This window comes from uncultured Aquimonas sp., assembly GCF_937888285.1.
Taxonomy (GTDB): domain Bacteria; phylum Pseudomonadota; class Gammaproteobacteria; order Xanthomonadales; family Xanthomonadaceae; genus Aquimonas.
Window position 1 is genome coordinate 1 of the sequence record NZ_CALART010000050.1, and the last position, 40802, is coordinate 40802.

Annotated in this window: 42 protein-coding genes and 1 pseudogene; 28 read left to right on the forward strand and 15 right to left on the reverse strand. The window is 65.4% G+C overall.

What is annotated here, in order from left to right; genetic code table 11:
* Positions 1-98 precede the first annotated feature (98 nt).
* The 5 genes from Q0654_RS10675 to Q0654_RS10695 all read left to right on the forward strand — a co-directional run bounded on the left by Q0654_RS10675 (position 99) and on the right by Q0654_RS10695 (position 3685).
* Positions 99-302, forward strand: coding sequence for a hypothetical protein (locus tag Q0654_RS10675; protein ID WP_298853667.1), 204 nt, complete (start codon positions 99-101; stop codon positions 300-302).
* A 1-nt stretch (position 303) separates the two neighbouring features.
* Positions 304-837, forward strand: a complete 534-nt coding sequence (locus Q0654_RS10680) for a hypothetical protein (RefSeq protein ID WP_298853669.1) — start codon at positions 304-306, stop codon at positions 835-837.
* A 469-nt stretch (positions 838-1306) separates the two neighbouring features.
* Complete coding sequence (locus Q0654_RS10685) at positions 1307-2089, forward strand: TIGR04255 family protein (RefSeq protein WP_298853671.1); 783 nt, start codon at positions 1307-1309, stop codon at positions 2087-2089.
* Positions 2086-2853 carry a hypothetical protein gene (locus Q0654_RS10690; protein ID WP_298853673.1) on the forward strand — a complete coding sequence of 256 codons (768 nt, stop codon included), beginning with the start codon at positions 2086-2088 and terminating at the stop codon, positions 2851-2853. Before Q0654_RS10685 ends, Q0654_RS10690 begins: the two co-directional genes overlap by 4 nt.
* Before the next feature lie 70 nt (positions 2854-2923).
* Positions 2924-3685 (forward strand): hypothetical protein, encoded by a 762-nt coding sequence (locus Q0654_RS10695; RefSeq protein ID WP_298853675.1) that lies wholly within the window; start codon positions 2924-2926, stop codon positions 3683-3685.
* A 245-nt stretch (positions 3686-3930) separates the two neighbouring features.
* Here Q0654_RS10695 and Q0654_RS10700 read toward each other — a convergent pair whose 3' ends face one another.
* Entirely contained in the window at positions 3931-5370 is a 1440-nt protein-coding gene (locus Q0654_RS10700; RefSeq protein ID WP_298853677.1) for a hypothetical protein, read from the reverse strand.
* 666 nt (positions 5371-6036) lie between these two features.
* Between Q0654_RS10700 and Q0654_RS10705 the strand changes: the two genes are divergently transcribed.
* The 4 genes from Q0654_RS10705 to Q0654_RS10720 all read left to right on the forward strand — a co-directional run bounded on the left by Q0654_RS10705 (position 6037) and on the right by Q0654_RS10720 (position 7610).
* Positions 6037-6279 (forward strand): hypothetical protein, encoded by a 243-nt coding sequence (locus Q0654_RS10705; protein WP_298853679.1) that lies wholly within the window; start codon positions 6037-6039, stop codon positions 6277-6279.
* 99 nt (positions 6280-6378) lie between these two features.
* On the forward strand, positions 6379-6834 hold the full coding sequence (locus Q0654_RS10710; protein ID WP_298853682.1) for an antirestriction protein: 456 nt from the start codon (positions 6379-6381) through the stop codon (positions 6832-6834).
* A gap of 9 nt (positions 6835-6843) precedes the next feature.
* The gene (locus Q0654_RS10715; protein ID WP_250200215.1) at positions 6844-7062 is read left to right on the forward strand and encodes a hypothetical protein; all 219 of its coding nucleotides are present in this window, start codon (positions 6844-6846) and stop codon (positions 7060-7062) included.
* Positions 7063-7133: 71 nt separating this feature from the next.
* Entirely contained in the window at positions 7134-7610 is a 477-nt protein-coding gene (locus Q0654_RS10720) for a hypothetical protein (protein ID WP_298853685.1), read from the forward strand.
* A gap of 297 nt (positions 7611-7907) precedes the next feature.
* Here Q0654_RS10720 and Q0654_RS10725 read toward each other — a convergent pair whose 3' ends face one another.
* Together Q0654_RS10725 and Q0654_RS10730 are read right to left on the reverse strand one after the other, a co-directional pair.
* Positions 7908-8786 carry an ImmA/IrrE family metallo-endopeptidase gene (locus Q0654_RS10725; protein ID WP_298853687.1) on the reverse strand — a complete coding sequence of 293 codons (879 nt, stop codon included), beginning with the start codon at positions 8784-8786 and terminating at the stop codon, positions 7908-7910.
* Complete coding sequence (locus Q0654_RS10730; protein WP_298853690.1) at positions 8783-9160, reverse strand: helix-turn-helix transcriptional regulator; 378 nt, start codon at positions 9158-9160, stop codon at positions 8783-8785. The genes Q0654_RS10725 and Q0654_RS10730 overlap by 4 nt, the downstream gene beginning before the upstream one ends.
* Before the next feature lie 175 nt (positions 9161-9335).
* Here Q0654_RS10730 and Q0654_RS10735 point away from each other — a divergent pair, with 175 nt between their 5' ends.
* Positions 9336-9518 (forward strand): hypothetical protein, encoded by a 183-nt coding sequence (locus Q0654_RS10735; protein WP_298853692.1) that lies wholly within the window; start codon positions 9336-9338, stop codon positions 9516-9518.
* Positions 9519-9572: 54 nt separating this feature from the next.
* Positions 9573-10829: a nucleotidyltransferase gene (locus Q0654_RS10740; RefSeq protein ID WP_298853694.1), complete on the forward strand. Its 1257-nt coding sequence runs from the start codon at positions 9573-9575 to the stop codon at positions 10827-10829.
* 371 nt (positions 10830-11200) lie between these two features.
* On the opposite strand, the gene Q0654_RS10745 is transcribed toward Q0654_RS10740, so the two are convergent.
* Together Q0654_RS10745 and Q0654_RS10750 are read right to left on the reverse strand one after the other, a co-directional pair.
* On the reverse strand, positions 11201-11533 hold the full coding sequence (locus tag Q0654_RS10745; protein WP_298853697.1) for a DUF1016 N-terminal domain-containing protein: 333 nt from the start codon (positions 11531-11533) through the stop codon (positions 11201-11203).
* A 100-nt stretch (positions 11534-11633) separates the two neighbouring features.
* Entirely contained in the window at positions 11634-12215 is a 582-nt protein-coding gene (locus tag Q0654_RS10750; RefSeq protein WP_298853699.1) for a hypothetical protein, read from the reverse strand.
* A 532-nt stretch (positions 12216-12747) separates the two neighbouring features.
* Here Q0654_RS10750 and Q0654_RS10755 point away from each other — a divergent pair.
* On the forward strand, positions 12748-16668 hold the full coding sequence (locus tag Q0654_RS10755) for a helicase-related protein (RefSeq protein ID WP_298853701.1): 3921 nt from the start codon (positions 12748-12750) through the stop codon (positions 16666-16668).
* Between the two features lie 67 nt (positions 16669-16735).
* On the opposite strand, the gene Q0654_RS10760 is transcribed toward Q0654_RS10755, so the two are convergent.
* A complete protein-coding gene (locus Q0654_RS10760; RefSeq protein ID WP_298853703.1) occupies positions 16736-18175 on the reverse strand; it encodes a replication initiation protein in 1440 nt (479 codons plus the stop codon).
* Positions 18176-18741: 566 nt separating this feature from the next.
* Here Q0654_RS10760 and Q0654_RS10765 point away from each other — a divergent pair.
* Entirely contained in the window at positions 18742-19950 is a 1209-nt protein-coding gene (locus tag Q0654_RS10765; protein WP_298853705.1) for an AAA family ATPase, read from the forward strand.
* Between the two features lies 1 nt (position 19951).
* Positions 19952-21007, forward strand: coding sequence for a ParB/RepB/Spo0J family partition protein (locus tag Q0654_RS10770; RefSeq protein WP_298853708.1), 1056 nt, complete (start codon positions 19952-19954; stop codon positions 21005-21007).
* Between the two features lie 211 nt (positions 21008-21218).
* Here Q0654_RS10770 and Q0654_RS10775 read toward each other — a convergent pair whose 3' ends face one another.
* Positions 21219-23543: a phage integrase family protein gene (locus Q0654_RS10775; protein WP_298853710.1), complete on the reverse strand. Its 2325-nt coding sequence runs from the start codon at positions 23541-23543 to the stop codon at positions 21219-21221.
* A gap of 1375 nt (positions 23544-24918) precedes the next feature.
* Between Q0654_RS10775 and Q0654_RS10780 the strand changes: the two genes are divergently transcribed.
* The 4 genes from Q0654_RS10780 (at position 24919) to Q0654_RS10795 (ending at position 29910) form a co-directional block, all read left to right on the forward strand.
* Complete coding sequence (locus Q0654_RS10780) at positions 24919-25116, forward strand: hypothetical protein (protein ID WP_298853712.1); 198 nt, start codon at positions 24919-24921, stop codon at positions 25114-25116.
* A gap of 341 nt (positions 25117-25457) precedes the next feature.
* On the forward strand, positions 25458-27788 hold the full coding sequence (locus Q0654_RS10785; RefSeq protein WP_298853714.1) for a S8 family serine peptidase: 2331 nt from the start codon (positions 25458-25460) through the stop codon (positions 27786-27788).
* Positions 27789-27904: 116 nt separating this feature from the next.
* A complete protein-coding gene (locus tag Q0654_RS10790) occupies positions 27905-28168 on the forward strand; it encodes a hypothetical protein (RefSeq protein WP_176071490.1) in 264 nt (87 codons plus the stop codon).
* A gap of 140 nt (positions 28169-28308) precedes the next feature.
* Positions 28309-29910 (forward strand): phospholipase D-like domain-containing protein, encoded by a 1602-nt coding sequence (locus Q0654_RS10795; RefSeq protein ID WP_176071489.1) that lies wholly within the window; start codon positions 28309-28311, stop codon positions 29908-29910.
* 34 nt (positions 29911-29944) lie between these two features.
* Here the strand turns inward: Q0654_RS10795 and Q0654_RS10800 are convergent, their stop codons facing one another.
* From Q0654_RS10800 to Q0654_RS10810, 3 genes are read right to left on the reverse strand one after another with little or no spacing between them, the layout of a single operon-like run.
* Complete coding sequence (locus Q0654_RS10800) at positions 29945-30301, reverse strand: DUF6527 family protein (protein ID WP_176071488.1); 357 nt, start codon at positions 30299-30301, stop codon at positions 29945-29947.
* On the reverse strand, positions 30298-31683 hold the full coding sequence (locus Q0654_RS10805; RefSeq protein ID WP_298853724.1) for a ThiF family adenylyltransferase: 1386 nt from the start codon (positions 31681-31683) through the stop codon (positions 30298-30300). Before Q0654_RS10805 ends, Q0654_RS10800 begins: the two co-directional genes overlap by 4 nt.
* Positions 31684-31685: 2 nt before the next feature.
* Positions 31686-32381 (reverse strand): multiubiquitin domain-containing protein, encoded by a 696-nt coding sequence (locus Q0654_RS10810; RefSeq protein ID WP_176071486.1) that lies wholly within the window; start codon positions 32379-32381, stop codon positions 31686-31688.
* Positions 32382-32515: 134 nt separating this feature from the next.
* Between Q0654_RS10810 and Q0654_RS10815 the strand changes: the two genes are divergently transcribed.
* The 5 genes and pseudogenes from Q0654_RS10815 to Q0654_RS22365 form a co-directional block, all read left to right on the forward strand.
* A complete protein-coding gene (locus tag Q0654_RS10815; RefSeq protein ID WP_176071485.1) occupies positions 32516-33094 on the forward strand; it encodes a hypothetical protein in 579 nt (192 codons plus the stop codon).
* Positions 33095-33098: 4 nt separating this feature from the next.
* On the forward strand, positions 33099-33509 hold the full coding sequence (locus Q0654_RS10820) for a hypothetical protein (RefSeq protein ID WP_176071484.1): 411 nt from the start codon (positions 33099-33101) through the stop codon (positions 33507-33509).
* A gap of 31 nt (positions 33510-33540) precedes the next feature.
* On the forward strand, positions 33541-34863 hold the full coding sequence (locus Q0654_RS10825; RefSeq protein WP_298853728.1) for a hypothetical protein: 1323 nt from the start codon (positions 33541-33543) through the stop codon (positions 34861-34863).
* Positions 34860-35069 (forward strand): hypothetical protein, encoded by a 210-nt coding sequence (locus Q0654_RS10830; protein WP_176071482.1) that lies wholly within the window; start codon positions 34860-34862, stop codon positions 35067-35069. Before Q0654_RS10825 ends, Q0654_RS10830 begins: the two co-directional genes overlap by 4 nt.
* Positions 35066-35209 (forward strand): annotated as a pseudogene (locus Q0654_RS22365) (transposase); the annotation flags it as partial. The gene Q0654_RS10830 and the pseudogene Q0654_RS22365, both read left to right, overlap by 4 nt.
* Before the next feature lie 393 nt (positions 35210-35602).
* On the opposite strand, the gene Q0654_RS10840 reads toward Q0654_RS22365, so the two are convergent.
* From Q0654_RS10840 to Q0654_RS10855, 4 genes are all read right to left on the reverse strand, one after another.
* Positions 35603-36145, reverse strand: a complete 543-nt coding sequence (locus Q0654_RS10840) for a hypothetical protein (protein WP_298853730.1) — start codon at positions 36143-36145, stop codon at positions 35603-35605.
* Positions 36146-36345: 200 nt separating this feature from the next.
* Positions 36346-37041, reverse strand: coding sequence for an anti-sigma factor (locus Q0654_RS10845; protein ID WP_298853731.1), 696 nt, complete (start codon positions 37039-37041; stop codon positions 36346-36348).
* Complete coding sequence (locus Q0654_RS10850; protein ID WP_298853732.1) at positions 36936-37469, reverse strand: RNA polymerase sigma factor; 534 nt, start codon at positions 37467-37469, stop codon at positions 36936-36938. Before Q0654_RS10850 ends, Q0654_RS10845 begins: the two co-directional genes overlap by 106 nt.
* A 22-nt stretch (positions 37470-37491) precedes the next feature.
* Positions 37492-37875, reverse strand: a complete 384-nt coding sequence (locus tag Q0654_RS10855) for a hypothetical protein (protein ID WP_298853733.1) — start codon at positions 37873-37875, stop codon at positions 37492-37494.
* Positions 37876-38106: 231 nt separating this feature from the next.
* On the opposite strand from Q0654_RS10855, the gene Q0654_RS10860 reads away from it, so the two are divergent.
* Both Q0654_RS10860 and Q0654_RS10865 read left to right on the forward strand, forming a co-directional pair.
* The gene (locus Q0654_RS10860) at positions 38107-38886 is read left to right on the forward strand and encodes a substrate-binding domain-containing protein (protein WP_298853744.1); all 780 of its coding nucleotides are present in this window, start codon (positions 38107-38109) and stop codon (positions 38884-38886) included.
* A 302-nt stretch (positions 38887-39188) separates the two neighbouring features.
* On the forward strand, positions 39189-39392 hold the full coding sequence (locus Q0654_RS10865) for a copper-binding protein (RefSeq protein ID WP_298853746.1): 204 nt from the start codon (positions 39189-39191) through the stop codon (positions 39390-39392).
* 47 nt (positions 39393-39439) lie between these two features.
* Here Q0654_RS10865 and merR read toward each other — a convergent pair whose 3' ends face one another.
* Positions 39440-39850, reverse strand: a complete 411-nt coding sequence (gene merR / locus Q0654_RS10870; RefSeq protein ID WP_298853734.1) for an Hg(II)-responsive transcriptional regulator — start codon at positions 39848-39850, stop codon at positions 39440-39442.
* Positions 39851-39892: 42 nt separating this feature from the next.
* Between merR and merT the strand changes: the two genes are divergently transcribed.
* Genes merT through Q0654_RS10885 form a run of 3 tightly spaced genes read left to right on the forward strand, consistent with a single transcriptional unit; the run spans position 39893 to position 40749 of the window.
* On the forward strand, positions 39893-40276 hold the full coding sequence (merT, locus tag Q0654_RS10875; protein ID WP_298853735.1) for a mercuric ion transporter MerT: 384 nt from the start codon (positions 39893-39895) through the stop codon (positions 40274-40276).
* Between the two features lie 18 nt (positions 40277-40294).
* On the forward strand, positions 40295-40579 hold the full coding sequence (gene merP, locus Q0654_RS10880) for a mercury resistance system periplasmic binding protein MerP (RefSeq protein WP_298853737.1): 285 nt from the start codon (positions 40295-40297) through the stop codon (positions 40577-40579).
* The gene (locus Q0654_RS10885; RefSeq protein WP_298853738.1) at positions 40576-40749 is read left to right on the forward strand and encodes a GDCCVxC domain-containing (seleno)protein; all 174 of its coding nucleotides are present in this window, start codon (positions 40576-40578) and stop codon (positions 40747-40749) included. Before merP ends, Q0654_RS10885 begins: the two co-directional genes overlap by 4 nt.
* Positions 40750-40802: the final 53 nt, after the last annotated feature.

The window sequence follows — 40802 nt, forward strand, 5'->3', positions numbered from 1 at the left end:
GGCGACACCGGCCTGCCGCTCGTTCAGCACGATCGGTTGGTCGTAGACGATGCCCGTTCGGGACCTTCGCCGCCTTTCGGGCCAGGTACGCCAAGCAGATGGACCTGACGGGCGATGGGGCCTTCACCCTTGAGCTCGACCTGGCCAGGCCAGGTGCGGCTCGTGACGCCTACTACGGCGCCTCAATGATCTGCACCGTGCTCAGGCGTGAGCCCGCGGCTTGGCGCGCCTGCATCGAGCTGCGCAAGAGCACCAACGGCCGGCCCGGGCAGGCCTCGCTGTTCGCCAGCGCGGAGACCTGACATGTCCTACCGCATCGAATACCAATGGGCCAGTTGGAGGCTGACCGCTGGTCCAGACACAGGCGGCGTCGACCGCTTCGTCGTTGCGATCGAAGGGGGCGACAACAACCTCCGCGATGCCGTGACGGGCAAGCGCGCCAGGAGTTGGGAGGTCTGCATGCTCGGCAGCGCGGAGCAGGTGCTCAAGCAGGCCGTCTACTTCGCCGGCGCCTGCGAGGGTGGCTCCCTCAAGCCGGGCTCGCGGGACTGCTCACCGGAGGCGTACATCCGGCGCATTCGCCGCCTCATAGAGGAAGATACGCCGCCGGCGCGAGGCTGCTGGTACCCCTCCGTTCGAGTTGCCGAGGCGCACCCGCTCGCGGTCCACGCGACGCAACTGGATCTCCGGATCGAGCGCGAGCAGCGGTATGGCGAATGGTTCGCGCGAGTGGCGCTCTCCAACGAGCGGCGCAACCTGATCTTCGACTTCGCCGACAGGTTCCCCGACCTGCGCGGCTGGCAGCTGGCAGCCGTCGGCGGCCTGCCGGCGAGCTGAGTCCAACTCTCTTTCCCCTGAGCGACAGTTCAGGGGCTTTCCTTGAGCCCCGTGTCCACGGAGGCTCAAGGGAGGCTGTTGTTTGGGCCTACAGCCACCTCTGGAACCAAGTCGCTATGCGCGCCTGGCGTGAACGCAGGTGCCTTGCGCTCGGACGGCTACCGCCCATCAAGATGCTTGGTGCGTCGTCATGAAGCTCGACGCCACCGCCGCCGCCACACGCAGCCCGCGGCCCGCGGCCCGAGATGGGACCGCCCGAGTCAGGCCGCACCCGTCGAAGCCATGTTGCACCTTCAAAATCAAAGACTTAGGCGACGTCTAAGACAGGTGTCTTGCTGGACGTGCCGGTGAAGCGCGTGTAAACCCGGAACGATTTCACGCCACGGGTGTCAACTACCCTGTAAACTAATTTCCACATGCTCCGAAGAGAGCACTACAGGCAACTGCAACGCACCGAAGGAGAGCCCGCATGCCCACCACCACGCTCGGTACGTGGCGTAAGCCCCCGCTCGTCTATGTGGTCGCAGAGCTGATCATTTCGCCGTACTACTCGATGGCGACGAAGGTGCCTGGTCTGCAAGACCGACTACGTTCCACCTTCCCGAAGACCGTCGAAGGGCAGGAACTTGTCGTCGACGGGGCCAAGCCTTCCGCCCAGCCGATCTGGCAGCTGATCTCAGCCGACCAGAAGCACGGCGTCCAGCTCGGTACCAGGTCGATCTCACTGCACGCAACGAGCTACGTCAACTCCGCGGACCTGATGACCCGATGGGCCGACGTCCTCGACGCCATCCACGAGGCAGGTCTCGGTGCGTTCGTGGAGCGCGCTGGGTTGCGCTACGTCGACCTCATCCTCCCGAGCGGCGATCGCTCGCCGGCGGAATACCTGGCCCAGCAGCTGCAGGGCATCGCTCCAGACGGCGCGAAGCCGACCGGGTCGCTGTGGGCGGCCGCATTTCTGTTCGACGGCGCCACCGTCAACCTCCGAGCGGGCGCGCCGGCGCCGGCTGGGATGCTGTTGCCTCCGAATTTCAACGCGATGCCGCTGCACAAGCCGCAGGTGATGGTTGACTGCGAGAAAAGGGTCAGGGACGAGAAGGCGATTGGCTTCATCGACACGGACTGCCTGCGCGACATCAACCAAGTCTTCGACGCCGCCCAATTGGTCGGCATCTACACTGATATGCAGAAGCTGACTTCGCGGACCTTCAAGGCTGCGCTGTCTGCCACGGCAAACAAGGAGTGGATGTGAGCGACACGATCGAGGCACGGTTCTACAACGCTCAGCGTGCGACGCTGCTTCAGCGTCGTCCGAGCACAATCATCGATGCCGCCGAGTCGTTTCATCCTGCTGTGCCGATGCAGTTCTATGGAGGCGGTGAGACGCACCTCATTGGGTCCTATCGCATGGGGACCAAGTTGACCGGCGCGCGGACTGTCCTGATCGTCGACACGGACGTGTTGCTCGCGACATCGGCGATTCCGACCGTCTCAGTTGAAGACTTCGACGCTGACTCGTGGTCGCGTTGGTCAAAGGCCTCGAAGGAGGCCTTTCAGAAGGCGACCGCTGCAGCCAAGGCAGCGCCAAGCGCAGCTGCTCGACTTCGCGTAGAACGGCTGGCCGCTCTTCAGGCCGCTCTGGGACTGTCGACGTCGAACCTGGCCCAGGCGCTTGGTCTGTCTCGGCCCGGCCTCTACAAGTGGCTCGATGCCTCCAGCGACGTGAAGCTGCAGGGCGCCAGTCGTGAGCGCCTGGCTGCGGTCGAGCGCATTGCGAAGCAGTGGCGCGAACGGACGACGGCTCCGCTGAGCTCCGTCTCCAATGAGCCTCTCGCGGACGGACGCACCGTCCTTTCGATGATGGTTGCCGACCAGTTCGACGAGGCCACCGTTGTTGGCGCGTTCGACGAGCTCTTGGCCAAGCTGGCCGGCAAGCCGAAGACTCGCAGCCAGAAGCTCGCCGAGGCCGGCTTCAAGCGCCGTCCATCCGCCAAGTCGCTGCCGTCCGACGAGTGAGGACGCCTTGCCGTTTGGAGACGAGGTTGCAGAGCAGGGCTGGTGCACCGGGGCCGTAGTGCCTCAGGGGATGCTGCCGGTCATCGCGCAGCACCTTACTCGGCCTGGCGCGGCCGCCGTCGAAGTGGCAGCGGATCACTGGCTCGTCGTCGTCTCGCAGACCTGCGACATAGTGGCTCGCACTCTCGAGGCTGAGCCGTTCGTTGAGATCTTGCATTGCAAGCCGATCAAGAAGCCGCGGGCGCAATACCGCGACTTTCGGTCGACACGCATCCTTGACTTCCGGCCGAACCGCGAAACTCACGAGGCCGTTGCGCTCTCGGCTCACGCGGTTGCCGACAGATACCTTGTTCCTCGTGAACTTTTTAGGGACCAGCCACCGGACGCCGCTCGCCATTTGAGCGGCGAGGCAGCGCAACGCATCATGGCGTGGTACGCGCTGCGCGCGGGTCGCCCCAGTTGGCCGGACGCCTTCGTGAAGCGGATCGACAAGGACACCGAGGACGCGCTCGAGGCCGCGATCGAGCCGCTCAAGGAAGACATTGCCGAGGTCCGACTTGGCATTGTTGAGAAGGACGTTGAACTGGGAGACGATCAGTCGTACCACGTGGCCGTGTATTTCGTCGTTGACGCGGAGATCTGGGAGGGCGACGTTGAGGGTAGAGCGGCGATCAATGCGGCCTTCGCAACGTTCGTCAGCAAGCTCAACGAATGCGACGGGATCGAGGTGGATCAGAATCTCAGTGAGGTCGTGTCGGGCGATGAATTCACCTGGCAGGAGACGAGGGCTACCGATGAGTGGAACTTCGCAAACCTGAGCCATCGCGAGTGAGTGATCCGCAGTTGGTTTTGCCTGACTCTCTCGCGGTCTCGCTACGCAGCCGGCATCCTCTTGCATACGACACCGATAGCTCGCCGGTAACCTGTCAGGCGTGAACGGCGCCTGCTGGCCGTCCAGCGCCGACCGATGCGACCGAACAGAAGGCAGCGTTGCTGCGACTACGCGACGTTCACTGGCACGCGTCGCCGCTCGGTGGTCCAAGGGGTACGACGGGGCGGCCCTTGGATTGCCTTCAGTCATGCGACCACCTGCGCACCCTGCGCAGAATAGCTTTCCAGGTCGATGATGCGATCGGCCATCGCGGTCAGTTCGGGTGTCTGGCTCACGAAGAACTCGCTTGCGTACCCACCAAGGCGCAGCACCTCGCGCTTCATGGCCATGAACATGCGCTTGTGCTCCGGGTCCAGCGGCCCGTCTGCCTCGTCGCTGAACAGCGTGCCGATCCGGCGCCCGGTGTTGCCAGACAAGTAGAGCGCGATCGCGCGGGTCAGGCACTCGTTGATCCATACCCGCTCGCCACCGCTGACCAGCTTCAGGCTCTTCGATTCGTCCCGAGACCCATCGTGCACGACGATGTCGAAGTCCTCGCGAAGCTCGCCCTTCCCGTTGGTGGACTGAGTGATCACCTGCAGCGTGAATCGCGGCCCGTAGCAGGCCAGCAGCAGCTCGTTCGCCAGCGCGGAGAACGTCGGACCCGCGTCGTCGATGTCCAGCGCGATCACGCCGTCGTTGCTGAGGCACTTGGCAAGCAGCGACCAGGTGGCCAGTTCGTCCTCGACACGCTTGGCGGCACGGATCGCCGCCCCTTCCTTGGCCGCGATGTCAGCCAGTTGTTCGCCCAGCGCCTTCGCGCGCTCGTCGCGCTGCCGGGCGCAAGACTCAGCGGCCTCCGCTGCAGCTGCGGCCCGCGTCGCAGCCTCGACCTCTTGCCTCGCTGTGTTCAGCCCTGCAGCATCCAGCGGCGGGGGAAGCAGGGCGACCTGTTCGGCGGTGCGGGTCAGCGCTTCGTCGCGCACCACGGCAATGCGGCTGAGCTCGTCCTGCACTCGCGTCCGAGCTGCAGCGATGTCGGCACGTTCGACACGCTCGTCCTCCGTCTCCTGCGCGGCCTGCTCAGGCAGCGTGGCCAGTTCCGCAGTGTGTCCATCGATCGTCTGTGCCGCACGGGTCACCTCGTCCCGGCGCGCGCACAGCAGCTCGATGTCGCGCAGGCGCTGTTCGGCGGTCTCGAGCATCTGCTCGGCCTGGTTGCGCAGTTGCGCTTCAGCGGGCAGCGCGCGCACCGCCGTCTCGGTGTCGGCGATCTCCAGCAGGGCAACCCGCTTCTTCTCGGCCAGACCAGTGAGCGCCGCGTCCGCCGATGGCAACAGCGCTTTCGCCTCGCGCGCGTCACCGAGCAGCTGGCACTGCCCCTGGATGTCCATGCCGGCACACGGCACATGAGAGGTCAGGCCGAAGCGCCGCTGCAGGTCCGCTTGCCGCAACGCGATCTGCCCGGCCTCGCGGTCGATCGACTCGACCTCGCGTCGCCGCGCCACAAGAGTCGCCTTGGCCTGCTCCAGCACGTCGACGCGTGCCTGCCGCCGGCCCACGATGGCCTGGCACCGGGCCACGACACGCCGCGCGAAGTCCCGGCGCGCTGCCGCGCGCTCGACGCTCTCGCGCAGTTGCCGCAAGCTCGAGGTACTTCTTGATCACGCCCTGCGAGCGCCTTCCCTCCATCGCCGGATAGTCGCCCACCTCCAGCAGCGCGAGTTCCATGGTCTTGAGGCCGGTGCACAGCAGCGTGTAGATCAGCGCGATGTCCCGGTTGGCACTTCGGCAGCAAGAACGCAGGCGGCTCGCCCCGGCAGCGACCTCATCCGCATCCAGCACGACCCGGCACGGCGGCGGCGGTGCGCCTACATCGTGTGCGCGCGCGGTGGCCATGATCGTCTCCCGCTCGCGGCGGATCGCGACCAGGCTGTCCAGCCAGTCCACCCGGATCGAGCCCAGTGCACCGGCCTGCTGAAGCCTGCGCAGCAGGCCTTTGATCCGACGCTCGACCGTCGAGCGCGCGACACCAAGGTCGGCCGCCACTTCCTTGTAGCTCCGGCCGCCTTCGACCACGCTGATGAGCAGGCTCAACGAATCTAAGGGTAGGCGCCCCATGGACTGATCTCGACCTGTGGGTTGAACGTCAGGCAACGCCGTCGATGGGCGGGCTGCCGTGGCCCCAATCGTCCCGAAGATGGCGGCCGCCTTCAACCGGAAAGGCGGCTCGAAGTCCCCCCGGATTTCGGGCGCCGCGCGAGCCAAAGCGACAGATCCGCCGCTGCAGTTGCGGGGCGGACGAGTGACGGATGGGCATGCGCCGTGCGATGCCCCTTTTCGACCGCGCATCGTTGCTTCATACTGACCATGCGATGGGCATCTCTGCCTTTGCCGCTGTCACCAGCGTTCCGGCCTGGCCGGCGTTTGCGGTCGTGACCCGCACTTCAATCTGCCTGCGCCCGCAGGCCACCCTCATCCTTCGCCGGAATCTGCCGGCTCAGCTGACAACCCAGCGCGTGCCGCCCGGCGGTGGCGGCATCGACGGGTCGTAGGCAACTCCCTGCGGGGCCCCCTCGCACATCCCCAACCCGAGCTCGGGCGACACCCCGAGTCGGGTTCGCTCGTGCTCATGCGCTTGAAAGGAAAGCGACATGAACCACGATTCCCCCTCCTTCGCTCTGGCGCCCTGCCAGGCCAACGACGGCGACGCGCGCATCACGGCGAGCATCGTGCCCGCCGAGCAGCGCATGGACTTCCTTCCGAAGCACTTCGGTGCGCGGGCGATGATGAAGTTCGAGATGTCCGTGTACGACTGGATGGGCAACCTCTGCCCGTCCTATCGCGGCGGCTACTGGAACTACGTCGAGCTCTCCAACGGCGGTGCGTTCATGTACCCGGCTGGCGTCGACGCGTTCGAGTTCACGGTCGAAGGCAACGGCTTTCACGGCACTGTCAGCGCCGAGGTGGCGGGCATCATCGCCACCACGTTCGCGATCAACGGCATGCTCTGGCGAGGCTGGGACAGCCTGAACGCGAAATACGAGCTGCTGCTGGAGTTCATCGGCGAACACCCGGATGCGATGACCATCCGGCGTGCCCTGGACTAGGGGGCCGCCATGCTCACCCATCGTTGCAACAGGTTCGTCGTCCTTCTGACCGGCATGCGCCACTACACCACCGAACAGCTCCTGGCGGTGATGCACGAGCGGCGCTACCCGCCGTTGTTGCGGGTGGCTGCGCTGCGGTGGCTCATCCATTGGGCTCCGTTGGACATCACCAAGGGCGCCCCTTATCTGCAGCGGCGGCGCTACGTGCGCCAGCACTACCACGTGTAGCCGCCACCAACCCAAATCCGAAGACCACGGCCTCCAAGCCGTGGCCTTCCGCTCCACCAAGGAGTCAGACCGTGTACATCCGAACCCCGCGGATCGGTGCCGTTTGCTCGGCCGATCCGAACGACATCCACGCCCTCGCGGGCGATTTCGCCTACGAACTGCGCCAGTTCATCAAGACCGACCGCGATGGCGAGCGTCGTCGCGCTACGTCGGCGGCTATCGACGCCTTCAACAGGGCAGGCGCCGATCCTGAGGCCCTTCAGGCCTTCGTTGACGGTGTGGGGCTTGAGGCCATCCAGGCGTATTGCCTGCCGTTCATGAGCTTCTCGCTCGCGCCCTCCGGTGACTACGGCTTCTGGCCAGACCTGGAAGGGCTCGAGTGCGCGGCCCGATCAAAGGAAGGCGTCATCAAGGTCAACTCTGGCGACGCCTGGCCACCGCTGTGGTCGGGATCAGGCCGCGACATCCAGTTCGTCATGGAGGTCAGCGACCACGGCAACGTGACGCTCTTCAACCGCCGGCGAAACGAGATCTGGAGTTGCGTTTAGCTGCGCTCTCTACATCTGTGTTCAGACGCCAACGCGAACGAAGGAAAAGGCCTTCGATCGAGCCCTTTGGCCTGCAAGGGATGCTTGGCGGGGCCGGTCTTCGCAGACCGGGTCCGCCTCCTTTTCTCCGCCTGTTTCGCAGCGATAGGAGTCAGCGCCGGCCGGCCGGCGTATTCGCGCTCAGCGCCATCAAGCAGGCGTTCGACACGCCTGCGAGCCAATCGCCGAAGGTCGGCCTGCCAGCGAAGCAGGGCACAGGGTGAGCGGCTTGCATGGCCGATACGGCAAACGAGTCCGCTACCTCTTCTTCGTCTTCTTTTGAAAACTCAGGACTCCATCCAGTTCCTGCAGGCCACCATCGTCCTCCTGCGCCACCGAGCCACTCCACACCTTCACGGGTTCGTCTGGGCCGCCGTCCGGCTCGAACCACAGCAACGAGAACGTCTCTTCAAAGGGCGGATAGTGCTTCGCCATCTCGGTCAGGTCGTAGCCATTGGGCCAGTCTCGAAACCAAACGTCCTGCGCGACCCGTGAGTCTTCGCCTGACCACTCGCCCTCTTGTACAAGCCGATGGGCAACCGATCCGGGCGGGATCGGTGACCTCATCTCGACCCAGGCATTGAGGTCGCGCAGAGCCTTGGAGCGCGATGCGTACCGTACTACCGTCGCGTTCATGAACACGAAGGCGCACGGATAGTCTGTGACTGCGGCTAAGCGCGAAGCGCAGGCCGCGAAGGAGACCACGTACTTCGAGCGCAAGCGTTCGATCAACTCGAACGAAGGTTGGTCCTGGTCCACGTCGCGCTTGAACGAGTCGAACGGCATCAACAGTTCGGAAGCAAAAATGTCGCACGCGATCTCGTTGTCGTCGCGCTTGGCATAGGACCAAGCTGGGGTTTCTTGATGATTCGAGGCAAGGCCCAGCACGAGATGGCCCACCTCATGGCAAGCCGAGAATCGCTGGCGCTCACGCCGCTCCAACTCGTTGACGACGATGGACGACTTTCCGTCCCGACGGGTGAGCGTGTAACCGGACTCCCCCGGGCTCATCTCCTCGGTCGTGAGCTTGGCGTTGACCTTCCGCGTGTAGACAGTCAGATCCTTGTCGATGTTCGACAGATCGAGCCCTGCCATGAACTGGCGCGCCTTCAGGCGGATCGCCAGTTCGTCTATCACTCGTCGTCCTCGAGTGCCTTGCGGACGCGCGCTGCTATGGCCTCCATATCGGGCCTTCCGGCCCCGCGGTGCCGCATCGTTGCGCCCATCTCGAACATCTCTGCCGTCAGGTCGGTGCCAAGCACATGCTCGACCCAGTCGGGGTTGACTTCATTGCTCATCATGAACTGGGCCATCTCGACCTCCCGCGGTTTCGCCTTCAGCACCCGCAGTAGCCGTTCCATCAGTTCGCTCGAAGGTGATTGCTTCTCCCCAGTCTCCAGGCGGTAGATGTAGGTGTGGTCGACGTCGGCTAGCTGACCGAGTTCCCGCGATGACAGGTCTCGGGCCTCGCGCAACTTTCGCAAGAGCATCCCCAGGCCGGACTGCGCCATAAAGGCTTCCTTCCGCAGAAAAATGCGTGTAAAGTGTTGTCTGTGCAGGCAACAGGCACCAAGATCACCTGGGGATCACAGATCGTTGCGTAGACTCTGCTCGTTGCCCGCACAAGCAGCAACTATGCCACTTAACCCCCTCTTCTGCAAGCAGATCCATTGATAGGAGCGAACCATGGCCAAGAACAAGCCTATCGGCGACAACGCTCGTGTCGGAGCGGTCCGTGACCGCTCGCAAGTCTTCAATCCGCTGACGCAGACCTGGACGAAACGTGACGCCTCGTCCGGCCGGTTCATGGACCAGAAGGCTGACGGCGATCCGTTCAAGGGCGTCCGCAAGGAAAAACCTGTGAAGTAAGCGCGGCGGGTCAAGACCGCCTTGTGTGGTCCCCCGCCCACCCGTGGAGACCATATGCATCGGGACTTTTCCATCGAACCGCCTCGCCGCCGCTTCTCGGTTGGCGCTTCGGCCAGATTCTTCTATCTCGGCGAGGCTATCGCCCGCGTCTACGAGCCAACGCAGACGCAGTTGAGCGACCTGGATCGCGCCTATCAGAGCACCGGCGAGTACCTGGTGACCTGCCCGGAGTTCGACGGCCTGCTGTACCTCGTGCACGCGCACGGCTCGCGCCAGTTGGGCACCATGGTCCGGCCGATGGAAGAGTACCGCGAAGGCTTCGACATCGACTTGGCCGCGTGCCTGACCCGTGAAGGTCTCCAGCGATATGGCGGCGCCGGTGGCCCGGCGCGGCTCATCAACGACCTCTACGCCGCGCTCAAGCGGTACGCCGACCGTCACGACCTGAAGATCGAGCGTGATGACCGCTGCGTGACCATCACCTACGCCGGCGGCATGAAGGCCGACTTCGCACCCATCATTGATGACGCGTCGCACGTTGTGCTGCATGGCGAGACGCATGGACGCATCCCCGACCGTGACCTGCAGCGCTACATGTCCACGAACCCCCGCGGCTACTGCCGTGCGTTCGACTCGATCGCCCAGGTTGCACCGGCCTTTGAGCGTCGGGTTGAGCTCAACGCCACGTTCGAGTCGCTGCGCAAGTCCGAACTCCTGCCTCTGCCTGATGCCGAAGAAGTCTTCGCCCGCCTGTTGTCGCGTCTGACGCAACTCGCGAAGATCAACCGCAACATCGCATTCGGTGCACCCACAAGCGGAGAGAACTTGGCGCCGCCGTCCTGCGTCGTGACCACCCTGGTCGCGAACGCCTACGCGATCGAAGCGCCGAAGCCCCACGACGGGCCGATGGACCTGTTGCTCGACATCGTTCAGTTGATGCCGCGACTCATCAAGCGGTTCCCGATGCCTGAAGGCAGCGAGTTCTGGTATCTCGACAACCCGACCGCCCAGAACGACAACCTGGCTGCCGGCATGAACACGAAGGCGAAGCAGCAGGCCTTCGACGCGTGGTGTGAGCGCTTGGTCGCGGACCTTACTTCCCTCGTCGACGCCATCGACCAGGGCGCTGGGATGGACGTCATCGCTCGTGCTGTCGAGCGTGCCTTCGGGCCGCGCGCGCGGGCAGCCGTGCTCGGGGACAACGCACAGCGGCGCGAAGCGAACCGTTCCGCAAATCGCGGCATCTTCGTCGTGGGGTCGAGTGCCGTGGTCTCGACGCCGACCTTCGCGCACACGAACTTCGGTGACTGAATGCGAGCAACACCGCCCGTGCGACTCCCAACGCTCGCCGAGCGGGCGATGGAACTGCGCGCGCTGAACTTCCCTGGCGCGCGCGTGCGACTGCTCCACGGTCGCGAGCTTCGCTACAGCTTCTCGATCTCGCCGACGGTCTTCTCCCGTCTGTATCGGTGCGTGCTCGTGCTAACGCCGGCACGGTCGCCGCAGATGTTCGTCGTGAACCCTGACCTGCGGGCGCTGGCCAAGGGCCAGCCGCTGCCTCACATTTACCACTACGACGGGCCGGGCGTGAGGCTTTGCCTGTGGCTACCGCGCAAGAACGAATGGCTGCCGCAGATGCGCTTGCTGGAGACCTACGTGGCCTGGACCAGCGAGTGGCTGAACTACTTCGAGGAGTGGCTTGTCACGGGGGAGTGGGCAGGCGGCGGGGAGCATCCACCGCCGCGGAAGAAGCGCCGCCTCCTCCGCGCAACCAGACGTTCCACAACGCCCTCGCCCCACTCAGCCGCTGCCAGCTTGCCGTTGATGTACTCGCCGATCTGCCAGTACAGGCCGATGAGCTCAGTATTTACAGCCTGGTGGGCGCGCTGGCGCGCAGCACGAATCAGATCCACCACTTCGCCAAACGCCGACTCAACGGGCACGTCCGCCGCCGCGCCCGAGCGCGAATCGCGATGCGCCACCGCGGTTTTCTTGGCCGTCTTGCGAATGCTCATGCCGACCATTGTGCGTGAGGCCTGCCGGCGCGCCTCTTGACTTCGCACCCGCACTTTGAGTCGCTGGACGGCTCGGAGCGGAGCGTCGAATGCCTCGGTCTCAGGCAGCGACGACGCGCCCGCCTCCTCGCTCGCGCGCCCAGGCCGCAGCCAGCCGCTGCGCCTTGACTACCGCAGTTCCTCCGTCCAGGGCGGCGGCGATCCCCTTCCCTCCTACCGCCCCATGCTCGCGCAACCAGAAGATCATCTTTTCGGATGCGTCGAGATCGCCCAGCGCGCGGCACACGGTGGCCACGGCTTGGCGGTCCAGGGCCAAGAACGCTCGGGGGTAGAAAAGCCGATTGCCGATCTTCACGGCGAAGACCTCGCCCCGACCTGCGGCCGGCCTCAACGCCTGCCTAGTGAGGCCCCAGGCTCGTGCGAGTTGTTCACCAGGGACGACGAGCCCTTCCTTGACCCATTGCACCTTGGTTGCCTCCCCACGCGCGAGAGCACCGGCCAGGCCGGCTGGAATCGGAGACCGGGCCACCTGCCATCGCAAGCCGCCGGCCAAGCTTGAGGCGAACCCGTGGCGGCTGACCGCCCTTCGAAGGCTCTCCAGGTCTTCGGTCAGTCGTCCTACGGCCGCTTCGAGCTGGGCGATGCGCCGAAACAGTACAGCGGGGCTGACGTTGGTTCCCATAGGGCGTCTTGCAGGCAAGAGCGATAGCAGAGAAAACGTAGCAATCGTAGCAAGCGGAGGTCTGAAGGCGGCGACCCGAAGCGCAGCCGGTCCAAGACCGAGAGCTGCCGCGCCCCTTTGACGCGGCGCGGCTGCCTTTGGTCGGTTCATGCCCGATGAACATGCGCCGGCGTGGCGCGTTGTCTTTCCCTTCCAGCACCCTTGTTCCATACTCGATTCGCTTCGTGGCTTCCGGCCACAGCCGCCCTCTGAGGCGTTCCGGCACAGCCGGCGTTAGCGGTCGTGACCCGCACGTAGATCCGCGCTGGGCCCTGCCCCGCCGCCGCCTCTTCAGGCGGTGAGTCCTTCCGGTGCCCGCCTGACAGGCGGCCGCACCGAACCCCAGATCCGTTCGCATCGGCCTACTGCCTTTCAGGCAGTCCGGCTGGTCGACGCACGACCGCATGCCGCCTCAGCGGCCCGCGGACCCCCTCCCACCGGGAGCTCACGCTCCCCAGGGGGGCGTGTGCTCTCTCCACATCACGGAGATCACATGTCCCCATCCAGCCAGGGTGGCTACACCCTTTCCTTGCCGGGCTTCGACACCGAAGCCCCCGCATACCCCGACCTGTTCGCTGAAGCTGCGGAGGCCCCTGCCGCTGCGGTCGATGTTCAAGCGGTCGTGGAAGTGCAGGTCAGCAACGGCTTCCAGGTCGTGCCGACGGCCATGCTCGATGGAGATCTCGATTCCGCGCTGCTCGGCGCCCAGGCCCTGGTGCCCAAGGGCGCGTACAGCGTGCAACCCAAGGCCCCCGCCAGAGCACCCCGGGACATCGTGCCGGCACCCGCTGGCACGCGGCCGGGATCGCTCGTGGTCAGCGAAGGCCGCATCGGCATCGTGGAGGGCGATCACGTCGTGGACCTGCACGACCGCCTCAACGCCACGGTCCGGCAACGAATCGCCGGCATGGTGGACATCCGCGATCGGGCTCGCGCGTTGCTCAGCGCACAGCTGGGCGCCACGACGGATCAGGCGCTGATCGAACTGAGGCGACGCCTGAACCAGAGCTACGACCGGTTCGTGGGCAAGCACGGCTACCTGTCCTCCCGTGCGAACGCCCTCGCCTTCCGGCGAGACCCGGACTATCCGCTGCTCCTGTCCCTGGAGCACTACGACGAAGAGGAAGAAGTGGCCACCAAGGCCGCGATCTTCTCGAAGCGAACGGTCTCGCCCGTCCGCGAGGCCACGGTCGCCGAGCATCCCGACGAGGCACTCGCCCTGTCGATGCGGTGGAAGGGCCGGGTCGATCCCGACTACATGGCCCGGCTGCTGCGGGCCACGCCCGAAGACGCCGTGGCGGACTTGTCCGCGCGCGGCATGATCTACCTGAATCCCGAGGGCGACCGGCACGAGCCGGCCGACGAGTACCTCTCCGGCAACGTGAAGCGCAAGCTGACCGTGGCCCTCGCCGCTGGCGACGCCTACAGGGCGAACGTGGCGGCACTGGAGAAGGTGATCCCCGAGGATCTGCCGCCAGGCGACATCGCGCTGCGACTGGGTGCGGTCTGGGTGCCGGCCGACGTGGTCGAGGCCTTCATCAAGGAGGTGCTCGGCCTGCAGGACACCGCCGTGCGCTACCTGGCGGTGGCCGGCACCTGGTCGGTGACCTTCAACGACTGGGCGGCCCGACAAAGCGTCGCGTGCATCCAGGAGTACGGCACGCGGCGCATGCACGCGATCGACCTCGTGCAGCATGCGCTGAACGTGCAGACACCCACGGTGCGCGACCCGCACCCCCAGAAGGACGGTGCCTACATCGTCAACAAGGAAGAGACGCTCGCGGCGCGGGAGAAGCTCGGCTTGATCCGGGACCGCTTCGCCGCATGGGCCTACGAGGACGCGCCGCGGCGCGAGCGGCTGTGCAGGATCTACAACGACCTGTTCAACTGCATCCGCCAGAGGGAGTTCGACGGCTCGCATCTGAAGCTGCCGGGCTTTTCGCAGTGCTTCGAGCTCCACGCGAGTCAACGCAACGCGATCTGGCGCGTCGTGCAGTCCGGCAACACCGGGCTGTTTCACGCGGTGGGCGCCGGCAAGACGGCCATCATGGTGGCCGCGAGCATGGAACTGCGCCGCCTGGGCCTGGCCAACAAGCCGGCCCACATCGTGCCGAACCACTGCCTCGAGCAGTACGCCGCAGAGCTGGTGCGGCTCTATCCCTCCGCCGCCGTGCTCATGGCGACGAAGGAGGACCTCGCCGGCGACCGCCGGCGGGAGTTCGTGGCGCGGGTGGCCACCGGCGACTGGGATGCGATCGTGATGACGCACTCCACTTTCGAGCTGCTGCCCATGTCCGCCGGATTCACCGGCGACTTCATCAAGGACACCATCCGCGAGATCGAGATGGCGGTGCGCATGTGCAGCGCGGACAGCCGGTCCAACCGGATCGTCAAGCAGCTCGAGCGCATGAAGAAGACCTGGAAGATCCGGCTCGAGCGCCTGGAGAACCAGGATCGCAAGGACGACTTTCTCTGCTGGGAAGCACTGGGGGTCGACTGGCTTGCGTACGACGAGGCCCACTCGGCCAAGAATCTGTTCCGCCACACCAAGATGGCACGCATCGCAGGCCTGCCGCTGAGCAACTCGCAGCGCGCGTTCGACCTGTACCTGAAGACGCGCCACACGATGAGCCTCTACCGAGGCGAGCACCGTGGCGTGGTGTTGGCCACGGCGACCCCGGTGGCCAACAGCATGGCCGAGGTTCACACGTTCCAGCGATTCCTGCAGCCCAACACGCTGCGCTCGCTGGGGCTGGAGCAATTCGACGCCTGGGCCGCCACCTTCGGGGAGACGGTCACGGCGCTGGAGATTGCGCCCGACGGCAGCGGCTATCGCCTCAACACCCGGTTCGCGCGCTTCATCAACGTGCCGGACCTGATGACGGTGTTCTGCGACGTGTCGGACATCCGCACGCGCGAGATGCTGAAGCTGCCGGTGCCGATCCTGAAGGGCGACAAGCCCAGAACGGTGACGTGCAAGCCTAGCGAGCCACTGCGCGCCTTCGTGCGATCGCTCGTGAAGCGCGCCGAGCGCTTGAAGACCGCGCGGGTGGACCCGCGCGAGGACAACATGCTCATGATCGCCAGCGAAGGCCGCCTGGCCGCGCTGGACATGCGACTGATCAACAGCCGCCAACCAGCCGACCCCGGCGGGAAGGTGGCGCAGTGCGCCCGAGAGGTGCACAACATCTGGCAGGAGACTGCGAGCCTCAAGAGGGCGCAGCTGGTCTTCTGCGACCTGTCCACTCCCAAGAGTGGCATGGCGTTCAGCGTCTACCAGGCGCTGCGCGAAGAGTTGATCGAGCTGGGCCTACCGGCCGAGCAGATCGCTTTCATCCACGATGCCGAGACCGACTCGCAGAAGGCACGCCTGTTCCGCCAGGTGCGCGAGGGCAAGGTTCGTGTGCTGCTCGGTTCGACCCCGAAGATGGGCGTCGGCACGAACGTGCAGCGGCGCCTCGTGGCCCTGCACGAACTCGACTGCCCATGGCGTCCGTGTGACGTGGAGCAGCGCGAGGGCCGGATCCTTCGCCAAGGCAACGAATGCGCCGAGGTGGAGATCATCCGCTACGTCACCGAAGGCAGCTTCGACGCGTACAGCTGGCAGACGGTGCTCACCAAGGCCAAGTTCATCGCGCAGGTGATGAGCGGGGACAAGGGCATCCGGTCTGTCGAGGACGTCGAGCTCGCAACGCTGACCTACGCGGAAGTGAAGGCGCTTGCGTCGGGCAATCCGAAGATCATCGAGAAGGCCGGTGTCGACGCGGAGATCGCGAAGTACGCCTCGCTGCTGTCCGTGTGGCGCAACCAACGCTACGCGAACGAATCCGAGGTGGCCGGCTTGCCGATGCGCATCGAGAGCAACGAGCGGTTGCTCGCGGCCCTCGTGGCAGATGCTGAACGGGCGCACGCTGTTCTCGGAACGGACCTGGTGGTCAACGTCCACGGACGCACCCACCGCGGTCGTGAAGAGATCGGCGAGGTGCTCAGGGCGACCGTGCGCAGCGCGAGGGCATCGATCTCGCGGTCCGCGCGTGACGAGGTCATCGGCACCGTCGGGGCTTTCGAGCTGTGCGTGTTCATCGGACGCGCAGAAGACGAGGTGCACCTGTTCGTGCGGGGCGCGAGCTCACACGAGTGCAGACCGTGCCAGACCGGACCGGCACTCCACGCCGGCTTGATCGAGACGATCCGCGAGATTGCGCCGCACCGCGATGACTGCGCCCAGCGACTCGCGAGGATGCGCTCGAAACTCGAAGGCCTTGCGGCTGAGCTGCAGCGGCCCTTCGAGCACGAGGATCGCCTCGCCGCGCTGATCGCGAGGCAACGTGAGCTCGAAGCCGAGTTGGATCTCGGAAAGGACGAAGTCGGCAGCAACGCTGTCGAGGATGTCCCGGAGCAAATTGCAGCCTAGTCACTGCGCGCCCTGCCCCACTGCACATGCAGTGGGGCATTTTTTTGCCCGGGCAGTTGCGGCGAGTTCAGCCCACGTCGCGTTCGCTGCCGAGGTCGATGGCCATGAGGCTCTCGAACTCCGTCAACGGCAGCGTCGCCCAGTCCTCGCCCAACTCGCTCTTCGCGTAGTGCTGGATCACCATCACCTGGACCAGCGGCGACTGCCACTCACCGCGCGCAAGGCGCTTCATGATGCTCGGGCTCGGTGCCGTGGTCGCGTCGGCCTCGTCGCGCACGCGGCGCACCCACTCCATCTGCTCTTCGACGTCCAACTTGGCGAACTGGTCGCGGATCAGGCTGAAGCGCCGGTGGCGCTCAGCGTCTTCGACATCGCGACGCGAAGCGGGCATCGCCGTCGCTGCCCTGCTCTCAACGACCACATGCGCAGTCTTCTCCGGTTGCGCGCCCTGCCCGGCCGGCGCCTCATCGCGCGCCTTGTTCGAAATGATCGTGCGCAGGTAGGCACCAGCGTTGCCGATGCGCGGGCGGTCCGCGCCGCTCAGAAAGCGCTCGTAGCGTTCGAGTCCTTCGGTCACGGCGACAACGCCGTAGGCGCGCTCGAGTTCCTCGATCACCGTGTCGCGGATGCTCAGCTTGCCGCCTCTAAGGATATTAGTCACGTCGGGCGGCACCGGCGCGATCCTCTCGGGACGCCGTGCGCTCTTCTTGACCGCGAACTGAACGAACTCGACTTCACGGCCGCGCCTGAACTCGATCAACTCGATCTCGATGTCGCCGAGGTCGTTGATCTCCTTGATGGCGGGCGCAACAAACTCGTTCTTGAACTTGCGCCATGCGCGGACCTTGGAGGTCGGCGAGCTTCGCAGTGACTCGGCCCACCAGGACCAGTGCTGCCGGCTGGTGACGCCCGCGGGGCTGTCGCGGTAGCGGGCGCAGATCTCGTAGAGCGCCACCGCGCAGTAGGTGGTCAGCTGGCGCAGCACTGCGAAGTCGACCTGGGCCCAGCGGGAGGGGCTCACCAGTTCTTCCCGGATGGACGGCGGGTAGTACCAGGTCACCCAGTTCTCGCCTGCACGCTTGTAGACACGGACCTCGGCGAGCAGGTTGAAGATGCGCAACTCGTCGGTGATCTGAGCCGGCGAGGCGCCCTCCTCCTTGCCGTCGATACCGAAGGTCAGCGGCAACTGCTGCTCGGACTTCGACAGTGGCCTCCACTCCACCTTCGTCGACACCATCTGGTCGATGTACTTCTTCGCATCGCTGGAGATGCTGTTGGTCGCACCGAAGCCGCGAAGGATGGAGTTCAACGGAGCGGCGAAGCCACCGTCCGCACTCTCCGTTCCGGCTGCCGCCTGCATCTGGGCAAGATGCAGCATCACCGAGTACGCTTTGCGTCCGGTGACCGTCAACGAACGGTTGGTGGGCACGATCGCCAAGGCGATGACGGACTTGTGCAGCATGCCCTGCACCACATCCATCTGCCTCACGATTGCCACACCGCTCATGCGTCCATTCTAGGCTTCCGGGCCCGGTCAAGTGTCCGGGTTGACCAGCGAGGTTTGGACGCGACGCCAGTCGCCCACCGATGGATCAGAACTGATCAACTACTGAGCTGATGCGGGCCGGAAAACCCGGACACTTTGAGCCGCTCCTGCGCACAGCCGCGGGCTGGTCGAGGGCTTGGCGAGGATCGAATCAGGGCCTGAAAACCCGGACGCCAAGTTATCCACAGGCGGGAAAGTTATCCCCAGGACTTCCCGGACGCCTTCAACCAGGTTCACGGACGCTTCCGCAGCCTTGTCCGGACGACTGGTGCCGGGAGTCCGGACGGAGAACCGGCTAACTCATTGATTTCAAATGACTTTCTGGTATCGAAAGTCTTGAACTATTGAACTTCTAAAACTGATCGACGACTGACCTTGGAGGAAGCGTTCAAAACGTCCTGAAATCCAGGTTCTTCGCGACTCGTGCACTAGGTCGTCTGCGATAAACGTGGAATTCATTGATGTCTTGAGAAAGCACTGCCTCACGTAGAATTGCGTTCATTGTCATAGCGCACTGCAAGGAACGCATGGATCCGACCACACAGGGACCCTCGGCCACCCACCCGATCTCACTGAAGGCGATCACCGAGCAGGCGGATCGCGCAACCTCGATCGTGGCGCAGGCCCGCGGGGTGATGCTAGCGCCGGATGCCCGCAAGCTGCCGCCGACGTTCTCGGCCACCCAACTCGTCGAGCGCCTGAAGATCGAGCGGTCTCAGTATGACTACCGCGTGCGCAATCCTGGAGGGCTGCCGACCGGGCGGCTGACTTCGACGGGTGCCCGTCGCGAGTTCACGCTCTCGGAGATGCGGCAATGGGCTCGCCACTACCGGGCTGACCATCTGCGACCCGAAGGCGGCGAGGCCATCACGATCTCAACGGCGCACTTCAAGGGCGGCAGTTCTAAGACGACCACGGCAACCACCCTCGCCCAGGGGCTGAGCATGCGGGGCCACAAGGTGCTGGTGGTGGACGTCGATCCTCAGGGCAGCATGACGACGCTCTTCGGCTTCCTGCCGGACGCGGAGGTCGATGTCACCCAGACCCTGTTGCCGCTGCTCAGTGGCGACGAGCCGGACGTCAACTACGCGATCCGGCCGACCTACTGGGACGGCGTAGACCTGGTGCCCTCCTCCTCTCCCCTCTTCTCGGCCGAGTTCATCCTGCCGACGCGCCAACTGAAGGAAGCCTCGTTCCAGTTCTGGCGCACCCTCGACTTCGGGCTCGACCCCATCCGGTCGAAGTACGACGTGATCATCTGCGACACGCCGCCGTCGCTGTCCTTCCTGACGGTCAACGCCCTCATGGCGAGCGACGGCATCATCATGCCGCTGCCCCCGAGCAACCTGGACTTCGCGTCGAGTGCCCAGTTCTGGGATCTGTTCAAGGACCTGGCCGACGACTTCGCCAGCCGTGGCGCCGGGAAGGATTTCGCGTTCATCAACATCCTGCTGTCGAAGGTGAAGTACGCCGCGCCCAAGGACAACACCGGGCAGTCCACAGCGATCATCCGCGAGTGGATCCAGGCCGCCTACGCAGAGCGCGTACTGCCGGTGGAGATTCCTGACGTCGAGGCTGTTCGCACCGCCAGCAAGGAGTTCGGAACCGTCTACGACGCGAGTCGCGACAACGCCTCGACGCGCACGTTCAAGAGCGCCTTCGAAGCCTACGATCGGTTCGTGGACCTGATCGAGCAGCAGATGGAAACGTTCTGGCAGCGCCAGGTGGGAGGTTGAGGTGGCCACTCAGAAGAAGGGGCAAGGGATCGCCTTCAAGATTCCAGACCATGTCGAGGCCCCCGCACCTGCGGCAGCTGCCGAGCCTCAGGCCGACGTGAGGCCGGCCGTTCCTCGCACCGGGGTGGGGATGCTCTCCCGAATGCTCTCCGGCGCAGCGGCCGACACGGAAGCCGTCTCGAAGCTCAACGCCGAGATCGAGAAGCTCAAACTGCAGGTCGGCGAGCAACTCATTGATCCGCGCCAGATCGTGCTGACGCGCTGGGCCGACCGCCATCCGGACTCGTTCTCGAGCCAGGCGTTCAGCGAGCTCAAGCAGGAGATCGAGAGCGCCGGCGGGAACGTTCAGCCCATCAAGGTTCGGCCGATGCGTGGCGCAACGGGCGAGCAGGGAGACGGCCCGCGCTTCGAATTGGTGTACGGCTCGCGCCGGACGCGCGCTTGCCTCGAACTGGGCCTTCCGGTCCGGGCGGTTGTCGATGAGAACGTCGATGACCAGACCCTCTACGTGCAGATGCAGCGGGAGAACCGCGGGCGCTCGAACCTGTCCGCCTGGGAGCAGGGCGTCAGCTATCACAAGGCACTGAACGAGGGACTGTTTCCCAGTGCAAGGCGCCTCGCCGAGCAGATCGGACTGGACCATAGCAATGTCGCGAAGGCACTTCGGGTCGCTGAACTGCCGCAGGAGGTTGTGGGTGCTTTCCGTAGCCCCGTGGAGATCCAGTTCCGCTGGGCGGTGGCGCTGGACAAGGCTTTCGAGCAAGACCCCGATGCCGTTCTTGCCGCTGCCCGGTCGCTGGCGGGCCGGTCGCCGCGCCCGGCCGCTGCGGAGGTCTTTCGGGCCTTGACCGAGGCCGTATCCCGAAAGCCCAAGGCCAAGGCCAAAGAGGTGACTCAGACCTTCGCGTTGGCAGACGGGAAGAAGGGCGTGATCAGGGCAGGGAAGGGCGGGGCGGTGACGGTGGAACTGCCTCGGGGTGTGCTTTCGCCAGCGCGCTGGACTGCCTTCGAGACGGCCCTGCAGAAGGTGCTGGCCGAGCTTCAAGACGCACCCTGAGGTGGTCGCGTGGTACGGTACCACGCAGCCAATTCAGACCCCTGAAACGGCATTCAGCCGGCCACCTGCGGTGGGTAAGCGGCGCCCCCAGCTGGGCGCTGACGGTCGCTTGGCAAGCCGGGTGTGGTACGGAACCACACCCGGCTTTTAGCCCGGGCCCAAGCGTCAGAAAACGGGCTGTGGTTCCGTACCACACCCATCCCTCCAGCGCCTACCGCGGCGGCGATTTCGCCCGGCGCGCTGCCGGTTCCGCGATACCGCCTTCTGCTCCCGCTCGCTGCATCGCCCTGATGCCTCGAACGATGTCGGTGGCGTCGGCTTTCACGTAGACCGACGTCACCCGCAGATCGGAGTGACCGAGCAGGCTCTGCAGCACCTGCGGCTGCATCTGCTTGACGGCGGTGTTTGCGAAGGTGTGGCGCAGCCAGTGCGTGGAAGCTCCAAGGAATTCACTCGCATCCGGGGCGTCGCGTCGCGAGGCAGCTGCCACAGCTGCATCGCGGAAGAACCGCCGCAGGAGCTTGTAGATGGCTGATCGCTCCAGCGCACCGAAGCGGTCTGCCTGTGACGAAGCCGCGCGATCGACGAATGCGACGCCAAGGTGGTCAAGCTTGCGGCGAGGGGGAGGGCGCCTCAGGATGCCCACCAGGGGCCGCCACGCATGCAAGGCTTCCTGCGCCAGCGCCTCGGCCAAGCCGCCACCAGAGGGGTCGCTCGCGCTCGCAGTCTGAACGTTGCCACGGCGGAGGCTGCGCTCGCCGGCTGCCGTCGTCGCCAGGCTGCCAGGAACCTGGACCCTGCTGACCGAGGGATCGAACCCAAGGCCAGCTGCGTCCATGTCGCGGTGGTGCTGCTCGATCAGTGCCTTGACGTGGTCCAGGACCACGACCGTTCGCAGCTTTCCGCCCTTGCCGACGACTTCGAGCAGCCAGGCGGACTCACCGTCCACCTGTTCCTCCCGAAACCCCTTCATGCGGGTCGTAGCCAGCTCCGACAGGCGCAGCCCGGTGGTGCTCCCGAGCTCCAGCAGCAGTTCCAGGCGGCGCCGTTCCGGAGTGTCCGGCTTTTCATGTAGCACCTGCCTGGCAAAGGCCCAGTGGCGATCGCTGAAGGAGCGCCGCACGTCGATGCTTGGTTTGATCAGCCCGAGGGTGCGCCCCAGATTGGCCATGGCGTTTGCCCGCAGGTAGCCTTTCTCCAGCATCGTGCTGAACATGCTTCCGAGCACCGTGAACTCGTGGCGCTGGCTGTTCCGCCCCAAGGGGCCCCGGAAAGGCCGCCAGGACGCGTCCTCGCGCCTGACTTGGCGCTCCTGCACCCAGTCGGCCGGCGGAGCGGCCAGGAAGGCCTGGTAGGCCTGCAGATCGGGCTCCTGGAGCGATGAAAGCGCCTTGCGCTGCACATGGGTGCACCAGAGGTAGAAGCGCTCGGCTACGCGGGTGTAGTCCCGAAGCGTCTGGCCCCGGTAGCGGCTGAGCCACTGGGAGATCGCCTGGACGTCGGTCTCGGCACCCCAGACGTTCGCCTCTTGCGCCCGAAAGGCCCCGACCCGCCCGGAGAGGGCGTCCGGAAGGGTGCCATCGAAGATGGGAACGAGCGCAAACCGCTCGCCCCCCTGCGCGCCCGCCAACTCTCGCCTGCGCAGCAGCGCCAAGTCGGTCTCCGGACGCCTGGCGGCCTCTTTCAAAGGGCGGCCGCGGGCCTCGGCCACTGGCGTGAGCCAGTCCAGCAGGCGGTGCGCGCGCACCACCCCCATCCGGGCCACCCGCCGGTGCCAGCGGAAGCCGTAGATGTTGACGAAGTTGATCAGGTCGCCCAGCGACTTCACCCCGACCTTGGCCAGGTCGCGGGGCATCCCGGCGCCCAGCCAGAAGCCGGTCTCATCCTCCAGGCTCGGCTCACGTGCCAGCACCTGCTCGAGCGCGGCAAGCGCTTCCAGCACGCCCTTGCGCTGCGCCGTGGTGAGGCGGGCCGGGTCGGCCTCGACCACGTCGGCCCGCCTGGCGTGCGTCGTGGCGGACAGAGCAGGGGAGGGCGCGGCGGCGATGTGTCCGGCTTTTCCTGCCCCCGTGAAGGGTTCACCGACAGGCTCGCCGAACTCCTCCGCGTACAGCTCGAGCCACTCCGCTTCCGTGTAGAAGTCCTCGTCGATCCCGGTCCTGCCGCAGTACTGCGACCGCCAATCCTCGAGGGTGGGGGAGGGCGCTCGGTCCGGGATGGCAGCACTCTCGACGGCAGCCGCTCCCAAACGTCCGGCTTTTCCTGCCCCCGGCCTGGCCCGGGCGGGCACGAAGTCGGGCAGGGCGCGCAGTGCGGCGACGACCAGGCCAGCCTCGGAGGCGCGGCCGCGCTGAGGTCCTGCGTGGTCGATGACGTCGACCAACTGCCGCAAGCGGCTTGCGAAGTGCCGCCGGTCGCTCGGTCCGCCGGAGAAGGCGAGGTACCGCTTCCACGCGTGCTCGAGGTCAATGCCATCGACCAGCGCCCGCAGGAAAGCGAAGTGGTGGCGGCCGAGTTCGCCGGCGCCGGCGCTCAACAGCCGGGTCTGTGCACCGCGAGGGCGGCCGCGGCGGCGCGGCAGGGGCGATGCACCGCCATCAGCGTCGCGATCGGCCGGTTTTCCCTCTGTAGCAGCGGCTGCAGTGCGCTCCAACGGCACTCCTTGGATAGGCAACCAGCACTATAGAAGAATTTTCGCGATGTCCTACTAAGTGGAGTTATCAGGACGTCATTTGGTAGTGAATATTCTGGGGCTGACGACCAGACCTCGTGGCGACCCGCTGGAACAGCATCGCCCGCCTTGCGATCCGTCGGGCAGCGCTGACGCAAGGGCGCGCATCGTGCAGCGGTGTCGCCGTCGTTCGGGCGGCCCTGGCTTGGGTAATGCCACAACGTACCATGTTGGATGGGAAGTGGGCGCGAGGGGTGAGGGGTGAGGGCGTGAAGATCGTATGCATCGGGTGGGGCTCCCTGGTCTGGGATCCCGGCGTTCTGCGCTGCGTTGGCGACTGGCAGACCGATGGCCCCACGTTGCCCCTCGAGTTCGCGCGGGTCTCTCGCGACGGAAGACTGACGCTGGTGCTGACCCCAGGGGCGGAGCCCGTCCCGACCTTGTGGTGCGAATTGGATTACCACACGGGGGAAGCCGCGCAAGCCGCGCTGGCTGGCCGGGAGGGGGCCGCCCTCCATGCCATCGGCCTGTGGCCAGGGTACCCACCGAGACACGCCACTGGCTATGCGGAGATCGCCCAGTGGGGCGCAGACCGAGGATTCGGCGCCGTGACTTGGACTGCCCTGCGCCCGAGGTTCGACGGCGTCGACGGTGCAGGGCCCAAGGACGCCGCCGCAGCCGCGGCCTACCTCTGTACTCTCACCGGGGATGCTTTGGTGCGTGCCAGCGAATACGTTCGGCGCACGCCAGACCAAGTCAGGACCGGGTTCCGCGCGGCACTCGAGGCGACGTTTGCCGTGACCTAACGCCGGGAGCCTGTCATGCCAGCACCGTGACGACCAGCCTCCGGGTGCCGGTGACTAAGGCCGGTGTCTGCATTTGCCTGCCGAGCCTTGTCCCGGGCTACCTGGATGTCGTGCCCGACCTTGTTTAACAAAGAAGGCGTACTGCGGGCGCATGCAGTCAAGGCGTACCTGTTCGACCTCGAGTTGACTTCCGCGCCGCAACGCAACGCGCGGCGGTATCGAAAGAGCCCCGGGGTTTCCACAACGGCGCATCGCCGTGCAAACCGTCTTGTTGACGTTGGGGCCTGGGACTGCGAGGAGCAACCGTCCTCGCCAGTCCGCCAGTCGCATCCAGGCAAGGTCAATCAAGGGGAAATGCTGCATTGCACAATGCATGCGTGATGCCTCCGAGACATCAAACCCCAGTCGCGCTCTTCGTGGCGTTGACCCGAGCCGTGCGCGAAGCTGCGGTGCAGGATGACGTTCGGATCCAGGCCTACGACGTCATTGATAGCATGGCACGGTTGGTCGGCCAGCCCAATTTTCGGCTGGAACTTGACGCGCTTGTCGCCCTGGCTTCCCGACACAGCCGGATCCATTCGGCGCTGCAACCGTTCTGGGATGATCTGTACTCGCTGGCGCCAGAACCGTAGAGCAATGTGGCACCGGAGCCTGTCGAGAGGGCGTCGACCAGCCACCGCCAGTCCGCATGGTGCAGGTCGCTTGCGCGCGGGCCGGTGGGAGTTGATGGCGGCATCGACAAGGGTGCCGCGGGTCCGGGCTGCTATGGCCTCGTTTCGCCGTTCCAGGAACCCGGCAATGGAGTCTTCATCTCGTTGCGACAGAATGTCGGTGCGTCATCCGATCAAAGGATCCGCAAGGCCGCGAGGGGCGTCAGCCTTGGGACAGGCGGGTAGTCGCTCGGATCGACAAGCTCCGTGCGACGCATGCTGACGGGACCGGCCGCAGCGCCGAAGCGGGTTGGAGGAGGAGCATGGCGACCAAACAAACGGCACGTTCGCGCAAATCTGCCCCCAAGGAGGCAAAGAAGCCTGCCGCGGCCAAGCCCACACTGGCCAAGCGCGCCGCACCGGCCAAACGCGTTGCCAAGAAGGCGACAGCCTCCTTCCGTGGCGAGCCCCAGGTCGCGCCGCGGGCGGCCGCAGCATCGTTCGCGCTCAAGTTCCCTCTTGGGAACGACGCTCGGGTCGTGCTCGATGGCTTGAGCCGTTCTGCGATCGACTCGTTCCTCACCAGAACCAACAAGGCCCCCAAGGACAAACCGCTTGCAGACCTCGCCACGGTGCAGGTCAAGAAGGGCGGCAGATGGGTTGGCGTTCCAGGCGTCGACGCCGGTGGACTTGCCGCCGCAGCGATGGCTGCGACCGGCGAACCTCCGGCCGCTTTGCCGGCCAGCAGCGCGGCCGCAGCGAGCAACGGGGAATCCGCCCCAAGCAGCTTGGTCGGCTTCGCAGCAAGCGAAGCAGGCTACTTGGGGGCACTGCCGGCCCGACTCGCCGGTATCGAACGCGGTGATTTGGGCAGGCTGCATCGTGCGGCCGGCGTCAGGCCCGCGACCATGGATGCGCGGCTAATGTTGGCGGTGATCAACCGCCAACGTGGCAAACAGGCTCTGTCGATCACTTCAGCGAACAGCAACGAAGTCGCTGTTGTTGCCAGAGTCGCGGACACAGCATTGTGGCGAGAACTGCCGGACGTGCTCCCAGGCGCGCAACTCGGGATGACGCCCGACGGTTCTGCCATCGTGACCGGTCGCGTGGCGATCGACCGGATCGAGGCCGTTCGCGTCGAGCCCGTGGTCCGCAGCCTCAAAGCCTCACAACTTGTCAGGCCCCAGCTGGAAGCGACGACCCGCACGATGCGCGTCCGCTCAGACCTGCTGCCGGCCGACGTCAAGCCGAAGGGGGGCGTGGGTACGGTGGTCGGAATCGTCGACTTTGGTGGCGACTTCGCTCACGGCAACTTCCGCAAGGCCAACGGCAAGACCCGGCTGCTGGCCATCTGGAATCAGGCTGGCGTCGCGCAGGTCAACAGTCCCTTCAACTACGGCCGCTTGTATACCCAGCAAGAGATCGATGCGGCGCTGCATTCATCCGATCCGTACGCCGCGCTCGGGTACGGTCCTCGCCCGGATACGCCTTTCGAGCGCGGCTCCCATGGCACGCACGTGATGGACATCGCCGCCGGAAACGGGCGCGGAAGCGGCCTGGTAGGAGTGGCGCCGGAGGCCGACCTGGTGTTTGTCGAGGCGTCCGCGAACGACATCCCATGGCAGGGACCCGATGTGGTGAAGAACTCGTTCGGTGATTCGGTCCAGATGCTGGAGGCCATTCGGTTCATCTTCGACCTCGCCGGCGACAGGCCCTGTGTCGTCAACCTGAGCCTCGGGACCAACGGCGGACCGCACGATGGGAGCTCGTTGGTCGAGCAGGGTATCGATGCCATGGTCAGCGAAAAGCCCAACCGCGCAGTCGTCATCGCCGCCAGCAACTCGCAGGGCGACGGCATCCACACGTCGGGCCAGGTTCCGGCGACAGGCCTCGTCGAGGACCTCGTCTGGCGGGTTCGAGATCTGGTTGGCGGCGAGGCTGAGGTCTGGTTCTCCGGAGCCAAGCGGCTCGAGGTCAGCTTGATCGGGCCCGACGGAACCGTCGTGCTGGATGCGCTTCAGCCGGGGAACACGGCGGAAATCACCGATGAGCAGGGAAAGCTGGCCGTCTTTGCCAGCAGCCGCCTCGCTGAGCCGAACAACGGCGACAACGTGTTGGGCATCTACTTGGCGCCAGGTCTGCCCGGTGGCGATTGGACGATCCGGTTGCGCTCTATGGGTGGCGACGCGGTCGACTACCACGCGTGGGTCGAGCGCCTGGATTCGGCGCAGTCATCGTTCGCGCGACCCGTGCCGACACACACCTTGGGGTCGATATCGACCGGTCGGCTGTCGATCGTGGTGGGGTCGTACGACGCGCACAAGACGTCGTTCCCGATCTCCAGCTTCTCTTCGTCGGGACCGACCCGGGATGGACGCGAGAAGCCAGAGGTTTCCGCGCCGGGCGGCTTCGTGATCGCAGCGCACTCGCGCACCGGAACAGGCGTCGTCCGAAAATCCGGAACCAGCATGGCGGCCCCTGCGGTCACTGGCCTGATCGCGCTGATGTTGTCCGAAGCTGCGCGCAAAGGGGTTCAACTGTCGATCAACGACATCCGCGCCAAACTGGCCGCCGGGGCGGAGCAACTGCCGCCAGCGGCGGGAGCCTGGGATCCGCGCTACGGTGCTGGGCGCGCCTCGGCGAGTGCGATCTGACGCCAAGCGAGCGCCATGGACGCGTCTTGGGGTTTGCGCTATGCTGAACTTGCCCTATTAGGAGCAACTTGGCCTGCCAGCTTGTATCCGTACGACGGGGCCCCACCTGGCGAATCATGGCAATCGACCTGTCCAAGCTGCGCAAACTCGAGACGCCGTCGGCATCCATGCAGTCGCGTCGGCCGTCCGAGGACGAGAAGATGGTCGTGCTCGTCAAGCTGCGGCAGGGGTTCGCTCGGCCCAGCTATCTGGTCCCGCGCGGCGAGATCTCCGCAGCGATGTTCTCGACCGAGGTCCCTGCCTCCGCGCTGCAGCGAATCGAGTCCGATCCGGCCGTCGAGTCGGTCTCCATTTCCAAGAGTCTCCCCGGCATTCGCTGAAGGGGTTGTCTGCGGGTCGTCGCCGACGAGCCATGCGTCAGGGACTGGCGCATTTGCCTTGGCCGTTTCGGCCGATCCACGGTGCCCTGAACGCTCGAACTTCGGCGCCGCGCGCGACATGAACTTGGGAGGGCATCCGCATGCGAACACTTGATGCGTCGTCCAGGACCGCCGTCAAGGCCGTCATCGACGCCCATCTGCCTGAGCTGAAGATGCTGCCCGGTTTGGTGGGCGTCGAGCCTGGCTTTCCGATCGTCGACGGAAGCATCCTGCGCGAGCCGGCGATCCTGGTCTTCGTGTCCCACAAGAAGCCCCCGACCGAAATGCTGCTCGAGGATCGGGTCCCGCGTCAGCTCGGGCCCTATCGTGTCGCAGTCATGCAGGCCGATCCCTGGCGCCAGCTTGGAGCCAAGCTTGCAGCCGAAGGCTCCGAGATCGACCTGGCAGCGGATGCCGGCAGCCTGTCGTACGAGGGCATCGAGGGCGATCCGATCGACGTCGAACACCAAGTGGAAAGCTCATTGCTCTGTCACCTCGGTCCAGACGCGGGTTGGCCGGTCTTGAAGCCATTCCTGGAAGCCACCCGATCGTCATTGACCGTCGCGATGTACGACTTCAATGCGGCCTACATCGCCAAGACCTTCATCGACACCATTCGAGACGGAGACATTGAGGCAGCGCTGACCTGGGACGACAGCATGACCGCGCCGGAAACCGAGATCCGTGCCCAACTCAGACAGCGCCTGAAGAGCCGCCTGGACGGCGCGATCATCCAGTGCGGGTCGGGGCGCCGCTTCGCATCCGCCTACCATGCGAAGGTGGCCGTTCGGGACCATGCGTCGTTCTGGCTGTCCAGCGGCAACTGGAGCAAGCGTAGCCAACCAGACATCGATCCGATTGGCGACCCCACCACGGCCAATGGCATGTACTCCGCTGGCAATCGTGAGTGGCATCTCATCGTGGACGATGAAGCTCTGGCCCAGCTGTACGAGCGCTACATCCGCCATGACCTCGAGGCGGCCAAGGCCGACCTGAAGGCAGGCGAGCCGGGCGTCGCGCTCGACGTCCAAGGCGGATGGCACTTCCCCGATGTGCTCGTTCCGATCGAATCGTTGACTGCTGAATCCGGACTGGCACTCGCGACCGTTGAACCGATCGCGCCGGAAGCGCTGCCGTCGGTGCCGCGGCGCATCAAGGTTCAGCCGCTGCTGACGCCGGACAACTATGTGGGACGCGTCGTGGATTGGCTGGCCTCGGCTCGCCGCTCGATCTACCTGCAGTTCTCGTACATCACCTACTCGGACAAGCCCTCCGACGAGCGCTTCACCCAGCTCCTGCTGAGTCTCGCCGAACTCAGCTACAAGCCGGGTCTGGACATGCGCATCATCGTCGGCAACAACGGTGCCGCCGACAAGGTCCGGCGACTGGCGGAGGCCGGATTCAACGAGGCCGTGTTTCGCGTGCAGAGCAACGTGCACAACAAAGGCATCGTGCTCGACGGCGAGTCGGTGCTGGTCAGCAGTGCCAACTGGTCCGCAGACGGCGTGCTGCGCAACCGCGACGCCGGCTTGATCGTGCACGACCGCGAGGTTGCCGGCTACTTCAGCCGCGCGTTCGTCGATGACTGGGAGTCGAGGGCCAGGCCGACGCTCGCCGATGACGCGCCCGTGCTGATTGCGCCGGACGACGGCAGTACGCCCTCAGGCATGGTGCGCATGGCCTGGCGCGACTACTTCAGCTGATTCGAGAGTCAAGTCGAGTTGCGAGCGCGCCGGGTCAGTCCGGCGCGCGGGCTCGACCGCGCGCCCATACGATCCGGCCGCGGATGACGCTGTAGTGGCTGCGACATCCGCGCTTGCGCCACACCGACGGATGCAGCGAGATCTCCCCGGCCGGGTTGACGTTGGCTTTCCAGCGAGGCCTGTCGGTCGGAATCAGGCTCAGTGACACCAACGCTTGACACCCGCAAGGGCAGACCATCGCCGCGGACCAGGCCTCGGGCCCGTCGCCGATGAGGTAGACCACGCCCGGTGATGGTTCGTCGGGGGTGTCTTCGACGCGTTCCCACCGATAGCGCGCGGTCCCCAGCGTGAGCCGCCGGATCCAGGAGGGGAGGGCGAGCTTCCAGCTCATGCACCACCGCTCAGTTCGGGCCAGTCCAGCAGCGGCTCGACGTCGCCCCTTCCAGCATGTCGCGAGAGAACAGGACACGGCTGGCCGTCCGCCTCGTGCTCGAAAATCCCATGGCTGAGGCTGATCCGGGTCACCGAATGCTCGGCGTTTGGATCCAGTCGGTATGGATGCAGACGAGCAAGGAACTCGTTGACCGCCAGGCTGGCGATGAGAGTGTTTAGCTGAACGACGGCAGGGCGATCTTCCTGGACTCCACGGAGATAGCCCTCGTCGAGCAGGCGCTGGTACTGCTGAGGGTCGGTTCGCATCATCCCTGCCGCACGTACCTGCTCGAGCGAGTACACGTGTCGACTCAGCAGGCTCGATCCGCCCGGTTGCAGGTAGTGCACCGAGCCGCACACCTGGTTCACACCGCCCATCCCGTCGGCTTCAATCTTGACGCCGAGATCGAAATACGGGATCAGGTAGAAGGTGGCGAGCTTGTTGAGTAGGTGTCTGCCGTCGATGGTGTCCATGCAGCCGAACAGCACGTCACAGCTGGCGAGCTCGCGCACGACGACGGGGTCGAACAGTGTGGATGCAAGCGTCTGCACGGTGGTTCCCAAGCCCATCGCCGCGATCGCACGTGCGGCGACATCGACCTTGAGTCGCCCATGCTCGGCATCGTCCCGCGTTGTGTTGGCGATCCGGTTCAGGTTCTTGTCCTCGACATGGTCCGGATCCACCAGCACCAGTGAGCCGATGCAATTGCGCGCCAGCTGCTCGATCACCGGACTGCCCGTTCCCGAACAACCGACAACCCCGACCTTGAGCCGGCGGAGCCGCTCGAAGGTCCCGCCACCGAAGGTCTGGGCGATCCGGCGACCGTGCTCGGGTACAGCGGCTGCCCCGCCGCCGCCATCAAATCGCTCGATGTCGTCGCCGATGACATGGACGGCTTGCAGCGGCTGGAACTGCCCGTCTTCGCTAACGACCCTGCCGAACAGCCGGCCGTCATCCATCAGGATCGCGCTGGCGTGCACGGGAGCGCGATCGACCCAGGCATACAGAGACGGAAAGAGCAACCGGTCAGACTCATCGTCCGTCTGCGAGAAGCGGTCGTAGCCGCGGTGGCCGTGGATCTTCACGACGGCCAGTCCGAGCTTGTCGGCGACTTCGAGCCAGGGCACGATGAGTTCAGTGGGCCACGTGACCGCATCCGGCCGCCGGTCGCAAGCTTCGTGGGGAATCAGGTGAACCTGGCGCACCAGAAGTCGCAGGGGATTGCCGCCGCGTGCCATCCCACACAGAAGGATGGCGACAGCCTCGCACCCGTCTTCGGGCAACAAATGGCGCGCCAACTCCGCGCGCTGCCGTGCGGTCAGGGTCAGGGAGGCTGACATGATCAGGCCTTGTTCGCTTCCCGCTCGAGCCACTCCTGGATCAGGGCGAAATGCGTGCTGAGACTGTCGATTCCAGGACGCCAGGGGTTCATGGGCGTGCGGTGACGGCTCCAGCGTTGCCAGACCGTGCCGTCGAAGGGTTCATCGCAGATGGCATTGATCTGCCGGCCCGACGCGAGGACCAAGGCGGGCCGGAAGTAGGCCATGTCGATCTGCACGTCAGGGTAGCCAGGCTCGATGCGGACGCTCACCGAGACGCTGGGCACCGTGTATCCGGCGGGAACGGGCAGACCGTGCACGATCACCCGGCGTTGGCCAGGATCCGCCACCAGCTCGAAATTCAGCCCCAGTCCGTCTAGCCAATCCTGATCCTCCGCAGGCAACGAGAACTGGCGGCGCGGCGCATCCAGCCCCTCGGTCTGGTCCAGGGGGAGCGTCACGAAGCGCTCGACGCCAGGCGCACGCAAGTCGACCGGTTCGTCCAGGCCAACCCGCTTGGGCTGCGTCCCGGGCAGCTTGATGTAGATCGCGAACTGCTCGGGCGGTACCTTCCCCGCCTGGGCAAGCAACTGGCGGCCGGTCACGACGGGTTCGGTCAAGACGTACAGGATCTTGTCGATCATCACGCGGTATTCGCGCTTGCGGCGATCATCGTCTTCCGCGCCGGACTCGGGTGCCTGGGTTTCGTTGGTGTTCATGGTGTAGCCTCTTTCAGTCTGGCGCCGCCCTGGCACCTACCAACACATGCGCACAAGCCAGGACTGCTCGGACATCTGCAGGAGAATCTTGCCTCAGATGTCCGAACCCGTGACCGTCGCGCGCATACAGTCTCGTGAATCCGCCCACCGTCACCGAAGCTGCTTCGGGTTTCGTCTCCATCGATGAGGTGGCTGCAGTCATGGAGCGGCTTTCCTCAGCCGACTCCGCGCGCTTGGCCCAGCTGGCGCGCCTGCGCTGCTTGGGGGCGGTTGGACTGGAGTGGCAGGACCTGCTCCATGAAGCGTTCATCCGGGTCCTGGATGGTCGCCGTCGCTGGCCGCGCGACGTGCCCTTTGTGGCCTTCATTGCCCAGAGCATGCGCAGTATTGCCTCGGAAACCAGGCAAGCGGACATGGTCGAGTTCGGTGCGCTCACGGAACATGAGTTCGGGGACGACCATGGAACTGTCAATGTGGTGGCCAGAACGGACATCACGCCGGAGCGTGAGATGGCCGGCCGCCAGATGCTGATCGAAATCGAAGCGCTGTTCGCGGAGGACGCGATCGGACTTTCTGTCCTGGAGGGGTTGGCCCGTGGCGATTCGGCCGGCGAGGTGCAAGCGCAACTCGGGTTGGACCCAACGACCTATGCCAGCACACTGCGTCGCATCCGCCGGCGCCTGACCAACTACTTGCTCCCTACTGAAGCATGAGGCCATGATGATCAAGACACGACATCCGGAGCAACTGATCGACGCTATGGAGGCCATGATCCTGACGGCTGATGCCGACGACTTGTTGTCGGCCCCCGCGGGGAGCTTGGCGGTGGCTGCTCTGCAAGTGCAAGAGATCGCCAGGCGAAGCCTGGCCTCGCGCAATGACCGGGACACTGCTGCGCAGCCACGAAAGAGTGGCAGGAGTGCTCGTGGCCCCGGACCTTTGATGGACTATCTGAAGCGCCTGGTCACGGCTCGCCCGGAAGTCTCGCCGAATCTCGCCGCAGCGTTCGCTGCGGGAAAATCACCGAGCCAGGAGGAGGTCGAAGCGCTGGCCGTCGAACTGTTGAAGACTCGACTGAGCAGTCCCAAGCCAAATCGGAAGCGACAAACCGGGGGCTCGCGCGGCTGAGGCGTAGCGCGAGTACAGGAAGGGGGAGGCAGTGACCGCAGAAGTCGTCGTGATGAATCGATTGGGCGTGGCCCTGGCCAGCGACAGCGCAGCCAGCGTCCTTGTTGGGGGCAGAACAAAGCTGTACCACGCTGACAAGCTGTTCATGCTGTCGAATGTGCGACCGGTCGCGGTCATGGTCTACAACAGTTCGTCGCTGCTTCAGGTTCCGTGGGAGACCATCGTCAAGTCCTTCCGGAAAGAACTGGGCGATGTGGCTTACGACACGCTGGAAGAATACGCCGCAGCGCTGATTGCGTACTTAAACCGCAGTCACGGTATGTTTCCAGAGGACGTTCAGAAGGTGATGTTTCTCCATACGTTGGGTGTGCTCTTCAAGGAGATCGATCGCGACGTTCGGCGGGATGCGCTGGAGAAGTACTTCGCTGACGGTGCTGATGATGGTCACAACGCGCTGCGAGAGGCGGCGGCGCCTTGCATCGCTCGTGTCTTCGAAGAATGGGATGCGAGCCCGGACCTGGATGCAGCGACCTTTCCGTCGACCACGGCTATGACTTTCGCGACGCGGCTCTCCGGTGAGATCAATCGCCTGGTCAGCGAGAACTTCTCATACCTCGGCGCCAGCGAGGTGCAGTCCCTGACTCGGCTGGCCCGACTGGTGATTCAAAAGCAGAAGATGGTGACGGACACCTACTCGGGTCTGGTGTTGGCGGGTTTCGGCGAGAAGCAGTTCTTCCCAGTCTTGCAGTCCTACAAGGTCGGCGGCGTGTTCGAGGGACACCTGAAGTACGTTCTCGATGAAACGTTGCGTGTCGACGTCGACCATCCGGCAGTCATCAAGCCCTTCGCGCAGTCGGTCACCGTGGAGGCATTTCTCTATGGTGTCAATCCACAGCTGTACCTGGACTTCGCGAAGGCAGTCCTAGAAACCGTCCTGGGCCTGCCTGACGAGATCATCGACGGCTTCCCGGGTGCCGGAAAGAAGCGCAAGGAAGCGTACCGAGCCACAGTGGCCAACGTGGCCACCGATGCTGCTGCCGATTTGGTGGAGCAGTTCCAGGACCTGCTGAAGGCGCGGCACTATGAGCCGGTCCTGGCTTCGATCGCACATTTGCCGAAGAACGAGCTCGCGCATGTAGCCTCGACGCTGGTCAACCTGAGCTCCTTCCAGAAGCGAGTGTCGATGATCGAAGACGAGACAGTCGGTGGACCGGTGGACGTCGCCGTCATCACCAAGGGTGACGGATTCATCTGGGTCGATCGCAAGCACTACTTCAAACCAGAACTCAACACGCACTTCTTTCGAAACCGTCAGGCGACGATGCCAAGGCCCGCTCCGGGAGATGCAGAATGACCGACAAGTCCCAGCGCAAAGAGAAACTTCGCCGCGAACAGCATTTGCAACAGGTCCGTGAGCGCGCCGACAAACTGCTCGACGAGTTGGCCAAGCGTGACCCTTTGCTGGCCCTTGCGCGTTCGCAGAGACGTACTGCGCAGGAGCGTCCCAATGAGATTGCCGCGTCCGTGTTGACGCTGCTGCGGGAGCAGTTGAATCGCTGAGTCTGGAAGACGCACAGGCGGAAGCCGGCTTGGCCGTGGAGACGACCTGCCGCGAGAGCGGGTTCTCTGGCGCCACGTTCTACAAGTGGCGCGCCAAGTTCGGCTGCTGGGAAGCGTCCGACGCCAAGCGGATGCGCGCGGCAGCATCAGCAACGCGGTCAGAGCGCCAAAGGCCAGGGCGGCGGCGACCTCGCCCAGCGGTGCGCGGATGGAGTGAATCGTGGCGGCGACACCGACGATGCGTCTGCGGCCGTGCTTGAGGCGACATTGGCCGCCACGTTCCGAAGGATCGGCCAAAGCTCGCCCGCACCCGCCTGCAGAACCACCGTGCCTGGCCGCTACAAGTACTGATGCCGTTGCGTCGCACTTGCGCCAGCCAGTGCGCGACGGTTGCGTGGAAGCTGATCCAGAGGCGACAAAGATGCCCCTGCGTGAGGGGACTACGCCGAGGCAAAAGGTCCGGATCAGGCCGTCCACCTGGACACGGTGGGCTGCCAAACCCGGAGCCCCCGCTTCACGGCAGGGCTCCGCCCTCAGTCGTCCGAGTCGAGAATTCCTGCAGCAAACCAGCCGCCGATGACTCCGGTTGTCGAGTTGACGCCGCGGATCAACAACTGCGGGTTGTCACAGGTGGCCGGCAGGACGGCAGTGTTCACGCCGTCCAGCAGCGGGCCACGGATGGTGAAGTTGCCCGCGGCATTCAATTCGGCCGGAGCCGTGCTGACCTTCAGCGCCGTGGCATCGGCAGCGCCGCAAGCCAGCGTCGCAGCCACGTGGGTGACCGGCCCGCGGGTGGCGATGACATCCCCGCTGGAAAACAGCAGCCCCTTGCCGCGGATGTCGACAGTGGCGTCGCTGCAGACTTTGGCGTCCAGCTTGCGGATCACCCAGGCGCGGCCACCCGGGCTGACGCCGCGCACGACGTTGGATACGTCGGCGCCACCGGCTGAGGTGAGCGGGTCCACGCCGATGGCCCCGTTGAACTTCAGGATGACCTCGGCGGGTGCCGCGTAGGTGCCGGCAGCTGCGAGGGCCAGCGACAAGGGCAGAAGGAAGCGGGCTGTGATGGCATGCATGGATGGATCCTCGTTGGGGTGTTGCCAGTCGCCGCGATGGCTGCGTCGCTGGCGCGGGTTGAACCGGGTTCTTCCAACCCGGTCCTGTGCGCTAAACACCGCGGACCTGGGATCTATTCCCTGCGCACGAGGCGCCCCCAGCGCGATCGACGTCGCAAGGGTTGTCGGCCGGTTCCAGGTCGTGGGCCTGTGTCGCAGGCTCAAGGCGTCAACTGGCGATAGACCTCGCGAGCCAGGGCCATCGCGCTGGCCGCTGGCAGTTCGCCGCTGAAGGCATAGCCCATGCGGCCTTCGATCCAGTAGAACGACTCCAAGGCACCATCGCGAGCGGACCGGAACGCTGTTTCGCCCGGTATCTGGCCTTCGTCGAAGACGGTCACGTACAGCGTCACCCGGTGGCCGGCCGTGTCCTCGTACATGAACTGGGCGCGCGGACTGTGCGGGCCGGGCAGCAGCCGCCCTCCCAAAAGTCGGAATCCCTGCGCCTGCAAGGTTGGCGCCTTCAGCGGCGTGCCGAGTCTGCGCGTCAACCACTGCACCAGATGGGACTCGTCGGCGGCCGTGACTTCCACCGGATGCCGCACCTCGGGCGTGTACACCGCGTGGGCGATCACCGCGTCGCGCGCGAATGCAGGTTCAGCGGTCGCGATCCGCAGCGAAGCGTCGCCCGCGCCATCGGGGATCAGGCGCCCACCGATCAGGCCGCTCACCAGGCCCACGCCCAGCATCACGGCTGCCGCCGCCGCATGCTTCCACGGGAGCCGACGCTGCGCCTGTGTGACGACACGTGTCAGTGCCGCCGGCGTCTCGCCGACCTCGAGGCTGCGGTGCAACTGGCGCAGTTGCAGCCGCTGTGCTTGCCACTGCGCCACACGCAAAGCGTCGTCGGGATGCATGCGCAGCCAATCGAGGACCGCGGGAATGCGCGTCGCGTCGAGTTGGCCATCGACCAAAGCGTGCAGCTCGACATCGCTGACGCTGGCATGGGGGTCGTCAGGGCCGGCGACATGCGCGCCAGCGCCTTGCGCATGTCCATCTGTTCGCCCACCTGGATGAAAGGCTCGTGCGACGCCTCGACCACGTCGTCCAGCGAAGCATGGGCATCGTCGTGACGCCAATCGCGTCGCTGGTTGAGAAAGAGGTTGTGCATCAGCGTGAGCAGCCAGGAACGCAGGGCCGTTCCCGGCTGCCACAGCGCCCACTTGACGCAGGCCCGCTCCAGCGTGTCCTGCACCAGATCGTCGGCGCGTGAGGCATCACCCGTCAGCAGCCTGGCGTAGCGCCGCAGATGCGGGATATGGGCCAGCGTCTGCTCGACGGACATGGGGCGTCAGCCGCGGTCGGCTTCAGGGCCTGGCCAGGCGCCATACGCCGTTGACGCCGTCGCCGGTGCGGTCCCCGGGCTTCTGGTCCTTGGCCCAGAAGTACACCGGCTTGCCCTTGTAGGCCCACTGCTTGCTGCCGTCGTCGCGTGCGATCACCGCCCAATCGCCGCTGGCAGCCGCGCCCGCTGCCGCTGCCAGCGGGGGCCAGTTCTGCGCACAAGTGCCGTTGCACACGCTCTTGCCGGAGCCGGCGGCGTCCTTGTCGAAGGTGTACAGCGTCATGCCGTTGGCGCCGACGAGCACTCCATCAGCCGTCTTGGCCGGGCTGGCCGACATCGTGCTGGCGCAACCGGCGGCCAGAATGGCTGCGACGGTAAAGAGGGACAGGGTCAGTCTGCGAATCATGGAACCTCCATTGGAGACGTTGAGAGGGGCTTGCAGTCGAATAAACACGGCAGGGGTGCCGGCTATTCCGTCGACAAGAGATTCCTTTCTGACCGGCGGCCTACGGCCAGCGTCACCACGATGGAATAAACCTCGGCGCGGGCGTGTTGACGTTCACATGCCCGCCGTGGCATGCGGCAGGGCCTTTAGCACTGCCGAACGCAGTCCGAGCCCTCTCACCTGGTGATTCTCATGAACCCTGTCTCTCTTCGAAGCCATCTCGTCCGCTTGCTCGGCGGCGGTGCCATCGCGCTGCTGGCTGCCGGCGGCGCCTTGGCCCAGACGCTTCACATGTACGGCCCTGGCGGGCCGGCTCCCGCCATGAAGGAGGCAGCCGCCGCCCTCGAACGCGCCGGTGGCGCCAAGATCGAGGTCGTCGCAGGCCCGACCCCGCAGTGGCTGGCGCAGGCCAAGGTCGATTCCGACCTTGTCTACAGCGGCTCGGAGACCATGATGACCGACTTCGTCACTGCGCTGGAGCCGCAGCTGTCGCACCGCGAGGTCACGCCCTTGTACCTGCGGCCGCTGGCCATGCTGGTGCGTCCGGGCAATCCGCGCAAGATCCGCAGCTTCGAGGATCTGCAGCGGCCCGGGATGTCGATCCTGGTCGTCAACGGTGCCGGGCAGAACGGCGCCTGGGAGGACGCCGCCGGGCGCAAAGGCGACATCCGCACGGTCAAGGCGATTCGCGCCAACATCGCTTCGTACGCCCGCAACAGTGCCGAGGCCAGGGCCACGTGGGTGGCGGACTCCTCGATCGACGTGTGGCTGATCTGGAACATCTGGCAAGTCACGAGCCCGACGCTGGCCGATGTGGTGGAGATCTCCGCCGACTACGCCGTGTACAGGGACGCCGCCATCGCGATCACCACCCGCGGCAAGGACAAGCCGCAGGCACAGAAGTTCGTGGAGTTTCTGCAGTCGCCGGCGGGGGCCGCCATCTTCTCGAAGTGGGGTTGGAAGGTTAACTGAGGTCCGCATGGGTCAGATGGTCAGAGTGATTCACCGTTCATGGTTCGACTAGTTGCGTCACCGATCGCGACGCAAGCTTTTTGCATCGTTATTGCTAGACGGATCTGCGTACAGGGTCTGCAAGGTCACTGTGAGCACCGCGCCATCCTGCACCACGCAGGAGCGATCCAGGAACTCGCGCCTGGTCTCTAAGGGATGGTCCTGGAGGATGGCGCTGGCGGCGACATCGCTCCCGGCGCCCGCTTCGAACCGCCACCATCCTGCCGCAGCCGCGTCGGCTGCCGACATGGCCCGAGGGGGAGATCCGCGAGGTCGACAATGACGCGAAGAAGCTCACGATCAAGCATAGACATTTCAAAAGCCTAGACATGCCCCCGATGACCACGGTCTTCCAGGTGAAGGACACCGCCCCGCTCGACACGGTCGACCCCGGCGACAAGGTCCGCTTCCTCGTCGAGAAGGCTGCATCGGGCTTCGTCGTGACCGACGTCCAGGCGGCGAAGTGAACGAGGGTTGTCAGGAGGTCGCTTGGCGCTCGAAATTCGAGGCTCCGTCACGCAGCCGCCTGCAACGACGCGATCAGCGGACAGGCAACACGGCCGCGAGCGCCTTCGCAGCGCGCCACCAGCGCCGCCAGCACCTCTTCGATGCGCTGCAGGTCGGCCAGCCGCTGTCGCACGTCCAGCAGCCGGTGCGCAGCGATCTCGCGCGCCTGAGCGCAGCGTGTGCCGTCATCAAGTTGCAGCAGTTGCGCGACTTCGTCCAGGCTGAAGCCGATGCGTTGGGCGGACTTGATGAAGCGAACGCGCGCCGCGTCGTCTGGGCCGTAGCGCCGCACACTTCGGTGCGGCCGCTCGGGCTCGCCGAGAAGGCCACGGCGCTGGTAGAAGCGAATCGTCTCAACGTTTACGCCGGCCGCAGCGGCCAGCGCGCCGATAGTCAGTTTGTCGGTGGGTTCGGACATGGTGCTTGACTCCGTACTCAGGTACGGAAGTATGCTGCCTGCATGGATTCGAGTTCCGGCGCCACGGCGACTTCCTCTTCCCGATCAGGTGGTGAGCGCGGCCCTTTGCTGGCCGGCGCGCTGGCGGCCCTGCTGGCCTCGAGTTGCTGTATCGGCCCATTGGTGCTGCTGGGCCTGGGGGTCTCGGGTGCCTGGATCGGCAACCTGACGGCGCTGGAGCCCTGGCGGCCCTTGTTCATCACTGTGGCGCTGGGTGCCTTGTTGCTGGCCGCACGGCGCATCTGGCGGCCCGCGGCGGCCTGTGCGCCGGGCGAGGTGTGTGCGGTGCCGCGCGTTCGGCGCGGCTACCGGTTGATGTTCTTGGTCGTTGCGCTGCTGGTCGCAGTGGCGCTGGCCTTCCTCTGGTTGGCGCCTTGGTTCTATTGATTGAAGGGAGAAGTCGTCATGAACAAGTGCCTGGCCCTGGTCCTGTCTGGCCTGCTGGCGTCGTCGGCGTGGAGCGCCCCGCGCACCGTCACCTTGTCCTTGCCCACGATGGATTGCCTGGTCTGCCCGATCACCGTGAAGAAGGCGCTGGGCAAGGTCGAGGGCGTCAGCCGGGCCGAGGTGGACTTCGGCAAGCGGCAGGCCATCGTCAGCTTCGACGACGCGAAGACCAATGTGGAGGCGCTGGCACGCGCGACCAGGGACGCGGGTTATCCATCGACGGTGTTCGGGAATGCGAAGTGAACGCGAGGGCTGACGCAGTATTGCTGGACTCGACCCTGACCTGCCCGCACTGCGGCCATGCCAAGACAGAAGCGATGCCCACCGACGCCTGCCAGTGGTTCTATGAATGCGAGCAGTGCCGCGCGGTGCTGAGGCCCAAACTCGGGGACTGCTGTGTCTACTGCTCCTAGGGGTCGTCTCAGAAAACGGAAAATAAAGCACGCTAAGCGTGCGTGGAGGCTGG

Coding starts and splice junctions, on each gene's coding strand:
- Q0654_RS10675 (WP_298853667.1), top strand. CDS start 99: ATGGACCTGACGGGCGATGGGGCCTTCACCCTTGAGCTCGACCTGGCC.
- Q0654_RS10680 (WP_298853669.1), top strand. CDS start 304: ATGTCCTACCGCATCGAATACCAATGGGCCAGTTGGAGGCTGACCGCT.
- Q0654_RS10685 (WP_298853671.1), top strand. CDS start 1,307: ATGCCCACCACCACGCTCGGTACGTGGCGTAAGCCCCCGCTCGTCTAT.
- Q0654_RS10695 (WP_298853675.1), top strand. CDS start 2,924: ATGCTGCCGGTCATCGCGCAGCACCTTACTCGGCCTGGCGCGGCCGCC.
- Q0654_RS10705 (WP_298853679.1), top strand. CDS start 6,037: ATGGGCATGCGCCGTGCGATGCCCCTTTTCGACCGCGCATCGTTGCTT.
- Q0654_RS10710 (WP_298853682.1), top strand. CDS start 6,379: ATGAACCACGATTCCCCCTCCTTCGCTCTGGCGCCCTGCCAGGCCAAC.
- Q0654_RS10715 (WP_250200215.1), top strand. CDS start 6,844: ATGCTCACCCATCGTTGCAACAGGTTCGTCGTCCTTCTGACCGGCATG.
- Q0654_RS10730 (WP_298853690.1), bottom strand. CDS start 9,160: ATGGCGCAGTCCGGCCTGGGGATGCTCTTGCGAAAGTTGCGCGAGGCC.
- Q0654_RS10735 (WP_298853692.1), top strand. CDS start 9,336: ATGGCCAAGAACAAGCCTATCGGCGACAACGCTCGTGTCGGAGCGGTC.
- Q0654_RS10740 (WP_298853694.1), top strand. CDS start 9,573: ATGCATCGGGACTTTTCCATCGAACCGCCTCGCCGCCGCTTCTCGGTT.
- Q0654_RS10745 (WP_298853697.1), bottom strand. CDS start 11,533: ATGAGCATTCGCAAGACGGCCAAGAAAACCGCGGTGGCGCATCGCGAT.
- Q0654_RS10750 (WP_298853699.1), bottom strand. CDS start 12,215: ATGGGAACCAACGTCAGCCCCGCTGTACTGTTTCGGCGCATCGCCCAG.
- Q0654_RS10755 (WP_298853701.1), top strand. CDS start 12,748: ATGTCCCCATCCAGCCAGGGTGGCTACACCCTTTCCTTGCCGGGCTTC.
- Q0654_RS10760 (WP_298853703.1), bottom strand. CDS start 18,175: ATGAGCGGTGTGGCAATCGTGAGGCAGATGGATGTGGTGCAGGGCATG.
- Q0654_RS10765 (WP_298853705.1), top strand. CDS start 18,742: ATGGATCCGACCACACAGGGACCCTCGGCCACCCACCCGATCTCACTG.
- Q0654_RS10785 (WP_298853714.1), top strand. CDS start 25,458: ATGGCGACCAAACAAACGGCACGTTCGCGCAAATCTGCCCCCAAGGAG.
- Q0654_RS10790 (WP_176071490.1), top strand. CDS start 27,905: ATGGCAATCGACCTGTCCAAGCTGCGCAAACTCGAGACGCCGTCGGCA.
- Q0654_RS10795 (WP_176071489.1), top strand. CDS start 28,309: ATGCGAACACTTGATGCGTCGTCCAGGACCGCCGTCAAGGCCGTCATC.
- Q0654_RS10800 (WP_176071488.1), bottom strand. CDS start 30,301: ATGAGCTGGAAGCTCGCCCTCCCCTCCTGGATCCGGCGGCTCACGCTG.
- Q0654_RS10805 (WP_298853724.1), bottom strand. CDS start 31,683: ATGTCAGCCTCCCTGACCCTGACCGCACGGCAGCGCGCGGAGTTGGCG.
- Q0654_RS10810 (WP_176071486.1), bottom strand. CDS start 32,381: ATGAACACCAACGAAACCCAGGCACCCGAGTCCGGCGCGGAAGACGAT.
- Q0654_RS10820 (WP_176071484.1), top strand. CDS start 33,099: ATGATGATCAAGACACGACATCCGGAGCAACTGATCGACGCTATGGAG.
- Q0654_RS10830 (WP_176071482.1), top strand. CDS start 34,860: ATGACCGACAAGTCCCAGCGCAAAGAGAAACTTCGCCGCGAACAGCAT.
- Q0654_RS10840 (WP_298853730.1), bottom strand. CDS start 36,145: ATGCATGCCATCACAGCCCGCTTCCTTCTGCCCTTGTCGCTGGCCCTC.
- Q0654_RS10845 (WP_298853731.1), bottom strand. CDS start 37,041: ATGCATCCCGACGACGCTTTGCGTGTGGCGCAGTGGCAAGCACAGCGG.
- Q0654_RS10850 (WP_298853732.1), bottom strand. CDS start 37,469: ATGTCCGTCGAGCAGACGCTGGCCCATATCCCGCATCTGCGGCGCTAC.
- Q0654_RS10855 (WP_298853733.1), bottom strand. CDS start 37,875: ATGATTCGCAGACTGACCCTGTCCCTCTTTACCGTCGCAGCCATTCTG.
- Q0654_RS10860 (WP_298853744.1), top strand. CDS start 38,107: ATGAACCCTGTCTCTCTTCGAAGCCATCTCGTCCGCTTGCTCGGCGGC.
- merR (WP_298853734.1), bottom strand. CDS start 39,850: ATGTCCGAACCCACCGACAAACTGACTATCGGCGCGCTGGCCGCTGCG.
- merT (WP_298853735.1), top strand. CDS start 39,893: ATGGATTCGAGTTCCGGCGCCACGGCGACTTCCTCTTCCCGATCAGGT.
- merP (WP_298853737.1), top strand. CDS start 40,295: ATGAACAAGTGCCTGGCCCTGGTCCTGTCTGGCCTGCTGGCGTCGTCG.